The 57,195-nt window shown below is 66.4% G+C and carries 52 protein-coding genes; 22 read left to right on the top strand and 30 right to left on the bottom strand.

The genetic code is table 11. From position 1 onward, the window contains the following. The first annotated feature begins 143 nt into the window (after window positions 1–143). Window positions 144–968, top strand: a complete 825-nt coding sequence (locus ABQF13_RS23940) for an alpha/beta fold hydrolase (RefSeq protein WP_448395291.1) — start codon at window positions 144–146, stop codon at window positions 966–968. Here the strand turns inward: ABQF13_RS23940 and ABQF13_RS23935 are convergent. From ABQF13_RS23935 to ABQF13_RS23885, 11 genes are all read right to left on the bottom strand, one after another. Beyond that, window positions 945–1,451 (bottom strand): nuclear transport factor 2 family protein, encoded by a 507-nt coding sequence (locus tag ABQF13_RS23935; protein WP_448395290.1) that lies wholly within the window; start codon window positions 1,449–1,451, stop codon window positions 945–947. The two genes, ABQF13_RS23940 and ABQF13_RS23935, sit on opposite strands and share 24 nt — an antisense overlap. Beyond that, entirely contained in the window at window positions 1,448–2,470 is a 1,023-nt protein-coding gene (locus ABQF13_RS23930) for an NAD-dependent epimerase/dehydratase family protein (RefSeq protein ID WP_448395289.1), read from the bottom strand. The genes ABQF13_RS23935 and ABQF13_RS23930 overlap by 4 nt, the downstream gene beginning before the upstream one ends. Window positions 2,471–2,573: 103 nt before the next feature. Next, on the bottom strand, window positions 2,574–3,755 hold the full coding sequence (locus ABQF13_RS23925; protein WP_448395288.1) for an acyl-CoA dehydrogenase family protein: 1,182 nt from the start codon (window positions 3,753–3,755) through the stop codon (window positions 2,574–2,576). Next, on the bottom strand, window positions 3,755–4,810 hold the full coding sequence (locus ABQF13_RS23920; RefSeq protein ID WP_448395287.1) for an acyl-CoA dehydrogenase family protein: 1,056 nt from the start codon (window positions 4,808–4,810) through the stop codon (window positions 3,755–3,757). Before ABQF13_RS23920 ends, ABQF13_RS23925 begins: the two co-directional genes overlap by 1 nt. Before the next feature lie 2 nt (window positions 4,811–4,812). Further along, window positions 4,813–5,643: an amidohydrolase family protein gene (locus ABQF13_RS23915; RefSeq protein ID WP_448395286.1), complete on the bottom strand. Its 831-nt coding sequence runs from the start codon at window positions 5,641–5,643 to the stop codon at window positions 4,813–4,815. Then, window positions 5,640–7,247: an acyl-CoA synthetase gene (locus ABQF13_RS23910; RefSeq protein ID WP_448395285.1), complete on the bottom strand. Its 1,608-nt coding sequence runs from the start codon at window positions 7,245–7,247 to the stop codon at window positions 5,640–5,642. The genes ABQF13_RS23915 and ABQF13_RS23910 overlap by 4 nt, the downstream gene beginning before the upstream one ends. A gap of 4 nt (window positions 7,248–7,251) precedes the next feature. Next, window positions 7,252–8,460, bottom strand: a complete 1,209-nt coding sequence (locus ABQF13_RS23905) for an amidohydrolase family protein (RefSeq protein ID WP_448395284.1) — start codon at window positions 8,458–8,460, stop codon at window positions 7,252–7,254. Continuing rightward, on the bottom strand, window positions 8,457–9,305 hold the full coding sequence (locus tag ABQF13_RS23900) for an enoyl-CoA hydratase (RefSeq protein ID WP_448395283.1): 849 nt from the start codon (window positions 9,303–9,305) through the stop codon (window positions 8,457–8,459). The genes ABQF13_RS23905 and ABQF13_RS23900 overlap by 4 nt, the downstream gene beginning before the upstream one ends. An 84-nt stretch (window positions 9,306–9,389) precedes the next feature. Continuing rightward, window positions 9,390–10,397: a dihydrodipicolinate synthase family protein gene (locus ABQF13_RS23895; RefSeq protein ID WP_448395282.1), complete on the bottom strand. Its 1,008-nt coding sequence runs from the start codon at window positions 10,395–10,397 to the stop codon at window positions 9,390–9,392. An 11-nt stretch (window positions 10,398–10,408) separates the two neighbouring features. Continuing rightward, on the bottom strand, window positions 10,409–11,206 hold the full coding sequence (locus tag ABQF13_RS23890) for an SDR family NAD(P)-dependent oxidoreductase (protein WP_448395281.1): 798 nt from the start codon (window positions 11,204–11,206) through the stop codon (window positions 10,409–10,411). 7 nt (window positions 11,207–11,213) lie between these two features. Then, window positions 11,214–11,975: a crotonase/enoyl-CoA hydratase family protein gene (locus ABQF13_RS23885; RefSeq protein WP_448395280.1), complete on the bottom strand. Its 762-nt coding sequence runs from the start codon at window positions 11,973–11,975 to the stop codon at window positions 11,214–11,216. 238 nt (window positions 11,976–12,213) lie between these two features. On the opposite strand from ABQF13_RS23885, the gene ABQF13_RS23880 reads away from it, so the two are divergent. Continuing rightward, complete coding sequence (locus tag ABQF13_RS23880; RefSeq protein ID WP_448395279.1) at window positions 12,214–12,942, top strand: TetR/AcrR family transcriptional regulator; 729 nt, start codon at window positions 12,214–12,216, stop codon at window positions 12,940–12,942. A 59-nt stretch (window positions 12,943–13,001) separates the two neighbouring features. On the opposite strand, the gene ABQF13_RS23875 is transcribed toward ABQF13_RS23880, so the two are convergent. The 4 genes from ABQF13_RS23875 to ABQF13_RS23860 all read right to left on the bottom strand — a co-directional run bounded on the left by ABQF13_RS23875 (window position 13,002) and on the right by ABQF13_RS23860 (window position 16,582). Continuing rightward, on the bottom strand, window positions 13,002–14,177 hold the full coding sequence (locus tag ABQF13_RS23875) for a thiolase family protein (protein ID WP_448395278.1): 1,176 nt from the start codon (window positions 14,175–14,177) through the stop codon (window positions 13,002–13,004). 80 nt (window positions 14,178–14,257) lie between these two features. Continuing rightward, window positions 14,258–15,139: an enoyl-CoA hydratase/isomerase family protein gene (locus ABQF13_RS23870; protein ID WP_448395277.1), complete on the bottom strand. Its 882-nt coding sequence runs from the start codon at window positions 15,137–15,139 to the stop codon at window positions 14,258–14,260. A gap of 10 nt (window positions 15,140–15,149) precedes the next feature. Then, complete coding sequence (locus ABQF13_RS23865) at window positions 15,150–15,929, bottom strand: FadR/GntR family transcriptional regulator (RefSeq protein WP_448395276.1); 780 nt, start codon at window positions 15,927–15,929, stop codon at window positions 15,150–15,152. After that, the gene (locus ABQF13_RS23860) at window positions 15,926–16,582 is read right to left on the bottom strand and encodes a hotdog family protein (RefSeq protein WP_448395275.1); all 657 of its coding nucleotides are present in this window, start codon (window positions 16,580–16,582) and stop codon (window positions 15,926–15,928) included. Before ABQF13_RS23860 ends, ABQF13_RS23865 begins: the two co-directional genes overlap by 4 nt. 97 nt (window positions 16,583–16,679) lie before the next feature. Here ABQF13_RS23860 and ABQF13_RS23855 point away from each other — a divergent pair, with 97 nt between their 5' ends. Genes ABQF13_RS23855 through ABQF13_RS23830 form a run of 6 tightly spaced genes read left to right on the top strand, consistent with a single transcriptional unit; the run spans window position 16,680 to window position 23,549 of the window. Continuing rightward, on the top strand, window positions 16,680–17,483 hold the full coding sequence (locus tag ABQF13_RS23855) for an enoyl-CoA hydratase/isomerase family protein (RefSeq protein WP_448395274.1): 804 nt from the start codon (window positions 16,680–16,682) through the stop codon (window positions 17,481–17,483). Window positions 17,484–17,501: 18 nt separating this feature from the next. Next, window positions 17,502–18,311 (top strand): enoyl-CoA hydratase/isomerase family protein, encoded by an 810-nt coding sequence (locus tag ABQF13_RS23850; protein WP_448395273.1) that lies wholly within the window; start codon window positions 17,502–17,504, stop codon window positions 18,309–18,311. Next, a complete protein-coding gene (locus ABQF13_RS23845) occupies window positions 18,302–19,096 on the top strand; it encodes an enoyl-CoA hydratase/isomerase family protein (RefSeq protein ID WP_448395272.1) in 795 nt (264 codons plus the stop codon). Before ABQF13_RS23850 ends, ABQF13_RS23845 begins: the two co-directional genes overlap by 10 nt. After that, window positions 19,093–20,559, top strand: a complete 1,467-nt coding sequence (locus ABQF13_RS23840; protein ID WP_448395271.1) for a class I adenylate-forming enzyme family protein — start codon at window positions 19,093–19,095, stop codon at window positions 20,557–20,559. Before ABQF13_RS23845 ends, ABQF13_RS23840 begins: the two co-directional genes overlap by 4 nt. Continuing rightward, entirely contained in the window at window positions 20,552–22,069 is a 1,518-nt protein-coding gene (locus ABQF13_RS23835) for a class I adenylate-forming enzyme family protein (RefSeq protein WP_448395270.1), read from the top strand. Before ABQF13_RS23840 ends, ABQF13_RS23835 begins: the two co-directional genes overlap by 8 nt. Continuing rightward, window positions 22,062–23,549, top strand: coding sequence for a class I adenylate-forming enzyme family protein (locus tag ABQF13_RS23830; RefSeq protein ID WP_448395269.1), 1,488 nt, complete (start codon window positions 22,062–22,064; stop codon window positions 23,547–23,549). The genes ABQF13_RS23835 and ABQF13_RS23830 overlap by 8 nt, the downstream gene beginning before the upstream one ends. Window positions 23,550–23,632: 83 nt before the next feature. Here the strand turns inward: ABQF13_RS23830 and ABQF13_RS23825 are convergent, their stop codons facing one another. The 4 genes from ABQF13_RS23825 to fabG all read right to left on the bottom strand — a co-directional run bounded on the left by ABQF13_RS23825 (window position 23,633) and on the right by fabG (window position 27,524). Next, window positions 23,633–24,301 (bottom strand): GntR family transcriptional regulator, encoded by a 669-nt coding sequence (locus tag ABQF13_RS23825; RefSeq protein ID WP_448395268.1) that lies wholly within the window; start codon window positions 24,299–24,301, stop codon window positions 23,633–23,635. A 1-nt stretch (window position 24,302) separates the two neighbouring features. Then, entirely contained in the window at window positions 24,303–25,496 is a 1,194-nt protein-coding gene (locus ABQF13_RS23820; protein ID WP_448395267.1) for an acyl-CoA dehydrogenase family protein, read from the bottom strand. Then, on the bottom strand, window positions 25,493–26,707 hold the full coding sequence (locus tag ABQF13_RS23815; protein ID WP_448395266.1) for an acetyl-CoA C-acetyltransferase: 1,215 nt from the start codon (window positions 26,705–26,707) through the stop codon (window positions 25,493–25,495). The genes ABQF13_RS23820 and ABQF13_RS23815 overlap by 4 nt, the downstream gene beginning before the upstream one ends. A gap of 76 nt (window positions 26,708–26,783) precedes the next feature. After that, window positions 26,784–27,524: a 3-oxoacyl-ACP reductase FabG gene (gene fabG / locus ABQF13_RS23810; protein WP_448395265.1), complete on the bottom strand. Its 741-nt coding sequence runs from the start codon at window positions 27,522–27,524 to the stop codon at window positions 26,784–26,786. 205 nt (window positions 27,525–27,729) lie between these two features. On the opposite strand from fabG, the gene ABQF13_RS23805 reads away from it, so the two are divergent. Together ABQF13_RS23805 and ABQF13_RS23800 are read left to right on the top strand one after the other, a co-directional pair. Next, a complete protein-coding gene (locus tag ABQF13_RS23805) occupies window positions 27,730–28,908 on the top strand; it encodes an acyl-CoA dehydrogenase family protein (protein WP_448395264.1) in 1,179 nt (392 codons plus the stop codon). Then, a complete protein-coding gene (locus ABQF13_RS23800; RefSeq protein WP_448395263.1) occupies window positions 28,905–29,726 on the top strand; it encodes a mycofactocin-coupled SDR family oxidoreductase in 822 nt (273 codons plus the stop codon). Before ABQF13_RS23805 ends, ABQF13_RS23800 begins: the two co-directional genes overlap by 4 nt. Before the next feature lie 8 nt (window positions 29,727–29,734). On the opposite strand, the gene ABQF13_RS23795 is transcribed toward ABQF13_RS23800, so the two are convergent. Both ABQF13_RS23795 and purU read right to left on the bottom strand, forming a co-directional pair. Then, on the bottom strand, window positions 29,735–30,187 hold the full coding sequence (locus ABQF13_RS23795; RefSeq protein ID WP_448395262.1) for a MaoC family dehydratase: 453 nt from the start codon (window positions 30,185–30,187) through the stop codon (window positions 29,735–29,737). Between the two features lie 18 nt (window positions 30,188–30,205). Then, window positions 30,206–31,102: a formyltetrahydrofolate deformylase gene (gene purU, locus ABQF13_RS23790; protein ID WP_448395261.1), complete on the bottom strand. Its 897-nt coding sequence runs from the start codon at window positions 31,100–31,102 to the stop codon at window positions 30,206–30,208. Between the two features lie 544 nt (window positions 31,103–31,646). Here purU and ABQF13_RS23785 point away from each other — a divergent pair. From ABQF13_RS23785 to ABQF13_RS23775, 3 genes are read left to right on the top strand one after another with little or no spacing between them, the layout of a single operon-like run. Continuing rightward, the gene (locus ABQF13_RS23785) at window positions 31,647–32,396 is read left to right on the top strand and encodes a hypothetical protein (RefSeq protein WP_448395260.1); all 750 of its coding nucleotides are present in this window, start codon (window positions 31,647–31,649) and stop codon (window positions 32,394–32,396) included. Continuing rightward, on the top strand, window positions 32,393–34,519 hold the full coding sequence (locus ABQF13_RS23780; protein ID WP_448395259.1) for an Rv1355c family protein: 2,127 nt from the start codon (window positions 32,393–32,395) through the stop codon (window positions 34,517–34,519). Before ABQF13_RS23785 ends, ABQF13_RS23780 begins: the two co-directional genes overlap by 4 nt. Before the next feature lie 47 nt (window positions 34,520–34,566). Further along, window positions 34,567–36,366, top strand: coding sequence for a putative bifunctional diguanylate cyclase/phosphodiesterase (locus tag ABQF13_RS23775; protein ID WP_448395311.1), 1,800 nt, complete (start codon window positions 34,567–34,569; stop codon window positions 36,364–36,366). On the opposite strand, the gene ABQF13_RS23770 is transcribed toward ABQF13_RS23775, so the two are convergent. After that, a complete protein-coding gene (locus ABQF13_RS23770; RefSeq protein ID WP_448395258.1) occupies window positions 36,313–37,245 on the bottom strand; it encodes an FAD-dependent oxidoreductase in 933 nt (310 codons plus the stop codon). The genes ABQF13_RS23775 and ABQF13_RS23770 overlap by 54 nt on opposite strands. A gap of 521 nt (window positions 37,246–37,766) precedes the next feature. Here ABQF13_RS23770 and ABQF13_RS23765 point away from each other — a divergent pair. Together ABQF13_RS23765 and ABQF13_RS23760 are read left to right on the top strand one after the other, a co-directional pair. After that, window positions 37,767–38,435: a TetR family transcriptional regulator gene (locus tag ABQF13_RS23765; RefSeq protein ID WP_448395257.1), complete on the top strand. Its 669-nt coding sequence runs from the start codon at window positions 37,767–37,769 to the stop codon at window positions 38,433–38,435. Window positions 38,436–38,497: 62 nt separating this feature from the next. Then, the gene (locus tag ABQF13_RS23760; RefSeq protein WP_448395256.1) at window positions 38,498–39,148 is read left to right on the top strand and encodes a ScbR family autoregulator-binding transcription factor; all 651 of its coding nucleotides are present in this window, start codon (window positions 38,498–38,500) and stop codon (window positions 39,146–39,148) included. 7 nt (window positions 39,149–39,155) lie between these two features. Here ABQF13_RS23760 and ABQF13_RS23755 read toward each other — a convergent pair whose 3' ends face one another. Then, window positions 39,156–39,518 carry a PAS domain-containing protein gene (locus ABQF13_RS23755; RefSeq protein ID WP_448395310.1) on the bottom strand — a complete coding sequence of 121 codons (363 nt, stop codon included), beginning with the start codon at window positions 39,516–39,518 and terminating at the stop codon, window positions 39,156–39,158. A gap of 161 nt (window positions 39,519–39,679) precedes the next feature. Here ABQF13_RS23755 and ABQF13_RS23750 point away from each other — a divergent pair, with 161 nt between their 5' ends. Further along, on the top strand, window positions 39,680–40,912 hold the full coding sequence (locus ABQF13_RS23750) for an acyl-CoA dehydrogenase family protein (RefSeq protein WP_448395255.1): 1,233 nt from the start codon (window positions 39,680–39,682) through the stop codon (window positions 40,910–40,912). Between the two features lie 13 nt (window positions 40,913–40,925). Next, window positions 40,926–42,047: an acyl-CoA dehydrogenase family protein gene (locus ABQF13_RS23745; protein WP_448395254.1), complete on the top strand. Its 1,122-nt coding sequence runs from the start codon at window positions 40,926–40,928 to the stop codon at window positions 42,045–42,047. Window positions 42,048–42,076: 29 nt separating this feature from the next. Here the strand turns inward: ABQF13_RS23745 and ABQF13_RS23740 are convergent, their stop codons facing one another. The 3 genes from ABQF13_RS23740 to ABQF13_RS23730 are packed head-to-tail and all read right to left on the bottom strand — an operon-like array spanning window position 42,077 to window position 44,836. Further along, window positions 42,077–42,715: a TetR/AcrR family transcriptional regulator gene (locus ABQF13_RS23740; protein ID WP_448395253.1), complete on the bottom strand. Its 639-nt coding sequence runs from the start codon at window positions 42,713–42,715 to the stop codon at window positions 42,077–42,079. 2 nt (window positions 42,716–42,717) lie between these two features. Further along, entirely contained in the window at window positions 42,718–43,800 is a 1,083-nt protein-coding gene (locus tag ABQF13_RS23735; RefSeq protein WP_448395252.1) for an NAD(P)H-dependent amine dehydrogenase family protein, read from the bottom strand. A 4-nt stretch (window positions 43,801–43,804) separates the two neighbouring features. Beyond that, the gene (locus ABQF13_RS23730; RefSeq protein WP_448395251.1) at window positions 43,805–44,836 is read right to left on the bottom strand and encodes a Rieske 2Fe-2S domain-containing protein; all 1,032 of its coding nucleotides are present in this window, start codon (window positions 44,834–44,836) and stop codon (window positions 43,805–43,807) included. Between the two features lie 68 nt (window positions 44,837–44,904). Here ABQF13_RS23730 and ABQF13_RS23725 point away from each other — a divergent pair, with 68 nt between their 5' ends. After that, window positions 44,905–45,075: a hypothetical protein gene (locus tag ABQF13_RS23725; protein WP_448395250.1), complete on the top strand. Its 171-nt coding sequence runs from the start codon at window positions 44,905–44,907 to the stop codon at window positions 45,073–45,075. 19 nt (window positions 45,076–45,094) lie between these two features. Here the strand turns inward: ABQF13_RS23725 and ABQF13_RS23720 are convergent, their stop codons facing one another. Then, entirely contained in the window at window positions 45,095–46,471 is a 1,377-nt protein-coding gene (locus ABQF13_RS23720) for a hypothetical protein (RefSeq protein WP_448395249.1), read from the bottom strand. A 212-nt stretch (window positions 46,472–46,683) separates the two neighbouring features. Here ABQF13_RS23720 and ABQF13_RS23715 point away from each other — a divergent pair, with 212 nt between their 5' ends. Beyond that, entirely contained in the window at window positions 46,684–47,898 is a 1,215-nt protein-coding gene (locus ABQF13_RS23715) for an NAD(P)/FAD-dependent oxidoreductase (protein ID WP_448395248.1), read from the top strand. Here ABQF13_RS23715 and ABQF13_RS23710 read toward each other — a convergent pair. Further along, window positions 47,895–48,164 (bottom strand): YdeI/OmpD-associated family protein, encoded by a 270-nt coding sequence (locus ABQF13_RS23710; RefSeq protein ID WP_448395247.1) that lies wholly within the window; start codon window positions 48,162–48,164, stop codon window positions 47,895–47,897. The genes ABQF13_RS23715 and ABQF13_RS23710 overlap by 4 nt on opposite strands. A gap of 79 nt (window positions 48,165–48,243) precedes the next feature. On the opposite strand from ABQF13_RS23710, the gene rnhA reads away from it, so the two are divergent. Together rnhA and ABQF13_RS23700 are read left to right on the top strand one after the other, a co-directional pair. Further along, window positions 48,244–48,732: a ribonuclease HI gene (gene rnhA, locus ABQF13_RS23705; protein WP_448395246.1), complete on the top strand. Its 489-nt coding sequence runs from the start codon at window positions 48,244–48,246 to the stop codon at window positions 48,730–48,732. A gap of 21 nt (window positions 48,733–48,753) precedes the next feature. Beyond that, window positions 48,754–49,737: a glycoside hydrolase family 6 protein gene (locus ABQF13_RS23700; RefSeq protein WP_448395309.1), complete on the top strand. Its 984-nt coding sequence runs from the start codon at window positions 48,754–48,756 to the stop codon at window positions 49,735–49,737. 106 nt (window positions 49,738–49,843) lie between these two features. Here ABQF13_RS23700 and ABQF13_RS23695 read toward each other — a convergent pair whose 3' ends face one another. Continuing rightward, window positions 49,844–52,042, bottom strand: a complete 2,199-nt coding sequence (locus ABQF13_RS23695) for a phosphatase domain-containing protein (RefSeq protein ID WP_448395245.1) — start codon at window positions 52,040–52,042, stop codon at window positions 49,844–49,846. A 138-nt stretch (window positions 52,043–52,180) separates the two neighbouring features. Between ABQF13_RS23695 and ABQF13_RS23690 the strand changes: the two genes are divergently transcribed. Next, complete coding sequence (locus ABQF13_RS23690) at window positions 52,181–55,396, top strand: ATP-binding protein (protein WP_448395244.1); 3,216 nt, start codon at window positions 52,181–52,183, stop codon at window positions 55,394–55,396. Here ABQF13_RS23690 and ABQF13_RS23685 read toward each other — a convergent pair. Then, entirely contained in the window at window positions 55,393–56,982 is a 1,590-nt protein-coding gene (locus ABQF13_RS23685) for a PE-PPE domain-containing protein (protein ID WP_448395243.1), read from the bottom strand. The two genes, ABQF13_RS23690 and ABQF13_RS23685, sit on opposite strands and share 4 nt — an antisense overlap. Window positions 56,983–57,195: the final 213 nt, after the last annotated feature.

The raw sequence follows: 57,195 nt of genomic DNA, 5'->3' as shown, positions 1-57,195 counted from the left end.
GAAGGTTGCATTTTCCCGCCGCGACGCAACCATCTGCGTCTGCTCGCGAAGGGAACGGCACCGGCGCTGGTCGCGGTGTAAACCCGCGCGCCGCGGCGCTTCGCGTGGCAGACTTCTGCCCGGACACCGGAGGAAGGGGCCGCATGCCCACCATCACCACACGCGACGGCGTCGACATCTTCTACAAAGATTGGGGCTCGGGCCAGCCGATCGTCTTCAGTCACGGTTGGCCGTTGTCGGCGGACGACTGGGATATCCAGATGCTGTTCTTTTTGCAGCACGGCTACCGCGTCGTCGCCCATGATCGCCGGGGACACGGCCGCTCGGCGCAAGTCGACCACGGACACGACATGGACCACTACGCCGACGATCTGGCCGCGGTGGTCGAGCACCTCGATCTACACGACGCGGTGCACATCGGGCACTCCACCGGCGGCGGCGAGGTGGCGCACTTCCTGGCCAGGCACGGCCAGGGCCGCGCAGCCAAAGCGGTGCTCATCAGCTCGGTACCGCCACTGATGGTGCAGACCGACGCCAACCCGGGCGGGTTACCGAAATCGGTGTTCGACGACCTGCAGGCCCAGCTGGCCGCCAACCGCTCAGAGTTCTACCGCGCACTGCCGTCCGGGCCGTTCTACGGATTCAACCGGCCCGGTGTGGAGCCGTCCGAGGCCATCATCGAGAACTGGTGGCGGCAAGGCATGATGGGCGGCGCGAAGGCGCATTACGACGGCATCGTGGCGTTCTCGCAGACCGACTTCACCGAGGATCTCAAGAAGATCACCATCCCCGTGCTGGTGATGCACGGCGACGACGACCAGATCGTCCCCTACGAGAACTCCGGGCCGTTGTCGGCCAAGCTGTTGCCCAACGGGACCTTGAAGACCTATCCCGGATATCCGCACGGCGCGTTCGTCACCCACGCAGAGACCATCAACGCCGACTTACTGGAGTTCATCCGCTCTTGACATCACCCGGCGCGTCACCGCGCCGATGACCTTGCGGATGCGCGCGGAGATGTACACCGAGACAAGGCCGTTGAACACATCTTCACGAAGCCTGGTCAACGTCGACGACGTGAACCGCCACTGTCCGTCGAACTTCTCGTACGTTTCGTGGTAGTGCCCGTAGCCATGCAGGTTCACCCCCGGGCCGAACCGGACCACATCCTCCAACGCCCACACGCCCCGCGCTGTCGTCGCCGTGATCAACTCGATCTCCGGGGAATGCACCTGATGAACGGTGGCCTGGTTGCGCAGGCTCTTGCGGGTGAACGCGACGAACTCGTCGGCACCCTCGATCACCTTGCCGCCGGCCGGGGAGGTGTCGCTGACGAAATCGTCGGCGAAGAGGTCCCGCCATGCCGCCCAGTCCTTGGTATCCAGCAGCCGGCAATAGCGCGCCTTCAACTGTTTGATCGCTTCGATTTCGAGCGGCGCTTCCGCACTCATGGCCCGTGCTTGCCGTTCTCGCGGTCCACGTAGAACTGTGCGGCCCGCCGTATCGACTCGACGGTCGGCCGTGGCTGCCAGCCCAACTCGCGCGCCGCCTTGCTGTGGTCGGCCGGCGAGGTGGTGTGTAGCAGCCGCACCCCGGTCACGTTGATCGGCAGGTCGCGTCGCAGCAGTCTGGACATGACATCGGCGGCGAAGCCGACGGCGTACATGGCCGCAAGCGGTACGCCGAACCGCGGTGGTTTGGCGCCCACCGCCGTCGCGGCGGTTTGGAGCAACTCCCGCATCGGCATGTAGGTCTGCGAGATGATATAGCGCTCACCGATGCGTCCGCGTTCACCGGCGAGCAGAAACGCCTCGGCGACGTCCTCGATGCCGACGACTTCGGTGGCCACCCCGTTGACGTAGATCGGGATCTTGCCCAGCGCAGCGTATTTCACCATCATGCCCTGGCTGGGCTGCCAGTCGCGTGGCCCGTACGGGTTGGACACGCACATGGCGACCGCGGGCACCTTGCCTTCGGCGGCGTACCGCAACACCATGTCCTCTGCCGCTCGGCGGGATTGGATGTAGGCACCACCCTTGCCATGCCAGTTGAACTCATCGTCCTCGGTGGCGGGGCTGCCGTTGCCCAGCGCGATGGTTCCGATGGTGCTGCAGAACACGAACCGATGCAGGTCGGCGTCAGCGGCGACGTCGAGCACCCGCTGCAGGCTCGTGACGTTGGTCTCGAACAGCGGTGCGGGATCACGTAGGTAGAAGCGCGTGTCGACGATGCAGTAGTACACGACGTCGCGGTCGGCCATCGCGGCGCGCAGCGCCTCCGCGTCGAAAAGGTCGCCGTAGCAACGTTGGACGTCGAGGTCGTCGATGGCCACCGTCGAGCTCGTCTCGCGCAGAAACACCCGGACGTCATCGCCGCGTTCGGCGAGTTTTCGCACGACGTGCGAACCGACGAAGCCGCTGGCGCCCATCACCAGGGCCCGACGGCTGGTGCTCCCAGACGGATCGGTCATGGCGTCTTCTCCTCCCGCGAGGCTCCGGCGAGGGTGCGCAAAGTCGCGAACTTTGTCGGCGTGTCGCCCGCAAACACGCCCGCTCGCCGAAAATGGCGCGCGGCTATTTGGCCGCAGCGTACGCGGGCTTGCCGAGCCCGAGCACGTACTGCGCGATCATATTGCGAAATACCTCCAAGGTGCCGCCGTAGATTCCGACCAGCGGGGCGAACCGATAGACGTACTCGGCCGCGCCGTCATCCGCGGCGCCATCGGTACCGAGCGGCAGGGCCGACGCGCTTCCGAGAATGTCCATCAGATCCGGGGAGATGTCGCGCATCGTCTGGGCCAACGCCACCCGGCCAAAGATGCTCGGCGCCGACAGCGACGCCTCCAATCGGGCCACGCTGCGGCCCAGCCGGTATGCCACCGATCCGTCGTCGAGGAGACGACGGCCGTTGGGGTTCTTTTCGGCCACCTTGGCGGCGGCCTTGTCGACCGCGGCGGCCATGAAACCCGCCTGGTGCATCATGATCGACACGTCCTGCAGACCGTCGGCCGCGGCTTCGACCGCGCCGTGCTCGACGTTGAGCGGTTCGCGCACCACCGTCCAGCCGCCATTGACCTCACCGAGGCGGTACTTGTCGTCGACGCGCACATCGCTGTAGTAGACGATGTTCGTGCGGTCACCGTCGATGGTGCGGATGCCCTGGATCTCGACCCCGGGCGAACCGAGCGGTACCAGGAACATGGTGAGGCTCTTGTGTTTCGGCGCGTCGGGATCGGTGTTGGTGATGAGGAAGACGTACTGGCAGTTGTGCGCGCCGGTGGTGAACATCTTGGAACCGTTTATCACCCACTGGTCGCCGTCGCGCACCGCACGGGTTTTGCACGTCGCGACGTCGGACCCGCCCTCGGGTTCGGTGTAGCCCAGGCAGAGCCGCACGTGTCCGCTGAAGACACCGGGTAACACCTCGGCTTTCAGCTCGGGCGAACCGAACTTCTCCACCGACCGCGCGATCATCGACGTCGTGCCCGACGTCACCCACGGAACATGTGCCCGTCGTTTCTCCAGTTCCCAGATGCGGCGCCGGACCCGGTCGAAGCCGCCTTCGGGTTCCGGCTTCCACTCGCCGGCCAGGTAACCCGCTTCGCCCAGCGCCAGGTGCACGCCTTCGTCGAAGTTGTCCCCGGTTTCGCGGTCGCGGCGGATGACGTCCTCGGTGACGACCTCTTTGAGGAAGGCCCGCGCCTCGTCGAGGAACGACTGTTGATCCTCGGTCAACTGAACCCGAGAGAAATCCATTACTTGGCCTCCCCGCTTTCGCGTGCGGCGACGATGCCGGCGATGTATTTGGCGGTGATGCCGGGGTCACCGCCTGCCAATGCCCAGCCGCGCGCCCGAACGAGATACGCCGTTGCTGCGGCTTCTGCCGAAACACCGAGTCCGCCTTGGACATGCACAGCCATGGTGGCCGCATTGGCCGCCTCCTCAGCCATGAACACGTACACCGACGGCGCGAGCTCCCGGCGCTCATGCGGTTCGTTGTCGAGGAACCACGCTGCCCGCCGGGCCAGGTTGCGACCGGCCTGCACGGTGATCGCGATGTTGGCCAGCGGATGCGAGATCGCCTGCAGGGTCGAGATGGGCACCCCCAACGTGTACCGGGTCTTGGCGAACTCCGCCGCGATGGTCATGGTCTCCTCGACGAGCCCGACCAGCGCCGCGCCGGTCAACAGCCGCCATTCATCGAGGGCACGCTGGTAGGCCGCCAGCGCGTCGGCGCCGCTAGCCAACACCGTCCGGTCGTCGGCGGCCGCCGGGTCGACCCAGGCCATCGGGAGCCGGCCGATGTTGTCGACCTTGGCGGGGCGGGTGTCGAACGTGAGCCGGACGATGTCCTGAGAATCGGGGCCGTCGCGCACGACGATGTGGTCGGCGACGGACCCGCTGGGTACCAGTCGCAGCCCGGATGCGCTGTCGTGCTGCGGGTCCAGCCCCGCCAGTTGGGTGCCGTTGAGGATGTCGGGTTCCAGTGCGTCCAGGCGACCGAGCAACCGTGCCGTGCACACGTGGTCGATCCACGGAACCGGGGCCAGCGATCGGCCGATCTCCTCGGCGACCAATGTCAGGTCGACCAGCGTCGCACCATCACCGCCCGATGCCTCCGGCAGCGCCATCGTGGTCGCGCCCATCGCGCACATCCGCTCCCACAGGCTCTTGTCGAACCCGGAAACCTCAGCGGCCCAAACGGTCTCGATCGAACAATGGGTTTTGAAGAAGTCCTTGTAAGCGGCCTGCAGAGCCTGGTGGTCCTCGGACAGGCTGTAATCGAGCCTGCGGAGTTCAAAGCGGTCCATCGTCAGCTCTCCCGTCCGAAGAAGAATTCCTGAGCATTGTGGTACAGGTAGTTGTCGAGCACCTCGGCGGGCAGGTCGAGGGCCAGCGCCTCCGGGACCAGGCGGCGCATCTTGAGCACCGGCCAGTCCGACGCGTAGATCACCTTGTCGCGTCCGCGGGTGCGCATGTAGTGCAAGAGGCTGTCGGGCAGCCTCTTGGGTGACCATGCCGATGTCATCAGCCGCAGGTTCTGGTACTTGATCAACAGCCGGATCGCGACGTCCCACCACGGGTCAGCGCCATGGATCATGCACAGTTTCAGTTCCGGGAACCGCACGCACACCCGGTCCAGGTGGATCGGGTTCTGTACCTCACCCGGGATGGGCGGGCCGGGGATGCCCGTGTTGATGCACAACGGCAGGTCGAGTTCAGCGCACTTGGTGTACAGCGGGTAGTAGACGGCATCGCTGGGCGGATACTGGCCGTCACCCCAAAAGCTCGGCCCCACAGCGGTGTAGGCGACGGGTAGGTCCTTGACGATCGCCGCGAGTTCTTTCAGCGACGGGATGGGTCGCAGCAGGTTCACCCCGCCCATCGCCAGTGCGAACCGGTCGGGTTCGGCCTCGACGAACTTGCGGGCGGTGGCTGAGGGCTTGGCGATACTGTCCATCAGGATCGCCTTGGTCACGCCCTGCTCGTCCATCTCGTCGATCAGCTCCGACAGGTGGACGGGGGAAAACATCGACTCCGGGCCCTTGAAGTAGTCGTCGCGCACTTTGAGCATCCAGGTCGGCTGCTGCTGGGTCTCCCCGAAGTGCACGTTGACAAGGCAGTCAATCGCTTTCTGGCTCACACGTTCACCTGCTGCGCCACTGTGCTTTTCGCCCACCGATAGTCCGGTTTACCGTTGCCCAGACGTCGGATCTCCTCGACAAAGATGAACTCCTTCGGTGCCTTGAACCGGGCCAACTGCGATGTGCAGTGGTCATGAAGTGCGGTGGTTTCGGTCTCGTCACGGGAAGCGACCAGCGCGACGACTTCTTCGCCCCACCGCTCGCTGGGCCGACCCACCACCAAGGCGTCTTCGACGCCGGGGTGGGCGCGCAGCACCTCCTCGACCTCTTCGACGAACACCTTCTCACCGCCGGTGTTGACGACCAGCGCGTCGCGGCCGAACAACACCAGCGTGCCGTCCGCGGCCAACGACCCCCGGTCTCCGGAGATGACGACCCGCTTACCGGCAACGACGGGAAACGTCTTGCGGGTGGCCTCCGCATCGTCGAAATAGCCCAGCGGTATGCGCCCACCGCGTGCGACGAACCCGACCTCGTCGTCGCCGGGTTCCACAAACCGGCTGTGATCGGCGGACAGCAGCAACGCACCTTCGCGCAGTTCGAAGGTGTCCTTGCGCTCGCCGCGCTGGCTGCGGCCGAAGCCGACGTTGCCGGTCTCCGAGGACCCGTAGCCGTTGATCAAGGTGATCTGCGGCAGCAGCTCCAGCAGCGCCCGTTGGTGTTTGGGGTTGGTCGCCGCTCCCCCGGTGCCGATGGCGAACATCGACGTCAGGTCGTAGGAGCCGCGGCGCAGTTCCTCCACCAACGGGGCGGCGTAGGCGTCGCCGACCATCGTCATCAAGCCGACCTTCTCGCGCTGCGCGGTCTCCAGCACGGCGCGCGGCTCGAATCTCGTTCGGTCGTAGAGGATCACCGGCAGCCCGCTGAGCAGTCCCGCGAACGCGGTCCACATGCCCGCGGCGTGCATCAGCGGCGACACCGCGAACCAGGGCTGACCGCCGTGGCGCACCTTGTCGTGGATCTCGTCGACGGATTCGTGGTCGGCGCCGTTCATCGAGATGACGTAGGTGTCGCCTTGCCGCCACATCACGCCTTTGGGTCTGCCGGTGGTGCCGCCGGTGCAGACCATCATCACGTCGTCGGGTGACGGGTTGATCTGCTGATCGGTATCCCCCTGTGCCAGCGCGTCTACCAGCCGCACCGAACCCGGCAGCGGTGCCGCGTCACTCCCGTCGTCGATGACGATCAGCAGCTGCGCCGAGTCCGGCGGCAGCACGTCGGCGAACTTCGGACCGAACGACTGGTGGTAGATCACGACGCTGGGCCGAAGGTAGTCGAAAAGCTCGGCGACCTCGCGTGGGGCGTAGTTGTAGTTGACGTTCACCGGCACCGTGCGCGCCTTGAGACAGCCGATGACCATGTCGGGATACAGGTCGTTGTGCATCAGCAGCGCAACGCGGTCCTGTCCGCATTCCCAGTTCTGCAGTTCGTCGCGTTCCCGGTGCGCCCCGAACCCGCGGCCCGCAAGGTGGTTCGCGAGCCGCCGCGTGCGCTGTGCGGACTCCCCGAACGTGCTTCGGCGTGCGCCGCAGACCGTCATCAGCCGGTCGGGCACGGTGTCGGCGATGGCGTCGAGCACCGCGCCGATGGTCCACTGCGCCATAGTTTTAGACGCCAGCCCGAACATTCGCCCCGAGCAATTCAAGTGCGTTGTCACGCATGACTTTTCGGGTGTCTTCTGCGCTGAACTCCGGGAACTGCGGGATGTCGGCGGTAAAATCCATGGGATCTGCCAGGCCCTCGCCGTGCGGCCAGTCCGATCCGAAAAGCACCTTGTCCACCCCGATGGTCTCGGCGAGTAGTTTCACGTCGTCTTCGTAGTAGGGCGCGATCCAGACGTTGTTGCGCAGCTGCTCGACCGGGTCTTCCTTGTAGTGGTACGGCGCGGTGTTGGCGGACTTCTTGAGCCGCTTGATCAGTCGGTAGACGAAGTAGGAGCCGTTCTCGATACTGGCCACCTTCAGGTTGGGGTGGCGCGTGAACACCTGGTGCACGATCATCGACGCCAGCGTGTCGTGGATGGCGCGATCATCCATGATCACCATGTCGAGCGGATCACGCTTGCCGAAGCCCTTGAACACGCCGCTACCACCCCACAGCGCGGGGATCGCCATGTATCCGGAGTCCGACAGGTGGAACACCACCGGGACGCCGGCTTCGGCCAGCCGCGCCCACACCGGGTCGTGCATGGGGTCGCCCAGCGAGCGTGGTCGTACCGCCCCGGGCACCGGCGCGGGGCGCACGCAGACGATCTTGGCGTCGCGGCTGAGCACGAATTCGACTTCCTCGACGGCCTTTTCGGGGTCGGCCAGCGAGATGATGGGGGCAGAGAGGATGCGGCCGTCGGGACGGTTGAAGCCCCAGTCCTCGTCCAACCACAGGTTGAAGGCGTGCATCGCCACCATCGTGGCCTCGACGTCGTGCTTGAGGCCTTCCTCCACACCGCAGGCGAAGGTCGGCAGCATGAAGACGGTCTCGAGGTTCTGCTCGTCGAGGATCGCCACCCGCGCGTCGCGGTTCTGGTATTCGGGGTGATCGGCGAGCCGGTCGACTTTCATCAGCGACGCGGGGTCGACACCTTCCGGTATTTCGCCGCGGAACAGCAGGTCCAAGCAGCCCGGTTCGATGATCGGGTCGAACGAAGGGTTGGGGATGAAGTGGTTGACCACACCGCCGAACACCGCCAGGGTCCGCTTGCCGTCCTGCACCATCTGGACACCGCGGCTGCGGAACTCCTTGGGTTGGTGGCGGGTGAACGCGTCCAGCGGTTCGTAGTAGTGGTTGTCGACGTCGATCGCCCGGTAGTCCAGGGTCATCGTCCCTCTCCCTTCAGTGGCGGAAAGTTGGGTGCGCGCTTCTCGAAGAAGCTCGTGATGCCCTCGAGGAAATCGGGCCGTTGCATCGACTCGTGCATCAGCTTTTCCGCGTCATCGCTTGCCTCGAAGACACTGCGCATAGTGTCTGCGTACACCTGTTGCTTGATCACCGCCAGAGAACTCGGCGCACAGTTGGCCGCGATGTCTTCGGCGTAGCCGACAGCGTGCGACAGCAGATCCTCGGGAGCCACGACGCCGCTGACCAGTCCGAGCCGCGCGGCTTCGTCGGCGAGAAACACCCGGCCCGACAACAACAGATCCATCGCGACGCCGTGTCCGACGATGCGCGGAAGTATCCAGGAGATACCGTATTCGGCGATCAACCCGCGTCGCGCAAACGACGTCGTGAACTTGGCGCCGTCGGCGGCGAACCGTACATCGCACGCCAGCGCCAGCGTCAGCCCCATGCCCGCGCATGCGCCGTTGATGGCCGCGACGACGGGTTTGCGCACCGTCATCAGGAAGTGGGGATGGCGTGCGCCGACGAGCTGGCCGACGTCGGTATCCGCTGCGGCGTCGACGGTCGCGGCGCTGATGGACGTCAGATCGCCCATATCGGCGCCCGCGCAGAACGCCCGGCCGCTGCCGGTGACCACGATCGCGCGGACGGCCGGATCGGCCTCGGCGTCGTCGAGCCGGGCATAGAACGTGGAGGCGAGGCCACCGCCCCAGCCGTTCATCCGCTCCGGCCGGTTCAGCGTGAGGACCGCGACGCCGCTGTCACGGACCTCGTAGCGCACCGGCTCGGCCGCGACGGGTTGCGCGACGTGGTCTCCAACGCTCACCCGCACTCCTTCTCAAGCCGTCCGAGCTTGGTGTATGGACATACTGTACATCTATCGGTAGTGCCTTCTGCAAGGTCGGGCCGGTTACGGGTCGACCAGTCCGTACCGTCGATACGCTGCATCGATCTGGGCCTTCGCCTCGGCAGGCAGCTTCGCCTGGGGTGGGCGCGAATGCGGGTACGAACCGATGGGCAGACCCAGCACCGAGGCCGCGTACTTGAACGCTTCTCCCCAGTGGGTGAAGTAGTCGGGGCGGCCGGGATAGCAGGTGAACCAGGAACTCACTTCGCTTTCGAACCGGTCCATCCCGGACTCGCGCGCATAGTCCATCGCCTCGATCAGCTTGCCGTTGACGATCAGGTCCCAGTACGCGGAGAACGGGCGGTGCTGCGGGGTTTCGTACAGGTATGCGGCGGTTCCGAGTTGGGCCGGGCAGACGATACCCTCGCGCAGCCAGCCGGCGCGGTAGACCATCTTGTCGCACTCCCACACCGCAAGGCCGGGCGCCAACTCGTGCAGCATCCGGCTGGCCGCCGGCCGAAACGCGCCTTCCTTGGTTGCGCAGACAGCGGGGATCTCGGCATAGACGCGGGCACTTTCCGCCGGTGTCAGAACGTAGCCCGACGACGGCGAGTTGAACATGCCGAGCGCGATATCGGTGCGCTCGGCGATGTACCGAAAGAACCGCAGCACCCCTTCGCCGCCGTGGGTTTCCATCATCGGCGTCTGGATATAGACGATATCGGCGCCCGCATGCTGCGCATGCAGCGTCAACTCCAGGCAGTCCTTGGCCGACGTCGCGGCGGTGCAGGCTTGCACCACGACATCGGGGTTGACGGTGCGGGCCTCCTCGATGGCCACTTCCAACAGACGTTTTCGCTCGCCGGTGGTCAGCGACCAGAACTCGGCGATCCCGCTGGTGCACCACAGCATCGGATGTCCCAGTTCACCGACGCAGTAGCGCACCAACGTGCGGTAGGCGTCCCAGTCGATGTCGTCACCGTCGGTGCCGCGGAACGGGGTGTAGAGCGAATTACCGATGCCGCGCAACGCTTCTCGCGCCCAGTCGCGCGCCTGGCTGGCAGTCGCCATAGCTCACCTCATTATGTGAAGTCGCTGCCGCCGTCGACGTTGACGTTGGCGCCGGTCATGTAGGAGTTGCGTCTCGACGCGAGAAACGCCACGACGGGGCCGATCTCGTCCGGTCGGCCTGTTCGGGGCAAGTGGGCCGGATGTCCGAAGTGCTCGTCGATGGCGGCCATCAACGCGTACGGATCGTTGCCGTCGACGCCGACGGAGGCCGCCCAGCCCACCAGCGCCTCGGAGGCGATGCTGCCCGGCGACACGACGTTGACCATGATCTCGTCGCGAGCCAACAGCAGCGACAGGTTCTTGGAGACGCTCGTCAGCGCCGCCTTGGCGGCGGTGTAAGCGGGCAGGACCACGCTTTGACGTTGGGTGGAGTGCGCCGAAAAGTTCACTATCCGAGCCCATTCCGCGCTGCGCAACAGTGGAAGCGCGGAGCGTACGCAGTGCACCATGCCCATCAGACCGCCGTCGAACGCGGCGCGCCACTGGTCGTCGGTCAGCTCCTCGAACGCGCCGACCGCGTCGGGGCCGACGGCGTTGATCAGTACGTTGAGCTCGCCGCCCCACCGCCGGCCGACGTCGTCGAACAGCCGCTGCACGGCGTCATCGTCGGTGATGTCGACGACCAACCCCACCGCCTCGGGACTTCCGCACCGGCTCAAGGTGTCAGCGGCCTCGTCGAGCACGGACTTGGTGCGGCCGACGACCGCGACGCGCGCCCCGTCCTCAGCCAGACAACGTGCCGCCGCGAAACCCATGCCGCGTCCGCCGCCGACCACGACGGCGGCTGCGTCCTTCAGACCGAGATCCATGTCGCGGTCAGGTACCGGTCCAGTTCGGCTGGCGCTTCTCGGCGAACGCCAGCGCGCCTTCCTTGGCGTCGTTGGACGTGAAGATCGGGATGATGTGCTCGAGTTGCCTCTGCCACATCTCCTCCTCACTCCACTCCGCCGACTTGACCAGGATCTCCTTGGTGGTGACGACCGCCAGCGGTCCGTTGACGGTGATGCGCTCGGCGAGTTCGATCGCGCCCTCCAGCGCGCCGCCCGGTTCGGTCACCTTGTTGACGAATCCCCACGCCTCGCCCTGCTCGGCGGTGAAACTGTCACCGGTGAGCGCCAGTTCGAGCGCCTTCTGGTATGGAATGCGTCGCGGCAGCCGCAACAGCCCGCCGCCGGCGGCCACCAGGCCACGCTTGACCTCGGGGATGCCGAACTTGGCTTCGCGGGAGGCCACCACCAGATCCGTCGCGAGGACGACCTCGGTGCCGCCGGCCAGCGCGTAGCCCTCGACGGCCGATATCAGCGGTTTACGTGGCGGGCGTTCAGTGAACCCGATGCCCCGACCTGGGATCGCGACCTGCTCACCGGCTGCGAAGGCCTTGAGGTCCATGCCGGCACAGAAGTTGCCGCCCGCGCCGGTCAGCACACCGACCGAGAGGTTGTTGTCGGCGTCGAGTTCGTCGACCGCGTCGGCCAGACCTTGGCTGACCGCCAGGTTGACCGCGTTGCGCGCATCCGGTCGGTTGATCGTGATGACGAGAACACGCCCTCGGCGCTCCGTGCGAATTTCGTCCGACACCCTTGGCCTTTCGGTTCACCAACCCAGCTGGAAAAGCTTACTATAGGTCTTACAGTAGAACAGCGAAATAGCGCTGGGAGCCGCCGACGGGATGGCTCCCGGTAAGGTTGACGGTAACGGCCGAGCAGCGACACACCTGCTAAGACGCAGATCAGCGCAAGCTGCCGGTACATTCAGGTCCACCACCCCACTTTTGGGGGGCTGCGTGCGCGGCTGATTTCCGATGGAGGTGCCCTTCGTGGCAAGGCAGGCGACCGCCGAGAAGCGTCAGCGACGTGAGCGCGGGTCCATCAACCCAGAGGACATCATCAAGGGCGCTTTCGAGCTGGCCGAACAGGTCGGTATCGACAACCTCTCCATGCCGCTGCTCGGCAAGCACCTCGGCGTCGGCGTCACGAGCATCTACTGGTACTTCCGCAAGAAAGACGATCTGCTCAACGCGATGACCGACCGCGCGTTGCGCCAGTACGTCTTTGCGACGCCCTATGTCGAGGCCAAGGACTGGCGTGAGACGTTGCGCAACCACGCGCGCACGATGCGAAAGACGTTCATGGGCAACCCAATTCTGTGCGATCTGATCCTCATCCGGTCCGCGCTGAGCCCCCGCACGGCGAAACTCGGTGTACAAGAGGTCGAGAAGGCGATCGCGAGTTTGGTCGAGGCGGGTCTGTCGCCCGAAGAGGCCTTCGACACCTACTCCGCGGTGTCGGTCCACGTGCGCGGGTCGGTGGTACTGCAGCGGTTGCGCGACAAGAACCGGGCGGCCAACGAAGGGCCCAGCGACATCGAGGAAACCATGTCGATCGATGCGGACAGCACACCGCTGCTGGCCCTGGTGACCGAGAAGGGCCACCACATCGGCGCCGCCGACGAGAAGAACTTCGAGTTCAGCCTCGAGTGCATCCTCGACCACGCCGAGCGGCTGATCGACGCGAACAACGCCAAGCCCGCCAAGAAGAGACGCTAAGCCGGCCGGGTGGTTTCGGTGCGCTAACCATCGCTCAGCGCTGGTTTGCGCACCGAAGTCTAAACTTCGATGACGACCGCGCCGCCCTGGCCGCCGCCCGCGCACATCGCGGCCACCCCGATGCCGCCGCCGCGTCGCTGCAGTTCGTAGACCAGGGTGGTCACCATCCGCGCGCCCGAGGCGGCGATCGGATGGCCGAGGCTGCAACCACTTCCGGAGAAGTTCACCAGTTCTTCGTCGATGCCGTACTCGCGGCACGCCGCGATCGGCACCGAGGCGAACGCCTCGTTGATTTCCCACAGCGCGACGTCGGACGGCTTCAGGCCGGCCCGGTCGAGCACCTTGCCGATGACCTTGACCGCGCCGAGCCCACAGTCGCGCGGTGCGACACCCGCTGCGGCCCAAGCTTTCACGGTCGCCATCTTGGTCAGGTTCTCGGCGTCGGCAAAGGCGCTGTCGACCAATGCCACCGCCGCGGCGGCGTCGTTGGTGCCACTGCTGTTGCCCGCGGTGATCGAGAAGCCCTCGATCTCGGGGTGCAGCACCTTCAACCCGGCCAACTTCTCCACGGTGGTGTCGCGGCGCGGGTGCTCGTCGACGCTGAACTCGATCACCGATCCGTCGAACTGCTGCACCTTCAGCGGCACGATCTCATCGACGAACTTGCCAGCGTCGATCGCGGCGATCGCACGCTGATGCGACCGCGCGGCCCACGCGTCCATCTCCTCGCGGGTGATGCCGACCGACTGCGCGGTGTTCCAGCCAACGGTGATCGACATGTCTTTGCACGGCGCGTCGGGCGTCTCGACGTGCGTCGGCGGCATCCACCGCTCCTCGAACTTCAGCTCAGGTCCCGGGATGCGCTGGTTGGTCAGCGGCGTCATCGACAGCGACTGCACCCCACCGGCGATCAGCGCGCGCTCCATCCCCGACCCGATCTGGGCGGCGGCGTTGCCGATCGCGGTGAGGCTGCCCGCGCAATGCCGGTTCACCGACTGGCCGGGGACGTGGTCCATGCCCGTCGCGGTAGCCGCATAGCGAGCCAGATCGCCTCCCCCGTAATGGGATTCGGCGAAAATGATGTCATCGACGTTCTTGGGATCGATTTCGGAGCGACGCACCACCTCGGGCAACACCGTCGTGATCAGCGTCTCGGGTGGGGTGTTGACCAGGGTCCCCTTGAACGAGCGACCGATCGCTGTCCTGGCGGCACCGACAATGACGGGTGTGGGCATGTGAAAATCCTCGCGCTGGATGTTGACGGCTTTACAAAAATAGTAGCTTATGTATCACGACCGGTAGGTCGGGGTGGTGTTCAGGGTTCCGGTACCTGGAAGTGCTCGTCACGCAGCCGGAAGGCCTCCTTGGTGCCGTGCTGAGCACGGGTCTTGACGAAGTTGAACTCACCCGGCGCGAACTGCAGGTTCGTGCCGTAGGCGTGGAAGAGATAGCTCGCGACTTCCTCCCCGGCATACGCCTGGCTCTGCTCGACGAGGCGAAACGCCTCTTTGGCGATGACGACGCCGTCCGCGGGCATCTTGGCGACTTTCTCCGCCCAGTACCGGGCCCGCGCTTGTACCTTTTCCGGCGCGCAGGTGTCGGTGAAGACGCCGAGGTGCTCGATGGTGCCGGCCTCGATGATGTCGCCGGTCAACAGCAGTCGGCGGGCCAGCACCGGGCCGAGCCGGTGAAAGAACATGTGCAGGCTGCCCAGCGCAGGCCCGAGGAACCGGGTGGCGGGCATGCCGATCTTGGCGTCGGCGGCGATGACGGCGATGTCGGCCATCAGCGCCATCTCGAAGCCGCCGCCGAGCGCGTAGCCGTTGACCTCGGCGACCGTCACCTTCGGAAAGCCCATCAGGTTGTGGTAGAAGCCAAAAGACTTGCGGTCCACCGCCAACCGGCGGCGTTGGCTGGGTCTGCCCTTGGCAGGCGCCTTCTCGCCGCCGTCGGCCTTGCCGTACCAACCGTAGGCGTTGTTCATATCGGCGCCGGTGGAGAACACGCCGTCGGCGCCGCGCAGCACCACGACGACGACGTCGTCGTCCTCGGCCACTTGATCCAGGCAGCGCCCGACCGTCTCGCGCATCGCCGCGTCATAGGAGTTGCGCTGCGACGGATTGTTCAACGTGATGGTCGCGATCCGCTTGTCGTGCTCGACGTCGAACAGGACGCGGTCGTCGCCGGTGGTCGTCATCGTGGTTCCCTTACTGTTCGGCGTTCGAGATCATTTTGGCGTCGATGGTCTTGTCAGTGCCTGCGGCCAAGGTGTTGCGCCTCGCGGCAGCAAGGTGGCTCTGCGCCAGCCGCACCGCACGCGCTTCGTTGCCGTCGGCGATGGCCTCCAGCAGCCGCTGGTGGTCGCGCAGGGCAGCGCGCATGGTCTTGCGGTTCATCGGATCGGCGGGACTGGCCTCATCGCTCCATACCGACGACTCGTGAGCCGACCAGATCAGCTCGAGTGAGCCGATGACGAGGATCATCGGCTCGTTACCGCAACGCGACACGATCTCCTCGTGAAACCGTCTGGCGTTGGGCACATACCGTGACGGGTTGTCGAATTCTTCTGTCTGCGTGCGGATCGCCCCTTCGAGGTACGGCACGACTTCGGTGTCGCGGTCTGCACGGGCCGCGCACATCCCCGCGCAGATGGGTTCCAGCTGCTGCAACGCGCCGCTGACGTCGGCCGGTGTGGCCGAACGCGTTTGCAGCACCATGCTGATCATGTGCGCGGTGCGTTCGGCCGACGGCAGATGAACGACTGCGCCGCCGACGTTTCCGCGGCGCACCGAGATCAGCCCGTCGGTTTCGAGTAGGTGGATCGCCTCACGCAGGGCGGGTGGGCTGACCCCGAACTCGGCCAGCAGGCTGTCCTGCGACGGCAGCACGTCGCCTTCCTTGATCCGGCCCGACAGGATGTCGTCGCGCAACCGCTCGGCCACGATCTCGGCGACGCGGGGCGAACGGATGCGCTGCACGCTGGTCATGGCCGCGTTGCTCGCCGTTTGCCGAACTCCACCACCGACAGCCGGTCCGGTGCGATGGCCACCGTGCTGAACTCCCCGATACAGAGCACCTCGTCCCCGCTCAGCAGCCGTGCCGTCGAGGTGACGCGGCCCTCGGATTCGGTGCGGGTTACGTCGAAGCGCAACTCGGACAGGATCGGCGTGGGCCTGCGGAACGTCACCGCCAGCGACCGCGTCTTGCCGGTGCGCCGCGCGGCACAGCTCTGATGCTGCGTGATGCAGTCGAAGAAGACAGCCAGGTAGCCGCCGTGCACCAAGCCCGGCGGGCCCTCGAACACGACGGGGAAAGTGACTCGGCCAGAGGCGTTCTCGTCGTCGAGGTGGTCGAAGGTGTACTCGGGAAAGCACGGGTTGTATGCGCCGATGTCGAAGGCGTGGTCGAGGTAGACCCGCTGGTTCTCGTCGCCGTCGGGACCCATCCGCGGCGTAGGGTCGGGCGGCACCGCGGCGCCCAACTCGGTTTCCCACTCGGCGATCTGGGTGAGCATGGCATCGACGGTCGGGTGATCGTGTTCCAGCGACAGCAACAGTCCGCTCATCCGCCGAATGGCGCCGGCGGCAGCGACGGTCTGCGGCAGCGGCTGCTCGCCGTATCGGGGCCTGTCCGGTGCCATCGGTCCCCTTCCGCCGACCGGCCTTTCCTTGCTAACTTGTACAAGATAGCAATACTGTATGTCTAACCGTAGAGGTTCAGGATGGGCGGATTCAACTGTGGGTGACGCGGCCGACGGCGTGGTGAGCACGGCGCGCGACGACGCGATCCTGCGTATCACCCTGGACCGGCCGTCGCGCCGTAACTCGTTGAGCCGTCCGATGATCGACACGTTCGTCACGGCCCTCACCGACGCCGCCACCGACGACTCGCTGCGCGCGATCCACATCGCCGGCGCGGGATCGGACTTCTGCAGCGGGATGGACTGGGTCGCCACCAACTCCGCCGGTCAACGGCCACGCACCGGCGATCTGGTGCGCCGCATCCCCCTCACCGGCAACCGGGTCGTCGAGCTGATCCACACCATCGCGCTTCCGGTGGTGTGCAGCGTGCGCGGCTGGGCGGTCGGGCTCGGCTGCAACCTCGCGCTGGCCGCCGACTTTACGGTCGCCAGCGATGATGCGCTCTTCTGGGAGCCGTTCATCGGCAGAGGATTCAGCCCGGACTCCGGCTCCAGCTGGCTGCTGCCACGGTTGGTCGGGTTGACCCGCGCCAAGCAGATGCTGCTTCTCGGGGAGAAGGTCGACGCCGGCCGGGCCGCCGAGTGGGGGCTGATCCACCGTGCGGTCGCCGATTCCGAGGTGGATGCGGTCAGCGAGGATCTGCTGTCTCGGTTGGCCTCCGGGCCCACCGTGGCGATCGGCCTTGCCAAACAGGCGATCGCCTACGGGCAGCACGCCACCCTGACCCAGACCATGAATCAGGAGCTCTATAACGTAGAGTTATCCTGTCGGACAACGGATTTCAAAGAAAGCCTGGCGGCGTTCCGCGACAAGCGCCCGCCGGATTTCCAGGGGCGCTGAACGGATAGGGAGTCGAGCATGTCGTCAACTTTCAGCGACATAACGTACGAGGTCGACGGGCACAAAGCGACGGTCACGTTGAACCGGCCCAACGCGCTCAACGCACTGAGCCCGCATATGATCACCGAGCTGCGCAACGCATACGACGAGGCCGAGAACGACGACAACATCTGGATCGTCATCGTGACGGGAACCGGGCGCGCCTTCTGCACGGGCGCCGACGTCGGCGAGATCCCCGAGGACGGGCGGGTGATCTACGAACGCCCGTACCTGTCGACCTACGACCAGTGGGAAGCACCGCAGGAAGGCACACCGCCGTTTCGCCGGATGGCCAAACCGGTGCTGACCGCCATCAACGGGCTGTGCTGCGGTGCGGGTTTGGACTGGATCACCACCGGCGACATCGCAATCGCTTCCGACAAGGCCACGTTCTTCGACCCCCATGTCAGCATCGGCCTGGTGGCAGCCCGCGAGATGGTCCGGTTGGCGCGCGTACTGCCCCGCAACATCGCGCTGCGGATGGCGCTGATGGGCAAGCACGAACGGATGAGCGCGCAACGCGCCTACGAACTGGGGATGATCAGCGAAGTCGTCGAACACGACCGGCTGCTCGTACGCGCCCACGAGATCGCCGACATAGTCAACTCCAATGCGCCGCTTGCCGTTAGAGGCACCCGGCTGGCCATCCACAAAACCCTGGATCTGCCGCTGCACGACGGCGAGATCCTCGCCGAGACGTTTCGCGAGCGGGTGGTGCGCACCGAGGACGCGCAGGAAGGGCCCAAGGCGTTCATGGAGAAGCGCGCCCCGGAGTGGAAATGCCGGTGACCCCCCGCGATTTCGAGACGATCCTGCTCGAGGTGGACCCCGCCGTCCACGTCGCGACCATCACGCTGAACCGGCCGGCGTCACTCAACGCATTCAACCGCACGATGTGCGACGAGATGGCCGAAGCCTGGCAGCTCGTCAAACTCGACGAGGCGGTCAACGCGGTGGTGCTGCGCGCCGCCGGTGACCGGGCGTTCAGCGCGGGCCTGGACATCAAGTCGTCCTACGGCCAGCCCGACAACGTGTGGCACCACGAGGATCCCGGCGAGAAGCTCAGCCCGAAGTGGCAGAAGATGTGGAAGCCCGTGGTGTGCGCGGTGCAGGGCATGTGCACGGCGGGCGCGTTCTACTTCGTCAACGAATCCGACGTGGTGATCTGCTCGCAGGACGCGACGTTCTTCGACTCCCACGTCAGCGCGGGGCTGGTGTGCGCGCTGGAACCGATCGGGCTGATGCGCCGGGTCGGCCTGGGTGAGACCCTGCGGATGGCGTTGACCGGCAACGACGAACGGGTCAGCGCCGACACCGCGTTGCGCATCGGGCTGGTGTCGGAAGTTGTTGCGGCCGAAGCACTGTGGGCACGCGCCCATGAGATCGCCGCGGGTATCGCGGCCAAGCCGCCGTCGGCCACCCAGGGCACCGTGAAGGCCATCTGGGAGTCGCTGGACAAACCGTACCGCGCGGCACTCGAGCAGAACCTCATCTACACCAGGCTGGGCAACCCGCTCGGAACGGCCGAACTCGCCGCCCGCGGTCGCGACACGACCGCACCGAGGATCCGATGAGCACCGATCATCCGCTGCGCCGGCGCATCTCGGCCGTGCTCGGGCTGCAACCGGATGCCTCCGCCATCGAGTACGACGGTCAGTGGTCCACCTGGAAGCAGGTCGGCGAACTGGCACAGCGCATCTCCGCGCTCGGCGTGCGGCACCGCCAGGTCGGCATCCTGCTGCGCAATACCCCGGCTCACGTCGCGGCCCTGCTCGGCGTGCTGCTGGGCGGCGGCACCGTCGTCGTCATCAACCCGTCGAGGGGAGATGACCGGGTCAGGGCCGACATCGACGATCTGCGGTTGCCGCTGATCGTCGGCTCCCCCGCCGACCTCGAGGCGCTGGTGGAGCCGACGGATTACACCACCACGGTGGGCATCACAGGGCTGGCTGATGCACTACAGATGTCTTCTGCACCTGCGAAATCCCAGGACACCGGGCGTGCCGGTGTCGCGGTGCGGATGTTGACCAGCGGCACCACCGGACCACCCAAACGCATCGACCTCACCCATGACATGTTGGCGTGCAGCGTGATCGGCACCGACTACGAGACCGCAGCGGCACCGACCGAGCTGCGACGCGGGGTGGCGATCGTCAACGCACCGCTGGTGCACATCGGCGGTGTGTACCGGGTCCTTCAGTGCGTCTGCGAGGCCCGCTCGTTCGCGCTGTTGGACCGATTCGAATTGGATCGGTGGGCCGATGCGGTGCGCCGGCATCGCCCGCGGGCGGTGTCGCTGGTGCCCGCCGCGTTGCGCACCGTCTTGCACTCGGATCTGAGCCGCGACGATCTGGCCAGCATCCGTGCGGTGACCTCGGGCACCGCGCCGCTGTCGGCCGAGGATGCCGACGCGTTCACCGCCAAGTTCGGCATCCCCGTGCTGACTTCCTATGCCGCAACCGAATTCGGCGGCGGGGTGGCCGGCTGGTCACTGGCGGACTACCAGCAGTACTGGACGGCGAAGCGGGGCAGCGTCGGCAGGGCCACGCTGGGAGCACAGTTGCGGGTGGTCGACGACGCAGGCGTGCCGTTGGGGCCCAACGAGCCCGGGCTGCTGGAGGTCAAACCGGGCCAACTCGGCCCGTCCGCGGACTGGATGCGCACCACCGACATGGCGCGCATCGACGGCGACGGCTTCCTATGGATCCTCGGGCGTGCCGATCAGGCGATCATCCGCGGCGGCTTCAAGGTGATGCCCGACGAGGTGCGCGCCGCGCTGGAAAGCCACCCCGCAGTGCACGCCGCCGCGGTCGTCGGTCGCCCCGACCCGCGGCTCGGCGAAACGCCAGTCGCCGTGGTCGAACTGCGTGAACACGTCGAGACCGCTGCGCTGATGGATCACCTGCGGACCAGGCTGGCGGGCTACGAGGTACCCGCCGATATCGCAGTCGTCGACCAGATCCCGCGCACGCCGTCCGGCAAAGCCGACCTGAACACGGTTCGGCAGTTCTTCACCGACTCGGTCGAGCATGCCTGAGACCACGGTCGACACGGTGCTGCGCGGTCAGGCCGCGCGCCGCGGCACCCACCCGTTGCTGATCTGCGATGACGACCGGCTCACGTACGCCGAGGCCGATACGCGGTCCGCCGAGTTGGCTCGCGGCCTGATCGCGTTGGGGGCAGGGAAGGGCACCCACGTCGGCGTGCTGTACCCGAACGGTTCGGCTTTCATGGTGGCGATGCTGGCGGCGGCACGTATCGGTGCGGTCGTGATTCCGTTCTCGACCTTTGCGACCGCTCCGGAGTTGCGGGGACAACTGGCCCATGCCGATGTCGAGATCCTGCTCAGCGCAGAGTCATACCGAAACCACGACTACCGTCAGCGACTCGACGGCCTCGTCGATGCCCTGCCGCTGTTGCGTCATGTTCTTTTCGACCTTGCGCCGCCCGACGCTGTCGGCGAGGCGCTGCTGACGGCGTTGGAGGACGACGTCGAGTCCTCAGATCTCCTGGCGATCGTGTACACCTCGGGCTCCACCAGCGTGCCGAAGGGTGTGATGCACACCCACGCGTCCCTGCTGGAGCACCAGAAGGTGCTCAACGAGTTCCGCGGGCTGACCGAGGGGGACAAGCTGTTCTGCATTTCGCCGTTCTTCTGGATCGGCGGGTTTGCGTTCGCGGTCCTGGCCACGATGCTGGCCGGGGCGACGCTGATCTGTTCCAACGCCACCGATGCCGCCGAGACACTTGATCTGATCGAAGCCGAAAAGCCGACGATTACCAACGGTTTCGTGGCCGGCATCGCTCCCTTGAGCCGTCATCCGAGCCTGCCGCACCGGGATCTGTCGTCGCTGCGGCGCGGTAACCTGTATCCGATCATGGCCCCGGAGGTGCGCCCGGCCGATCCCGAGTTGCGCCACTCCATGCTCGGCATGACCGAGTCCGGCAGTGTCATCACCATCAGCGCCGACGAGTCCGACCAACCGGAGCACCGGCGTGGGTCCTTCGGAAAACCGCTGCCCGGCTTCGACACCAAGATCGTCGATCCCGACACCGGCAACACCGTCGCCGCCGGCGACATCGGTGAACTGTGCATTCGCGGCCCGTATCTGATGCAGCGGTACTACAAGCGCAGCCGCGAAGAGTGCTTCGACGACGACGGCTGGTTCCACACCGGCGATCTCGTCCGCGTGGACCGTGACGGGTTCGCGTACTTCATCGGTCGCCACGGCGCGATGATCAAGACCGCGGGGGCGAACGTGGCACCGGCCGAAGTCGAACGGGCGATCGCGAGGGTCACCGGCGGAACAGTAGCGCACGTCGTCGGCATCCCCGATCCCGAGCGCGGACAACTGGTGGCCGCCGTCATCGCGCTCGACGACTCCGCCGCGGTATCCGATGAGCCCGCGCTGCGCGAGGCGTTGAAATCGCAACTGTCCGCGTACAAGATCCCGCGGCGGTTCGCCGCCCTGCCGGCTTCGCAGATCCCGGTGACGTCCAGCGGTAAGGTCGACATCGCCCGCCTGACAGAGGTATTCGATGCCTGACACAATCGACGCGCTGATCCGATGGCACGCCGACGCGCAACCGGCCAAACCGATGGTGATCGACCCCGACCGGAAGATGAGCTACGCCGAACTCGACACCGCCACTCGGGAACTGGCCGCAGCATTCTTCGAAGCCGGCGTCGGGAAGGGCACCCGCGTCGGGCTGATCATGCCCAACAGCGTCGAATGGGTGCGGGTCGCGATGGCGCTCACCCGGATCGGTGCGGTGCTGGTGCCGTTGAGCACGCTGCTGGCCGCGCCGGAGCTCGGTGCGCAACTGCACGTCGCCTCGGTGCAACACCTCGTCACGGTCGAGGAGTTCCGGGGGCACCGCTATCTCGATGATCTGTCGGCTGTGCGGGCGGATCTGCCTGCGCTGCAGGGGGTGTGGACGGTTTCTGAGCTGCCGTCGGGCGGAAACGTCGGCAAAATCGATGCGGTGACCGCGGCCGTCACACCCAGCGACCCGCTGGCGATCATGTTCACCTCGGGCAGCAGCGGGCCGCCCAAAGGCGTCATCCACTCGCACGGCAACGCGCTGCGGGCGGTGCGTTCGGGTCTGGTTGCGCGCTGTGTCGACGCCGACACCCGGTTGTATCTGCCGATGCCGTTCTTCTGGGTCGGCGGTTTCGGCAGCGGCATCCTGACCGCGTTGGCGGCGGGTGCGACGCTGGTCACCGAGCCGATCCCGCGCCCGGAAACCACCTTGCGGCTGTTGGAGCGCGAACGCGTCACCCTATTTCGGGGGTGGCCGGAGCAGGCCGAGGCGCTGGCACGGCAGTCGGGTTGGGTGGGCGCCGATCTGTCGACGTTGCGCCCCGGCAGCCTCGAAGCGCTGTTGCCGGCCGAACACCGCGCCGAGCCGGGCGCTCGAGCGAAGCTGCTCGGGATGACTGAGTCGTTCGGCCCGTATTGCGGCTATCGCGCCGACACCGACATGCCGCGCTCCGCATGGGGCAGTTGCGGAAAACCGTTCGAGGGCATGCAGGTACGGATCGTCGACCCTGACACCGGTGAGCCCGTTCCCGCGGGCACGATCGGGATGATCCAGATCCGCGGACCGCACGTGATGCGCGGGATCGTCCGACGCAGCCGCGAAGATGTGTTCACCGCCGACGGCTACTACCCCACCGGTGACCTCGCCCATCTCGACGACGACGGCTTCTTGTTCTTCCACGGCCGCTGCGATGACATGTTCAAGGTCAGCGGTGCGACGGTCTACCCCAGCGAGGTCGAACAAGCGCTACGCACCATCGACGGTGTCGACAATGCGTGCGTCACTGAAGTCTCTGGGGCCGTCGGCGCGATCGTCGTCGGCAACGTCACGGTCGATCGGCTACGTACTGCCGCGCGAGACCGGTTGAGCGCCTTCAAGGTTCCGTCCGTATGGTTGCTGGTCGACTCCGACGACGACATTCCACGCAAGGCCACCGGCAAGGTCGACGTCGCCCACGTGCGCGCGTTGCTCGCCGCGCAATAGCCGCCGCGCCGAGATCGACGCTTTGGCGGATGTCACCCGCATATTTCCGCCAAAACGTCCCTTTCGGCGGTGAAGAAGCGTCGCTACGTGATCACGCCGCGTTCGGTCAGGTGGTCGATCAGCGGCTCGGCGCCCGCCGCCAGGTGTTCCGACATCGCGGCGCGGGCCAGCTTCTCGTCGCGCTGCTCCAAGGCCGCCAGCACCCGTCGATGGTGTTGGTTTGACTGCTCCGGCCAGCCCGCGATCGTGGGGAACACCGACTCCGGCGCGTAACGGGTGATCTGCGACATCAACTGGGCCAGCTTCGGTGAATCGGCGGCCACGTTGATCGCCCGGTGAAACTCGTGGTTGAGGCGCACCACCGTCTCGTCGTCGTCACCGGCATAGGCCGCCTCGAGTTCGGTCTGGATCTTCTCCACGTCGCGCAGCTGCTCGACGCTGATGTTGGCCGCCGCCCGCGCCGCCAACTCACCCCCGATATAGGCCTGCACGTTCGACACGTCGGTCAGGTCACGGCCCGTCACCGGCAGTACCACGAAGCCGCGCCGAGGCTGTTGTGCGAGCAGGCCTTCGCCCTTCAGCTCCAGCAGCGCTTCACGCACCGGGGTGACGCTGATCCCCAGCTCCGCCGCGAGTTGGTCCAGCCGCACGTACTCACCCGCCGCATAGCTGCCGTCGAAGATCCGGCTACGCACGAACCGCGCGACGTCCTCGGCCAGCTGCGGGCGCGAGGCGAAATCCGGGGCGGACATGTCAGATCCGATAGTCCGCGAGCAGCCGCTTGCTGATGATGTTCTTCTGGATCTCGCTGGTGCCCTCACCGATGAGCAGGAACGGGGCGTCGCGCATCAGCCGCTCGATCTCGTATTCCTTGGAGTAGCCGTAACCCCCGTGGATGCGGAAGCTCTGTTCGGTCACCTCCGAACAGAACTCACTGGCCAGGTACTTGGCCATGCCCGCCGCCACGTCGTTGCGTTCACCGGAGTCCTTGAGCCGTGCGGCGTTGACCATCATAAGATGGGCGGCCTCCACTTTGGTTGCCATCTCGGCCAATTGGAAGGCCACCGCCTGGTGCTCGGCGATCGGCTTACCGAACGTCTGGCGCTGCTGGGCGTATCGCACCGCGAGCTCGAACGCGCGGATCCCCACCCCGCACGCGCGCGCCGAGACGTTGACCCGGCCCACCTCGATGCCGTCCATCATCTGCACGAACCCCTGCCCGGGCGCCCCGCCGAGGATGTCGTCGGCGTGTGCCAGGTAACCGTCGAAAATCATCTCGGTGGTGTCGATGCCTTTGTATCCCAGCTTGTCGATCTTGCCGGGAATAGTCAGGCCGGGAACGACTTCCCCGAACCCGACCGGCTTTTCGACCAGGAACGCCGTGAGGTTGCGGTGCGGTTTGTCGGCGCCCTCGTCGGTGCGCACCAGCACCGCGACCAGCGTCGAACTCGCACCGTTGGTCAGCCACATCTTCTGGCCGTCGATGGTGTAGTTGCCGTCGGCCGTTCGGGTGGCCCTGGTGCGGATCGCCGCGACGTCAGAACCCAGTTCGGGCTCTGACATCGAGAACGCGCCCCGCGTCTCGCCGGTGGCCATCCGGGGCAGAAAGCGCTGCTTCTGCGCGTCGGTGCCGTGCTGGCGCAGCATGTAGGCGACGATGAAATGCGTGTTGAGCACGCCGGAGACGCTCATCCAGCCGCGTGCGAGCTCTTCGACGCACAGCGCATAGGTCAGCAGCGACTCCCCCAGACCGCCGTACTCCTCCGGGATCATCAACCCGAACAGACCCATCTCCTTCAACTGGTCGACGATGGCCTGCGGGTAGGTGTCGGTGCCCTCCAACTCGGGCGCGTTCGGGATGACCTCTTTTTCGACGAACTGGCGCACGGTGGCCAGGATTTCGGTCTGCACCCCGGTCAGCCCGAGCGTCTGGGCGAGCTTGTTCATGCGGCCATCCTTTCGAACACGGCGGCCAGTCCTTGCCCGCCACCGATGCACATGGTTTCCAGGCCGTAACGAGCGTCGCGCCGGTTCATTTCGCGCGCCAGGGTGGCCAGCATCCGTCCTCCGGTCGCACCGACCGGATGGCCCAGCGAGATCCCGGAACCGTGCACGTTGGTGCGGCCGTGGTCGGCGGCGGTGAACTTCCACTCCCGCATCACGGCCAGGGCCTGGGCGGCGAACGCCTCGTTGAGCTCGATGAGGTCGATGTCGGAAAGCGTCAGCCCGGCCCTGCGCAGTGCGACGTCGGTGGCGGGCACCGGACCGATGCCCATGACGTTCGGCGCCACGCCGGCGGCCCCCCACGACACCAACCGCACCAGCGGGTTCAGCCCGAGCTCATCGGCGTTCTCCGGGGTGGTGACGATGCACATCGAGGCGGCGTCGTTCTGCCCGCTGGAGTTGCCTGCCGTCACCGTGGCATCCGGATCGTTCTTGACGAGAACAGGTTTGAGCTTGCTCAACGACTCCAGGGAGGTGTCGGCGCGGGGATGCTCGTCGGTGTCGATGACCTCGTCACCCGATCGGGTGCGCACGGTGACCGGCACGATCTCCTCGGCCAGGATGCCGCTCTGCTGCGCGGCCACCGCCCGCTGATGCGACGCCACCGCCAGCTCGTCCTGCTCCTGCCGGGAGATGTCGTATTCGCGCCGCAGGTTCTCGGCGGTCTCGAGCATGCCGCCGGGCACCGGGTAGTGCTGTCCGCCCGCGGTGGTGCGGCCGCGAGCCAGCCCGTCGTGCACCCGGACGCCGGACCGGGCTGCGCCCCAACGCATGTCGGTCGAGTAGAACGCGACGTGGCTCATGCTTTCGGCACCGCCGGCGACCACGACGTCGTTGTCGCCGTTGGCAACCTGCAGGCAGGCTTGGATGACGGCCTGCAGGCCCGAACCGCAGCGCCTGTCGACCTGCATGCCGGGCACGGTGACCGGAAGCCCGGCGTCCAGCGCCACCACCCGACCGATCGCAGGTGCCTCGCTATTGGGATAGCAGTGTCCGAGGATGACGTCTTCTATTGCACCAGGGCTGATTTCGGTGCGATCGAGCAGCCCCTTGAGCGCGATGACGCCGAGGTCGACGGCGGTCAGCGACATGAACATCCCGCCGTAGCGGCCGATCGGGGTGCGTACCGGTTCACAGATCACCGCCTCACGCATAGCTCACCTCTCCTTGCCTCGGCGCCCAAAGGGACCAAACGGGCGGGAAAGTGTGAGTAGATCCCGCCATTCCGGCTCATAGGTGCCGCCCGCCGGTGATCTCGAGAACGGTCCCGGTCATGTAGGACGACAGGTCACTGGCCAGAAACAGGGCGACCTTGGCCACCTCTTCCGGCTCGCCGGCACGGCCCATCGGCACCTCCGCCAGCTTCGAATCCCACGCCTTCTGCGGCATCGCCTCTGTCATCGCCGAGCGGATCAGCCCCGGCTGAATCGCATTGACCCGCACGCCGAGATGAGCGAGTTCCTTGGCGGCGGCCTTGGTCATCCCGACGATGCCGGCCTTGGCCGCCGAGTAGTTGGTCTGCCCGACCATGCCGACCTTGCCGGAGATCGACGACATGTTGACAATCGCGCCGCGCTTGTTCTCGCGCATGATCGGGGCCGCCGCCTTCAACCCGTTCCAGGTGCCTTTCAGGTGCACGGAGATGACCTGGTCGAACTGCTCCTCGGTCATCTTGCGCAGCGTCGCGTCGCGGGTGATTCCGGCGTTGTTGACCATGATGTCCAGCCCACCGAACCGCTGTACCGCGGTGTACACCAGCGCTTCGACGTCGGCGAGCTGGGTCACATCGCTGCGCACCGCCAGTGCGACGTCGTCGCCGCCCAGCTTCTTGGCCGCCGCTTCGGTGGCGGCGAGATCCAGGTCGCCGAGCACCACCCGTGCGCCCTCGGCGACGAACCGTTCCGCGATCGCCAAGCCGAGGCCCTGCGCACCGCCTGTGACGACCGCCGTCTGTCCGGTCAACAACGACACCTAGCTCACCCTCCTCGTTGGTCAGAGCCCGCAGCAGGGCCGAATCAATCACACATCATATTTCATATATGATCGGCCGAGCCATGGGCCTGCGGCGCCCGCCGAGCAGACGCAAAGTGGCGCGTTTCGCGCCGGATTCGTACGCTTTTGCGTCTGCTCGCGGTGGAGGCCCGCCCGCTCGCGAATCGAAGGGAAGCACCTGCCGATGACCGATGTCAGCGACGACGATTTCCGCGAGATCCTCGCTCAGACACGTCATTTCGTCCGTACCGCAGTTGTGCCGCGCGAACAGGAGATCCTCAGCGAGGATCGGGTGCCCGACGACCTGCGCGCGCAGGCCAAGAGGATGGGGCTGTTCGGCTACGCCATCCCCCAGCAGTGGGGCGGGCTGGGCCTGAACCTCGCCCAGGATGTCGAACTGGCGATGGAACTGGGCTATACGTCGCTGGCCCTGCGGTCGATGTTCGGCACCAACAACGGCATCGCCGGGCAGGTGCTGGTCGGCTTCGGCACCGACGAGCAGAAGGCCCGCTGGCTGGAGCCGATCGCCAGCGGCGACGTCGTCGCGTCGTTCGCCCTCACCGAGCCGGGCGCCGGGTCCAACCCGTCGGGGCTGCGCACCAAAGCCGTTCCGCAAGGCCCCGGAACCGACACGGACTGGATCATCACCGGCCAGAAGCGGTTCATCACCAACGCACCCACGGCCAACCTGTTCGTCGTCTTCGCCCGCACCCGCCCCGCCGACGACGACGGCCCCGGCATCGCGGTGTTCCTGGTGCCCGCCGCCAGCCAAGGCGTCCAGGTCGGCGCGAAGGACGCCAAGATGGGCCAGGAAGGCGCGTGGACGGCCGACGTGAGCTTCGACGACGTGCGCGTACCCGCCGAGGCGCTGGTGGGCGGCAGCGAGGACATCGGGTACCGCGCGGCGATGATCTCGTTGGCGCGTGGCCGCGTGCACATCGCCGCCCTCGCGGTCGGCGCCGCGCAGCGCGCCCTCGACGAATCGGTCGCCTACGCCGCCAACGCCACCCAGGGCGGCACGCCGATCGGCAACTTCCAACTGGTGCAGGCCATGATCGCCGACCAGCAGACCGGGGTGATGGCCGGACGCGCGTTGGTCCGCGACGCGGCGCGCAAGTGGGTCGACGACGAAGACCGCCGCGTCGCCCCGTCGGCGGCGAAACTGTTCTGCACCGAGATGGCAGGCCAGGTTGCCGATCTCGCCGTGCAGATCCACGGCGGCAGCGGCTACATGCGCGAAGTCGCCGTGGAGCGCATCTACCGCGACGTTCGGTTGCTGCGACTCTACGAGGGCACCAGTGAAATCCAGCGGCTCATCATCGGATCCAACCTCGTCAAGGCGGCACAGAAGGAGCGCGCATGAACGGACGACTCACCGGCAAGGTGGCGTTCATCACCGGTGCGGCCCGCGGACAGGGCCGCGCCCACGCCGTCCGGATGGCCAACGAGGGCGCCGACATCATCGCGGTCGACATCGCCGGGAAACTGCCGTCCTGCGTGCCCTACGACCATGCGACACCCGAAGACCTCGCCGAAACAACCCGCCTCGTCGAGGCAACCGGGCGACGGATCCTGGCCTCGCAGGTCGACATCCGCGACACCGAGGGCTTGAACCGCGCGGTTGCCGACGGTGCTGCCGCCTTGGGCCGCCTCGACATCATCGTCGCGAACGCCGGCATCTCTCCGCCCCAGGTGTGGAACGAGATCACCGTCGACGACTTTCGCGACGTCATGGACGTCAACGTCATCGGCACCTGGAACACCGTGATGGCCGGCGCGCAGAACATCATCGACGGCGACCGTGGCGGCTCGATCATCCTGATCAGTTCGGCTGCGGGAATCAAGCTGCAGCCGTTCATGATCCACTACACCGCCAGCAAGCACGCCGTCACCGGGATGGCCCGCGCGTTCGCGGCCGAACTCGGCAAGCACTCGATCCGCGTCAACAGCGTGCACCCCGGCCCGGTCAACACCGCGATGGGCTCCGGCGACATGATCGCGGCGATCGGACGGACGATGGAGACCAACCCGTCGCTGCAGAACATGATGACGCCGTTCCTGCCGACCTGGATCCTCGAACCCGAGGACGTCGCCGACGTGGTGTGCTGGCTGGCCACCGACGACTCGAAATATCTGACGGCGGCGGCCATCCCGGTCGACCAGGGGTCAACGCAGTACTGAGCTGCGCGTCAGCGGATATAGCGAACGATCGCCTCGGCCACAGCCGCCGGCTTCTCCGCGCCCTCGATCTCCACGGTCGTCGTCATGGTCGACTGCACGGCGCCGTCGAGTTGGTCGACCTTGGACAGCTCTGCGCGGGCGCGCACCTTCGCACCTACCTTGACCGGTGTGATGAAGCGAACCTTGTTGTAGCCGTAGTTGATCGCCATCGTGATGTTGCCGACGGTGTAGAGCTGGTGCATGAAGCGCGGCAGCAGCGACAGGGTCAGCAGCCCGTGCGCGATCGTGCCGCCGAACGGGCCGTCTGCGGCGCGCTCGGGGTCGACGTGGATCCATTGGTGATCGTCGGTGGCGTCAGCGAACAGGTTGACCCGCTTCTGGCTGATTTCCAGCCAATCCGTCGGACCCAGTTGGGCGCCTTCGGCCGCGACGAGCTCATCGAGGTCCTTGAACGTTCTCACTGCTTCTCCTTCGTCCCACTAGAAGATCACCGTCTGGTTGCCGTACCGGATGATGCGGTCCTCACAGTGCCATAGCACCGCGCGGGACAAAACAAGACGTTCCACATCGGCGCCGAGGCGCACGAGGTCGGCCACGCTGTGACGATGCCCCACGCGCACCACATCCTGCTCGATGATCGGCCCGTTATCGAGATCCTCGGTCACATAGTGCGCCGTCGCGCCGACCAGCTTGACCCCCCGTTCTTTCGCGCGCCGATAGGGTGCGGCGCCAATGAATGCGGGCAGGAATGAATGGTGGATATTGATGAGCGGACAACCCACCGCATCAATGAATCGCGGTGTGAGGATCTGCATATAGCGGGCGAGCACAACGAGGTCGACGTTGCCTCGCAACAGTTCGAGTTGGCGTTGTTCGGCCTCGTCGCGAGTATCTTTCGTTGCCGGCACATGCAGAAAGGGCACCGAGAAAGGCCTGACTTGATCGGCGAGGTCGGGATGATTTGAGATCACCATGACCACCGCCATGTCGAGTTCACCGCGACGGTTGCGCCAGAGCAGATCAAGTAAGCAGTGATCCTCCTTGGACGCCATGATTGCCACCCGTTTGGGCTTCGCCGCCTCGGTGAGCCGGAAATCCATATCGAACCTGGCGGCCACCTGGTTGGCGAAGTCCCGCTCGAGGGCATCGCGCGCGGCCGTGAGACCGGGAAGATGAAAGATCGTGCGTTGCATGAATATGCCGCCGGACTGTTCGGTCGCGTGCTGGTCGAGCGAGAGGATATTGGCGCCGGCATCGGTGAGGAATGCGCTCACCGCCGCGACCAGTCCCGGCCTGTCGGCACAGCGCAATAGCAACCTGCCGACGTCCTTGACCGGAAGAATGCCAGAGCCCGGCTCCGGATACTTCTCCTCCATCTGCCATAGCGTGTCATCTGCCCACGGTGAGCGCAGAAAAAGCTGGGCTACCAGTCGTGCCGGTTCCCTTCGGTTCGTCGACGTCGACCCCCAGCGGTGTACGTGGACGACCGGGACACAGGTCGGACCGGGTCAAGAACGATCATCGGGGAAAGGATGCCTCCACCGTCGGCGCCAATTCCCTGCTTTCACTCGACTTTCCGCCTTCAAAACGTCAAGAATCGGCTCGCTACCGGTGCGGTGAGCAAAATATCGGCGATATGAATGCCAACGGCCCTCTACCCCCTCAGTGAGTTCGCCACCACCGCTCGACCTCCCCAGCTACCTGCCAAAACAATGATTGCAAAGATAGCCGCCTGGTGCTCATCGGCCGGGGCGTCGACGAAGCTACTCCTGGGTATTCCCCGAACACGGGACAATATTTCTCCGCTAGCTGGTATTCGGGCGACTTGCAGCGAGATACTCAACATTGCATGCGGACATAACTATCCGACAAATCAGCGCCAACCACTGGTTGGTTGGCCGTCAAACGAAATGGACGACCATGACGATCTCGCCCGCCGACACCATCGACCCCATTGTCACGAGCCTGCAGGACAGCCCCAGCTGCTACGACCCGCAGACCGAGTGCACGGTCGTGTTCGCCGACCCGCGCGTCGAGCGCGAACTGTGGGAAGACTTCGTCCAGGGAGCCTGCAAAAGCTATACCAACCACGGGGTCGAGGTCGCTCTGGACATGGATGCTCTTCAGTCTGGGCGCGACACGATTCTGTTCGCGGCCTGCGTGAACGACGCCGGCCGCGTGGTCGGTGGCCTGCGCGCAAAAGGCCCCTACCAGTCGGCCGAGGAATGCCATGCCCTGCAGGAATGGAGCGGCCAACCCGGTTACGCCGCCGTGCGCAAAATGGTCGCCGACCGCCTGCCGTTCGGTGTCGTCGAGATGAAGACCGCATGGGTTACCGATGACCCCGACCGCAGCCGCCAGCTGACCAGCGCAATCTCGCGCACTCCCCTGCACGCCATGAACTTGCTCGACATCCAGTTCATCGTGGCCACGGCGGCCTCGTATGTGCTCAAACGTTGGTTGTCCTCCGGCGGCCAGTTGGCGACCAAGATCCCGCCGACGCCCTACCCCGATCGCCGTTACCAGACCAGGCTTGCGTGGTGGGACCGGCGCACATTTGCTAACCATGCTGACCCTCAGCAGCTTTCGCTGTTCATCGCCGAGCAACAACAGATGGCGCCGTGGCTTCATGAGGCAGTCGACCCGGTGGCTGCCAGAATGGCGCAATGACCGCAAGCACCGATGGTGCAGAACAATGCAACGCAGTAATCCTCAACGCTGACGAGCCGCTCCTCTCGCAATTGCGGGCCGACCCACGGGTCGATTTCGTCGACGCGGCACCCGCTCAGCTGAGGGCCCTGGACAGTCTGCGGCCACCGCCGGGCGCCGACGTGACCCGCGAACCGATCCGGTGGGCGTACTATCCTTGGCGCGCAAAGGTAGTCAGCGTGCTGGGTCCGCACGGCTTTCGACGGTTGCGGCTGGACCGGAACAGAAACCTGGTCACCGCAGCCGAACTCGACCGGCTCAGCCGGCTGCGTATCGGTGTCGTCGGCCTCAGCGTCGGCCATGCCATCGCGTATACCCTTGCTGCGCAGGGCTTCTGCGGGGAGCTTCGGCTTACCGACTTCGACGACCTCGAACTGTCCAACCTCAACCGCGTGCCCGCCACAGTGTTCGATTTGGGGCTGAACAAGGCGGTGGTGTGCGCCAGAAGGATCGCCGAACTCGACCCCTATCTGCGGGTGGTGGTGCAGACCTCCGGCATCACAACGGATTCCGTTGACGAGTTCATGGACAACGTTGACATCGTGCTCGAGGAGTGTGACTCGCTGGACGCCAAGGTGCTCGTCCGCGAAGCCGCACGGGCTAGAAAACTGCCGGTGTTGATGGCCACCTCCGACCGGTGTCTGCTCGACGTCGAGAGGTTTGACCTGGAACCCACCCGCCCGACACTGCATGGGCTGGTCGGCGACATGGACGCCGCCCAACTCAGGCACCTGGACGCCCGGGAGAAGGTTCCGTACTCGCTGCGGCTGGTCGACGCGACCCAGGTGTCCCCGCGCATGGCGGCATCGCTGATCGAGGTGGGCCAAACGCTGTCGACATGGCCGCAGATCGCGTCGGAGGTAGCGCTCAACACCGCCGCGGTCGCCGAGGCGGTCCGGCGCATCGGGCTGGGTGAGCCGCTTGCTTCCGGCAGGGTGCGAGTCGACGTCGCCGCGGCCCTCGACCGCATCGAAGAACCCCCGATCCCGCCGACCGATCGCCGGGTCGACGATCACATCGAAACGCCGGCGACGGCCGATGATGCGGTCCAAGCCGTGCTGGAGGCGGCCAACCGCGCACCGTCCGGGGGAAACGCACAGCCCTGGCGCATCTGGGCCCGCGGCCACACGGTGAAGATCGCCTTGGCGCCGGAGTATGCGACCACGATGGACGTCGGCCGTCGGGCAAGCGCCGTCGCGGTGGGGGCGGCCGCGTTCAACGCCCGTGTCGCTGCGGCAGCGCACGGGATGGTCGCCGCGGTCGCGTTCGAGCCTGATGATGAGCGCTATCCCCTGGTTGCGACGCTGGACCTCGCACCGGGCGGCGATCCGACGCTTGCCCCGCTCTACGAGGCCATGCTGCAGCGCGAGACAAACCGTTGTCAGGCCGGGCCGACGCCGGTCTCCCCCGACACCCTGGATCTTCTGGCCGCGGCCGCGCGGCGTGAGGGGGCCCGGCTCGCGATCCTCAACACGGCAGAACAGCTCGCTGCCGCCGCACGCATCCTCGCCGCCGCCGACCGCATCCGGTACCTGACACCGCGGTTGCACGCCGAGATGATCGCCGAGCTGCGCTGGCCCGGCGACCCCTCACCGGATACCGGCATCGACGTCCGCACCCTCGGGTTGCCGGAGAGCGAGCTGGTCATGCTCGATATCCTGCGCCGACCGGAGGTGATGGCTCACCTGGCCGCGTGGGACGGTGGCGCTGCGCTCGGCGACGACACCTACGACCGGGTCATCGGATGCGGTGCCCTCGGGGTGATCTCCTTCGAGGGCGCTGACCTGGTCGACTATGCGCGCGCCGGATCGGCCGTGGAGTCGGTGTGGGTCACCGCACAGCAGCACGGCCTTGGCGTCCAACCTGTTTCACCGGCGTTCCTCTACGCCGTCGACGCGCAGGACCGGCGGGGGCTGTCACCTGCGTACGCCGAGGAGCTTACTGACCTGCAATATGATTTTCGTATGGTCGCCGGCACCGATCCCGCAGAGTCACAGGCATTGGTACTCCGGCTCGCCCACGCACCGCGACCGGCGGTGCAGAGCCGCCGGCGCAGTGTGATGGCCCCTGGTACGGAGGTTTAGTGCCCCGGAGTTTGGAAGTCCTCGTCACGTCAGTCGCTACCGAGTTGATGGCGGTGAACGCCGCCACCCAGGTCGAGGTCAGCCAGCGGGTACTGGCCGACCTTGTCGACTACTTCGGCGTCGACGTCAGTTTCCTGCGCCGCAACGATCACCAGATCCGGGCTTCGGTGCTGGTCGCCGAGTGGCCGGTACGGCCGGGCATACCGGATCCGGACCCGTTGGCGGTGGTGTACTTCGACGATGCCGATCCGGTCTTCGCGCTCGCCGAACACCAGAAGGAACCGATTGTTTTTCGGCCTGAACCCTCCACCGACGAGTACCAGCACACGATCAACGAAGGCAGGCAGGTGCCGACCACCTCGATGGCGTGCGTTCCGCTGCTTTCAGGAAACATCACCAGCGGGGTGCTCGGCTTCGTCAAGTTCGGCGACCGCGACTGGACACCGGCAGAGCTCAACGCGCTGAAGGCGATCGCCTCGCTGTTCGCCCAGGTCCAGGCACGTATCGACGCCGAAGATCAACTGCGCTACCTGGCCGAGCACGACGACCTGACGGGGCTGTACAACCGCCGTGCGCTGTTGACGCACCTGGAGGCTCGCCTGCAGCCCGGGCAGCCCGGTCCCGTCGCGGTGTTGTTCTTCGACCTGGACCGGTTGAAGGCGATCAACGATTATCTCGGCCACACGGCAGGCGATTGGTTCATCAGAACGCTGGCAGAACGGCTCAAGGACTGCGCCGACGGCCCGAACCTCATCGCGCGACTCGGCGGTGACGAGTTCGTCGTGGTGCCCTCCGAACCGATGGATGCGGCCAGGGCGGGAACGTTGGCCCACCAGCTGAAATCGACGTTGCACGAACACGTGCCCGTCGACGGTGAGATGCTCACCCGCACCGTCAGTATCGGCGTGGCTGTCGGTGTTCCCGGCCGCGACACCACATCGGATCTGCTCGGACGCGCCGACCAGGCGGTGCTCAACGCCAAGAGTGCGGGCGGCAACCAGGTGGCGTTATTCACCGACGAGATGTCGCTTGACACCGAATTTCGCAACGACATCGAAATACACCTGCAAAGCCAGATCGAAGACGGCGCGCTTGTCCTGCACTACCTACCCGAGGTGGACATGCACACCGGCGAGATACTCGCCACCGAAGCGCTGGTCCGTTGGCAGCATCCGACCCGCGGACTGCTCGCACCCGACACGTTCATCGGCGTCGCGGAATCAATCAACCTCGCCGGGGAACTCGGACGCTGGGTCATGCACGCCGCCTGCGCCGAGTTCGCGAGGTGGCGCGCCAGCGGCATCGCGCACGACGTGCTACTGCGGATCAACGTATCGCCGGTGCAGTTGGTCACCGACGGCTTCGCCCAAACGGTCGCCGAGATCCTCGACGAGTTCCGCCTCGACGGCGCATCGGTGTGCCTGGAGATCACCGAAAGCGTTGTGGTGCAGGACATCGAGACCACCCGCATCACCCTGGCCGCATTGAAACAGGTCGGTGTGCGCCTCGCCATCGATGATTTCGGTACTGGCTACAGCGTGTTGACGCACCTCAAATCTCTGCCCGTCGACACGCTCAAGATCGACAAGAGCTTCGTGCGCGAATTGGGAGTCGACCCGGGCGACCTGGCCATCGTGCGCGCCATCATCGCGCTCGCCGACGCGTTTGGACTGGAGCTGGTCGCCGAGGGTGTCGAAACCGAAACCGCGGCATTGACGTTGCTGCAGCACGGATGTCACCGCGCCCAGGGGTTCTTGCTGTCGCGCCCGTTGCCCAGCGACGAGATGGCGTCGTTACTGGCCGACGGACGGATGCCCGTGCACTTTTCCGCAACGCCACTGGGGTGAACGGTCATGGGTGGCGTGCAGGTTGCGGCGCAACCGGCGGTTGGCCGGTTGGCAGGTAGGTGGGACCGGCTGACCGAAAGGTTCGGAGGTCAGCAACTCGACGCGGCCGAACCGGCTCGCGTGCTTGCTCACCAGGCACACCCTCAGCGCGGCGTCGCCGACCGGTAGCGGGCCCGAACCGCCCGAGCCCGGGCGGACGTCGTCTGCGGCGATTGTGACCCCGTGACGAGCACGAACGGCGAACGGACCCGCGGGTGTGAGGAACACCGCACCCACCACGGCACCTTCCTCGAACACGATGCGCTGCAGGACGCTGTCGGCATGCACCGCGATGCGCCGGTCGTGTGCCTGCGCCAGCAGCCAGTCATGCACCGATGCCCCGACATCGCCAGCAGCGGGTGTCATCGTCCCGATCTCCGCGACCGCGATCATGTCGCCGTCGCTGCTCTGCACTGTGCTCGAGTGCCAATCCGACACCCTCGAGTGCAGGTATCCGTACGGCGAGGCCAAACAGCGTGCCGCCCAGTCCCCGAGTCGGGCGCCGACGAACGGCGCGACGGTCCGGCCGGACGGTGCCGGCGCAGGCTCAGAAACCACCCGGATCGGCACGCCGAGGTCGTGGGCAGCCCGCGGCAGGGGGGTGAGATCCGACGACAGCGCCGTGAAGTAGTCGTTCGTTTCGGCGTCGGCGATGCCGAGGCCCAGCCAGGGCGATATCCCGTGGGCCGCCGACACTATCGCACTGTCGCGGGTCTCGACGCCCACAGCGGACCCGGCAACGAAAACGTCCCCGCCCACGTCGGACACCGCGATGGCGCTTGCCAGCCCAGCGGTTCCTGAGCCGGTGCACACCAGGTCGACTTCTTCATCCCAATTCACCGTTAATTACCCCAATATTGCTATCTGTGCTGGGTTCGCGCGGTACGCCAGCAACGGCCCCGACCGGTCGGCGATCAAAACAAAAGGTGATTGCGGAAAACCTGAATCCACCACGGCCGACGGGAAAACTTGCGCCGGTTTGCCCGAACGAACCTCGGCTACGGGATGCGACTCCCGCCCGTGAACGCTCGACGGACGTCGAGCGAGCAGTGGCGACCGCAATCGAGCCCAGCTGCGGACTGCACGCATTTGCGCAGGTCGCAACGGACCGCAAGTCATCACGACGTGTACTTTACATACTTTTTGGCTGTTATGGGCGCAAGAACATGACTTTGAGTTTTTAGCAACGTGTAGCCCTCGACAGGCGCGGGCCGTCCCGTCGCAGCGGGTCTGAGGCGGTGTCCCCTTAAGCTGCTGATTCGTGCGGGTGCCCCCTGTCACTGAAGTGACGCGGATGAAAGAATTACGCGGTTGAGAAATTTACGGCAAAGATTATTTACGATCGGACGGCGCTACCTACAGTGACCGAACAAGTCGACCGGCGCTCGGACAGCACGCGGCTGCAGATCATCCGCGCGGCGGCCCGACTCTTCGCCGAGCAGCCCTACAGCAGGGTCAGCCTCGACGACATCCTCGCCGATGCGTCAGTGACCAAGGGTGCGATGTACTTTCACTTCCGGTCCAAGCACGCGTTGGCCTCGGCGATCGTCGAACACCGCTCCGCGGAAGCCCGGACGTCGATCACCGGACTGTTGGCACAACGGCTTTCGGGGCTGGAGACGCTTATCGACATCTACTTCCAGATCGCCGTCGAGGACATCAGTGACGACGTGGCCCGGGCCGGGTTGAACCTGCTCGAATCAATTGGACAGGCCGACGACCTGAAGTTCCGAGTCCTCAACGAGTGGATCGATGCGATCGCTCGGATCATCAAGAAAGCCGTGGAACAGGGCGACGTGCGAAAAGACGCCGATGCGATGGGCGTCGCGCGTGTGTTGGTGTCGATGTACCTCGGCCTACGCCAGTGCAGCGACCTGGCCGACGCCGAACGTTTCCTGCGTGAACTCGAGGCGGCCTGGTCGCTGATGGTGCCGGGCATCGTCGTCGACGACCGCAGAACCTATGTCGTGGAGTTCATCAAGAGACGGACCGGTATCGCGATCAGGAAGGCCAAGCCCCTTCGCCGGTGATCTATGATTCGCGTCCAGGCGTAGCCAACCGGTGAGCCGCGGATCCGGGAGGTGCTTGGAGAGTGGTGCGCCAAGCCCGCTCTGAGGCGACTCGGCAGCGGATCATCGCATCCGCAGTGCAGTTGTTCAACGAGGTCGGTTATGACTCCACCGCGTTAGGCGACATCATCGAGCACGCCGGGCTGACCAAGGGTGCGCTGTACTACCACTTCGACTCGAAGCAATCCCTGGCCACTGCGATCATCGAAGAGGGCAACGCCATCCTGCTGCGCGCGTTCAGCAGCATTACCAAACTGTCGGCGCCGGCCCTGGAGCGCATCATTCACGGCTCGTTCTTCGTCGGTCACCTGATGCGCACCGACATGGTGGCACGCATCGGGCTTCATCTGCTTCAGGCCTTGGGAGAGTTCAACGAGGTCGCGGTGCAGCAATACGAGGGGTGGGTGCACAGCGTGTTGCTGAACGTGACCGAGGGAATCGAAGAGGGCGATGTGCGACCGGATCTGGACACGCGCTCCATCAGCGAAGCGATCATCGGCGCGATGATGGGCGCCGAACTGCTTTCCAGCGCCACGACTTCGGGAACGGATTTGCTTCCACGGATCGCCACGATGTGGGACGTGCTGCTACCCGGGATCGCCACCGCCGACTCGCTGCCCTACTTTCGCGAGTTCTTGGCAAGGGAGTCGATGCGGCGCACGGCGTCGTCCTAGCGCAGCCCTACAGTTCGGCGTACCACAGCCGTTCGGTGAGGTCCTGGAACGTGGCGAGGGCCACCGGGTCGTCGCCGCGCAGCAGCGCCGACTTGCTCATCCGCGCCCGCACGACTGAGCCGTCCTCGTGCAGCAGTTCGACGACGAGGTTGGCGTGGGCGCGCACCAGCGACACGGCCGACTCGTCGGTCGGCATGGTGTGGAAGACGTCGGGGAATTTCAGCGCCATGATGTCCTCAGGCGTTTGACCCAGCATGTCGCCGAAGGCCGCGTTGGCGAACAGGATCTCCCCGTCTTCGGCGATGGCCAGCACGGGTACCGGTAGACGTTCGAGCACGACCAGTGCGGGCAACTCCCGCAACAGTGCCATGGGTGACTGTGGGTCCTGACCGCCTCGGCGCCGTTCCATGCCCTGATTATTGCTGGCTTGAAGTAAACCGTCACCCGCGATGGAAGATACGGACCCGCACCCGCCCCACTTGATTAACTAGGTTTACCCTGTGGGGGCGCTCGGCAGACAGGGGATCGACGATGGACCTCAGATGGTCGGAGACCGACATTGCGTTTCGCGATGAGGTTCGGGCATTTCTCAAAGACAAGCTGACGCCGGAGCTACGTCGCGCCGGGAAGTTGATGACCAGTGTCTACGCCGACCACGAAGCGAGCATGGAGTGGCAGCAGATCCTGCACGAACGCGGCTGGGCGGCGCCGGCATGGCCGGTCGACTACGGCGGCTGCGACTGGAGCCTGACCCAGCACTACATCTTCAGCCGCGAATCCACGCTCGCCGGCGCGCCGTCCCTGTCGCCGATGGGTATCCGGATGGTGGCGCACGCCCTGATCGCGTTCGGCACCGACGAGCAGAAGGACTACTTTCTGCCGCGGATCCTGACCGGTGAGGTGTTCTTCTGTCAGGGCTACTCCGAACCGGAAGCGGGCTCGGATCTGGCGGCCTTGTCGATGGCTGCCGTGGACGACGGCGATGACCTCGTCTGCACGGGAAGCAAGATCTGGACCACCCACGCCCGCGAAGCCAACTGGATGTTCGCGTTGGTGCGGACGTCGAAGACGCAGAAAAAGCAGCAGGGCATCACGTTCGTGCTCATCGACATGACTTCGCCGGGCATTGAGGTCCGCCCGCTGGTGATGACATCGGGCGAAGAGGTGCAAAACCAGGTCTTCTTCGATGAGGTCCGGGTGCCCAAGAAGAACGTGCTGGGCAAGATCGACGACGGCTGGACGGTGGCCAAATACCTGCTGGAGTTCGAGCGCGGTGGCGGCGCCTCCTCCCCTGCCCTGCAGGTGATGGCCGACGAGATCGCCGGCGTGGCCGCCGATCAGCCGGCACCGGGCGGCGGCAAGCTGATCGACGATCCCGCGTTCGCCCGTAAGCTCGCCGACGCGCGGATCCGCACCGAGGTGCTGGAGATCCTCGAGTACCGGGTGCTGGCCACCGTCGCCGAAGGCAAGAACCCCGGCGTCGCCGCCTCGATGCTCAAGGTGCTGGCCACCGAATTGAGCCAGGCCATCACCGAACTCGCGATGGAGGCCGCCGGTCCCCGCGGCCGGGCCTACCAGCCTCACGGCACCTGTCCGGGCGGGCCGGTGTCGATGTTCGAGCCGCCACCGGACGGCTATCTCAGCGGTGAGCCGTGGCAGGCCGTCGCGCCGCTGCGCTACTTCAACGACCGGGCCGGCTCGATCTACGCCGGCAGCAACGAGATTCAGCGCAACATCCTCGCCAAAGCGGCACTCGGACTTTGATGAAGGGCTTGCTATGGATTTCAAGCTGAGCAAGGAACAGGAACTGCTGCGCGACGGCCTGGTCAAGTTCCTGTCGACGCGATACGACCTGGACAAGAGCCGGGCCGCGGCCAAGACAGGTCCCGGGTGGCAGCCGGAGATCTGGGCGGGTTTCGCCGACGAGTTGGGCATCCTGGGGGCGGCGTTACCCGAGGACGTCGGCGGCATCGGCGGCGGACCGGTCGAGATGATGGTGATTGCCGAGGCGCTGGGACAGTCGCTCGTGGTGGAGCCGTATGTCGACACCGTCGTGGTGGCTGGTGGGCTGTTGCGCCGCGCCGGCGGCGAGGTGGCGACCGCGCTGCTGGAGCGCGTCGTCGCCGGGACGGCCGTGGTGGCCTTGGCCGCCACCGAAGCCGAATCGGGTGACAACTGGCGTGGCGCGGCAACGCTCGCCGAGCCCGACGGTGACGACTGGGTGCTGCGGGGCGCCAAGATCGTCGCCGCCAGCGCGCCGTTGGCGTCGCACCTTCTGGTCACGGCGCGCACCACCAACGGAATCTCGCTGTTCGTCGTCGATCTCGCCGAGGCCGCCGGCGGCCTAACGGCCCAGCACTACCGGACCGTCGACGATCGCCGCGCGTCCGATCTGGTCTTCGACGGTCTACGGCTGGGGGGCACCGCGCTTCTCGGTGAGGAGGGCGGCGCAGCGGCGTCGTTGGAGCAGGCCCGCGACGAGGGCGCGGCGGCGGTGTGCGCCGAAGCCGTGGGCTGTATGCGAAAGGTGTTGGCGGACACCGTCGAATATGCCAAGCAGCGTCAGCAGTTCGGGCAGCCGATCGGCAGCTTCCAAGCGCTGCAGCATCGCATGGTCGACATGCATATGGAGCTCGAGCAGTCGGTGGCCGCTGCTTATCTGGCGATCCTCAACCTCGAAGCCGAGCCGGTCATGCGGGCGCGGGCGGTGTCGGCGGCGAAGGCCACGATCGGGCGGGCCGCGCGGTTGATCGGCCAGGAGGCCGTGCAGCTGCACGGCGGGATGGGCATGACCGAGGAGCTCGCGATCGGTCACTATTTCAAGCGGCTGACCGCCCTGCAGTACGAGTTCGGCTCGACCGATCACCATGTGTCGCGCTACGCCGCCCTGACCCGCTAGGCCTCGGCGCTCCCTCGCGGCGTGGGCCGCTAGACCCGCAGCTGCTGGTCGATGTAGGCGGTGACGACATCGGTCAGCGCCCGCAATTCGCGACCGACGTCGATCGGTTCGGAGACCGTCATCTTGGCCATCATCGCCCCCATCAGCGTGGTCCACATCAGGTTGCCCACGGCGTCGGCGTGCGCCTCGTCAAGACCTTCGGTGACGTAGCGGCCGAGCCGGGTCAGGGCGGAGAACAGCTCAGCGAGATGGCGTTGCTGCGCATCGGTGCGGCTCGTGCGGGTCGCGATCAGGATCTCAAGGGCGGCAACCGATGTGGGGCTCAAGAAGGCCTCTGCCACCGCATTGATCACCATCTCGGCGCGCTGCCGGCCGGCGTGCGCACCCAGCCGGGGTTGTAGGCCGGCCAGACAGGACTGCAACTGCGCGAACCCCTCGTCGACGACGGCCATCAGCAAGCCGTCGCGGTCGCCGAAATGGTACTGGATGACGCCCCACGTCACGCCGGCGCGCTCGGTGATGTGCTTGGCGCTCGCCGCGCCGAACCCCTCGTCGAGCACGCACCGAACGGTCTCGTCGACGACCATCGCGCGGGTGCGGTCCGCCCGTTGTTGCTTGCCGTTGGCGGGACGGCGCGGGGCAACGTTGCCCGCCCGGGTCGCGTCCACCGCTATTTCTTGAACCGCCCGGCGAAGCCGCGCAGAGGGACGTCGGCGCTGGTGAGAATCCCCGGCGGCGCGTCGATGACCGAGCGGATCGCGTGCAGCGCAGGCATACCGGTCACCGTCATGCCGATCGAGGCGAAGTTCGATGGATCGGACAGGTCCACACCGGGTTTCGGGAAAATCATGTGCTTGTTGTAGATGCACGGATCACCCTTGATGTGGGTGATGTAGCAGCCCTGGATGTCCCAGTGCGGATCGGTGTGCGGGGTCATCTGCCACTCCAGATGAGTCTCGACCCGCGGCACGCCGTCCACCATGCCCTGGTACTTGATGTAGTTGCCGCCCAGCGACCCCTTCGGCAGCTGGTACCAACCGAGGTCGACATCCTTTGTGCAAGCGCCTAACTCGTAGGAGAACTTGACCTCGTCGAGTTCGAGGTCGAAGCAGTCAGCCATCATCAGCACGCTGTCGGCGAAGACGCGGGTGTACTTCTCGAGCATGCCGGGGATCTCGGGATCGTCGACGGGCCTGCCATAGCCCACCTCGATCCAGGTGTCCTTCGAGTGATGACAGGACACGTCGACGGACTCGATCGTCGTGACGTTCTCGATCTCGGCGACGTCGGCCGAACACACCACACCCAGGATCTGGTTGAGGCCGGGGTTCATCCCGGTGCCGTAGAACGTCGAACCGCCCTTCTCACATGCCGCCTGCAGCAACTGCGACACCGGCTTACCCGACGGGTGCGGATGGTTGGTGTCGCGGTGCCAGCCGGTGATCCAGTCGGCGGTGGTGACGATGTCGATGCCCGCCTCGAGGACCTTGATGTACAAGTCTTCGTCCGGGAACACCCCGTGGAAGGTCAACACGTCGGGCTTGGCCGCGATGATCTCCTCGACCGTGCCGGTGGCGGTGACACCGACGTGGTCGATTCCAACAATGGCGCCGGCGTCGCGGCCGACCTTTTCGGCGGTGTAGCAATGCAATCCGACAAGCTCAAGATCGGAATGGGCGCCGATCCGCTTGATCATCTCGGTGCCGAGGTTGCCGGTGGCGACTTGGAAGACGCGAATTGGGCGTGGGCTCATGCGTTCAGCCTTTCTCAGGTGTCGGCAGCTCGGCGGCCGAGCCGCCGAGCCCGTCAGGATAAAACTGGGTGGCCCACTTACGGATCGCGGTGAACCCCTCGTATTCGGAGCCGGCGAGCGCCGGCGGATCGGAATACCGTTGGTGCGACCAAATGTGGATGTCCTGGGTGAACTGCCGGATGACTTCCTCACCGAACTGGCGCGCCTTGGCCTCTGCGCGCGCCGGGTCCCGCACTGCCCCACCCTTCGGACGGCCGATGTAGACCATGAACCGCACGTCGGCGGTGCGATCGTCGACGGGGGTGACCGCCGAGATGGTCCGGTTGTCCACCATGCCCCAGCTCTTGGTGACCGCGATGCCCAAACCGCCGTTGATCGCCTCGACGCCGCTCTTGACGTCGTCGATCGACTGGTTCTCGTCACCCTCGAAGGTGATGGTGAAGTCGACGAACGACACCGGCTGGTCGAAATCGTGGCGGGTGAACACCGGCACGATGGGCGTCTTGTGCACATACTTGAAATGCGCAAAGTCCACGCCGTTTTCGAGCACGTATTGCGGATGCAGTTCCAAGCCTTCGCGAAACAAGGTCATCTGCGGGTAGTAGTCGTCGGCGCTGCTGCCGTCGGCGAAGCTCGCGAACACGTCGGGAGCATCGAAAAACGGTGCACGGCCTTCGATGTCGTGCCACAGGTAGATCGACTCGTTGCGCTCGACGACCGGATAGGTGCGGATGCGCCTGCCGCGGTTCGGCCGGCTCTCATACGGGATGCAGACGTTGCGTCCCTCGGTATTCCACTGCCAACCGTGGAAGGGGCACTGGATGACGTCGCCCTCCACATGGCCCCCGTAGCCCAGGTGGGCGCCGAGGTGCTCGCAGTAGGCGTCCATCACGACGGCTTCACCGGACGCAGTGCGCCAGCCGATAATCTCGCGGTCGAAGTACTTCATCCGCCGCACCTCGCCGGGCTGGATCTCGGCCGACCACGCGACCTGAAACCATCCGGTCGGTTTCATCGACAACGGCGGCTTGGCCATCGGCGCCCTCTCTTCGACACGGCCGGATGCGCAAATGATAGAGCACTCAATGTTAAAACCGCCAGCAGTTGGCGCAGCCGCCGACGCCGGCGTGGACGCGTTGGTGGTCGAAGGCGTGGAGGGCGGCGGGTACAAGTCTGGCCAGCCTCGAGCTGCTGCCGGTGTCGGAGATCGTGCAGCGGACGTGGAAGGGGATCGACGCGGCATTGGTCGCGGCGCACACCCGCGCGGGCACCTGACGGCAACGCACCCGAAGCGCTAAGCGACTTCCTCCAGCTTGCGCACGGTGCGTGTGGCCTGGGGGCAAACCGCGCGTGCGGTGCGCGGGCCCCTGGCGCGCTGCCGGAAGGCGATCAGCGAGCCGGAGCGGACGACGCCAAGCGGTCCCGGCCCGGCGAACCGCGCGATAGCGCTCGACCGCACCACGAACGCCGCCCTGGCCTGGCGGTACCCCAGCCGAACACCGGCCGCCACGATGATCAGCAGACCCGCGACACCCGGCAGCGCCAACGCGGCCAGCGCCGTCAACGAGGCGGGCACTAGAACGGCGCTGACGACGTGATCCAGGAACGACTTGGCGGCGGGCGGGCCGGCGGTCTCGGGCGCCGACGGCACCGTCCCGGCAACCGAAAGCGGCTTGTTCAGACCGTTGCTGATGACGGTTCCCAGCGCGGCGCGCGGGGTCATGGCGCCGAACAGCGACGCACCGGCGGGCCCCACAGACGGCACCTGCGACACCTGCGGCCCGAACAGCGCGGGCTCCTCGGCGGGCACCAGCGTCGGACGCTGCGAAGCGACGCCCCCGATGAAGGTCGGCGGTTCCACCGGCGGCATGGTGACCATCAGCGAATACAGGTTCGACGGCACGTACACGATCGGCACGATGGCATCGGCGACCGTGGTGAGCATGTACTGCACCGAGGTGATGACGTCGGTGATCGGCGTCTTCGACGTCGGCAGTGCTGCCAGGGTGCGCGGCACCGTCTCCATCACCTGCACCACCGTGGTGAACGCGTTGGTGATCGGCTCGATGGCCTCGAGGAACTGTGCGCTGTAGTAGGGCGAGAACCTGTCCGGTGTGCTCTGCGGCGCTGCGGGTGTGCGGGTCAGCGCCGCCTGCACCGCGCCGCGCCAACCCGACGACGTCGACGACGACGCGGGCGTGGTCGGTGTGGGTTCGGTGGACGCGGCAGCCGGGGTGGTCGTCGCCGGGGTGGTCGTCGCCGGCGTGGTCGTCGCCGGCGTGGTCACGGCCAGCTCATCGGCGGGGGTGGTCGTCTCCTCGACAAGCTCCTCTTCGGTTCCCGCCAGATCCGGGAGGACGACGGCCGAGTTGTCGTCGGCGTCGTTCGCGATCCCGAGGTCATTGAAGAACGCGGTGATCCGCTGCCTGACCTGCCCGAACGGACGGCTGACAGCTGAGTCGTCGTCATCGCCGGCCTGCTGCACTGTCGTCGTACTCGTGGTGGTCGTCGGGCTGCTGTCCGTATCGTCGGACGCCCCGCCGGCCGACTCAGAACTCTGGCTGGCAGATGAGGTGCGTTGGCTGGACGTCGAGGAACTGCCCGACTCGGAGTCGGCCGTGGCAACCGCGCCGGCACTACCGATGAACAGGCCTAACGTGAGCGTGCACACGCCCGCTGAGATGCGCAAAACTGACGTAGGGATGATCGCCTCCGTCCAGCAAGCCCCCGCCCGCGAATAGTCGGTCGCCATTGTCGCATACAGAGGCCGACAACTGCACCAATCCACTACGAATGGCCGCGTACGGTCGGGCGCGCCAGTTCGACGCCAGCTTACGAATTCAGCAGGTGCGGACGCGGGGACCTGATGCAGAATTCGTCGCGATGAGCGCGAAACGAGTTCTCGTTCTGGGATCTGGATTCGCCGGCCTGTGGGCGGCGCTGGGTGCCGCGCGGCGACTCGAGGAGCTCGAGGTGCCCCGCGGCGACGTCGACGTCACCGTCGTCAGCGCCCAACCGTTTCACGACATCCGGGTCCGCAACTACGAGGCCGATCTGAGTGCCTGCCGGATCCCGCTGCCGCAGCTGCTCGAGCCCGCCGGCGTCGGCCATATCTCGGCCGAGGTGACCGGGATCAATGCGTCGGCGGCCACGGTCAGCACCGCCGACGGAGCGACGCTCGGCTACGACCGTCTCGTGCTGGCGGTGGGCAGCCAGGTGGTCAAACCGAATCTGCCCGGGCTGGCCGAGTTCGGCTACGACGTCGACACCTACGACGGCGCGACGAAGCTGCATGCGCACCTGCAGGGTCTGGCCCGGCGCGGATCAGGGCGGGCGACCGCCACGGCGGTGGTCGTCGGCGCCGGTCTCACCGGCATCGAAACCGCCAGCGAGTTGCCGTCGATGCTGGCCGATGCGCTCGGACCGGCCGCCGCGCCGCGGGTGGTCCTCGTTGACCGCAACCCGCGGGTCGGTTCCGACATGGGCGACTCGGCTCGCCCGGTCATCGAGAATGCGTTGGCGCACAACGGCGTCGAAGCCGTCACCGGCGTCGGCGTCAGCGCCGTCGACGAATCCGGTGTGACGTTGTCGTCGGGCGAGGTCATCCCGGCAGCCACCGTGGTGTGGTGCGCCGGGATGCGCGCGAACCCGTTGACCGCACAACTCGGGGTGCCGTGCGACAGGCTGGGCCGCCTACCCGTCGACGAATACCTGCGCGTGCACGATGTTGCCGGCGTCTTCGCCGCAGGCGATGTGGCGGCGGCCCGGATGGACGACGAACACGTTTCGGTGATGTCGTGCCAGCACAGCCGACCGATGGGCCGCTACGCCGGTCACAACGTGATCGGCGACCTGCTCGACGCACCCCAGCTGGCGCTGCGAATCCCGTGGTACGTCACGGTTCTCGATCTCGGCGCCGCCGGAGCGGTCTACACCGAAGGCTGGGACCGGCAGGTGGTCGCCACCGGTGCAGCGGCCAAGGCGACCAAGAACACGATCAACCGCGAGCGCATCTATCCCCCGCTCACCGGTGATCGGACCGCCCTACTGGAAGCGGCGGCCCCCCACGTGCAGGCCGCACCGGCATACGGGCACTAGGGTCTGCCGTTGCGTTCCCGGTGTTTGCAGCCCGGCCAGCAGCATGGCCGACGCATCCCCTCTTCCAACTCCTCCTGGGTGCGCCGGATGCGGCGTTCGCGAGTCGCCGCTTGCTTGGCGTCCTCGACCCAGCAGATGAACTCGTTGCGCGCCAGCGGGGTGATGTCCTTCCACGCGGTTAGCGCCGTGTCGTTGGCGACCAACGCCGTCCGCAGATCCGCGGGCAACTTGTGGACCACCCCGCCGGGTACTCGCTGACTACTCACGGCGGTCACGATAATCCAGCTTTGTCGGCGGCCGTGTGTCGCAGATCCAATTGCCCGGCGCGGTGCCTATTCTCGGCGGATGGTCGAGTCCACCGAGGACCCAGTGCTCATCCACACCGACGGCGGGTGCCGGCCCAACCCCGGTCCCGGCGGCTGGGGCGCGGTGCTGCGGCACCGCCAACACATCCGCGAGATGTACGGCGGTGAGCCCGGTCAGACCAGTAATAACCGGATGGAGCTGATGGCGCCGATTATGGCGTTGGAGGCGCTGACCCGACCGGTGGCGGTGCGCATCCACACCGACAGCACCTATGTGCGCAACGGCATCACGAAGTGGGTGCTGGGTTGGGAGCGCAACGGGTGGCTGACGGCGGCCAAGCAGCCGGTGAAGAACGTCGATTTGTGGCAGCGGCTGCAAGCGGCGTGCGCGCGGCATCGCGTCGAGTGGTTCTGGGTGAAGGGCCACGCCGGTGTCACCGACAACGAACTGGCCGACGCGCTGGCGACCCGCGGGCTTCAGGAAGCCTGCGCGCTGCAGCAGCCGCCGATTGGCGCTTTGTCGCGCTGAGGCTCTATTTTCTTCCAGGTGATGTCCTTCGCTCGCTGGACCGTTCCCTTCCTCACCTTTGCCGCGGTTGCCGGTATGGGTCTTGTGGCCGATCCGGTGCTGATCAACCCTGTCCCGCAGGTTCGCCTCGCCGCCGAGGCAAACCCGTTGGCCGGAATGCCGTTCTATGTCAATCCCCGGTCGAAGGCCAGGGCCGCTGCAGACGGCGTCGATCCGCCGAGCCCCGTGCTCAACGCGATCGCCGACACGCCCACGGCCTACTGGATGGACCATCTGTCCACCCCCGCGGTGGACGCGAAGTACATCGCCGACGCGCAAGCCGCCGGCACCATGCCGATCCTGGCGCTGTACGGAATCCCCAACCGCGACTGCGGCAGCTACGCCGCCGGCGGGTTCGGGTCGGCCGGCGCCTACCGGGGCTGGATCGACGGGGTCGCGGCCGCCATCGGGTCGGGCCCGGCGGCTGTCATCCTCGAGCCCGATGCACTGGCCATGGCTGACTGTCTGCCGGCAGAGCAGCGTCAGGAACGCTTCGACCTGATGCGCTACGCCGTCGACACGCTGACCCGCAATCCGGGCACCGCGGTGTACGTGGACGCCGGACATCCGCGCTGGGTGGGTGTGGAGGACATGGCCGCCCGGCTCAACGAGGTGGGTGTGGCCAAGGCGCGTGGCTTCAGCCTCAACACCGCGAACTTCTTCACCACCGAGGAGTCGATCGGGTACGGCAACGCGATCTCCGGGCTCACCAACGGCGCCCACTACGTCATCGACACCTCGCGCAACGGCGCCGGCCCCACCGACGAGGAGTTGTACTGGTGCAACCCGCAGGGGCGTGCGCTCGGTGCGCGGCCGACCACCCAGACCGCGAGCCCACAGGTCGACGCCTATCTGTGGATCAAACGCCCCGGTGAATCCGACGGCGCGTGCCGAAACGGCGCCCCGCCGGCGGGTCGTTTCGTGAACCAGTACGCCATCGACTTGGCCCGCAACGCCGGGTGGTAGGGCGCATCCGGTTGCTCGTGAAACTCGTCGACACCGAGCTCGGCGAGGACGCGGCGCCGTTCGGCTTGAACCTTTTCGGTACTCGGGAAGTCCGATACCGGCAGGGTCAGTAGGAGCGGCGCAGCCGCATCCCCAGTGGGCGACCGTCGGGGTCGAGGACGAACCGGTAGCCGGGCACGGTGAACCAGCGGCGCAGGGACCCGGGCGGTTCTTGCTCGCGATCGGGCGCGTGGGCGCGGAACCGGCCGGGCGGCCGCGACCCGTCACAGCCGCCGGTGTACCAGGCGTCGAGAGCAGCGGCTCGCCGACGCGCGATCGCCACGGCGGCATCGGGTTCGAGAAGGTCGGTGTCGGCGCCGGGCTCGATGTCGAGATGTTCGCGCATGAGGTCGAGCCGTAACTGACGGGCGAATCTGCGTGCACCGTCACCTAATTCGGCCGGATCGGTCGGCGGGCGCAGATCGCGGTCGTCGTCAAGGACAGCCGCAGTCAACTCCGAGTCGTGAGTCCAGGACCGGTTGTTCAAGTTACTGCTGCCCACGGCCGCCCACACGTCGTCGATGATGCACACCTTGGCGTGCACGTACACCGGCCGGCCCTGGCAATTTTCGATGTCGAAGATCTGCACGCGGTCGCCGCCGGCCGCGCGCACCATCGCGATGGCCTCGCTCTGACCGAACTTGGCGGCTCGCCGCGCCACCTTCTGGTCGATCCGGCGTGGGACGACCGCGATGAGCCGCAGCCCCGGTGCGCGCCGCAGCGCAGCGGCGAAGATGCGCGCGATGTCGACCGACCACAGGTACTGGTCCTCCAGATACACCAGCCGCTGAGCCCGGCTCAGCGCTTTCGCGTAGGCGCGGGCGACGCTGCGCTCCCCCAGCGGAGCGAATGGGTATGGGGGCCGGCGTCGAGGATAAGTCCGGAGAATCTGCACCGCGCAGTGTCCGGCAGCAGGCGGATACGGCGTCGGGGCGGGCAGTGGCGACGCCGTTCTGGGCAGGCCGCGGATCCGGTCGGGGACGACGTGCCAGGGCAGTCGCGCCAGTCGCGCCGGGTCCTCCCACCGTTCCCGAAAGGCATCCTCCAGGTCGCGTACCACCGGACCGCGTAGCTCGAGTTGGATGTCGTGGCGCGCAGGAGTTTCGCCGTACTCCTCGTCCGACGAAACCGATTGCGGGTCACCCTGGTGTTCGATGTCGTCGCGGCTGCCGCGGCTCAGATCGATCCCGCCGACGAATGCCACGTCATCGCGCGGGCACCCAGGGTGGCGGATGACCACGCACTTCTGGTGGTGGCTGCCCAAAGCACGGATTCGCTGGTCGAGCAGCACCTCGGCACCCGCACGGCCGACATCGGCGGCGAAGGTTCGATTCTGTTCGAAGTGGTAGCCGAAAAGGTTCATGTGCGAGCGCCACAGCAGACCACGCACCAGCGCACCGCGTCGCGCGGCGCCTCCGAGCGCCTCGGCGGCCGTCGGTCCATGGTCGCCGAGCAATTGTTCGCGGTCGGCGCGCCAGCCCGTGAAGAGCACCGGATCGCCTTCTGCCGTCGAGGCCAGGGCGTCGGTGAGGACGGAGAAGTAGGGCTGTCCGTGCACGAGCGGGCGGGCCGAGTTGTCGGCTGTCCATGCACGCACCTGTGCCGCGGGGTTACCGCGTTCGCTGCCGGTGAGGAACCAGTCGTCGACCGCGGGCTCGCGGGATTGGCCAAGCCCGAGAATCTTTCGGAGCTGCGGCAACATTTCTTGGCCGTTGGGCGCTGCGACGATGGTGGCGTCGAACACTGGTTGAGGCCGATTCATTGTCTGGCGCAATGCAATAGCTGCCACCCGGCCCGGATGACGTTGAACGAAGTCGGTGAAGAGCTTCGGGTCATGGCCTCCGTCGTCGCCCACCAGCACCCACCTCAGGTCGGGATGTTGCTCGGCCAGCCGGGCAAGCACGGCGCGTTTGCCCCCTTGACCGGCCGGCGCGAACTCGTGCTCGGACATGAGTGCGCTGCCCGCCGGGTAGCCATCGCGCTGCAAGAAACGTAAGACAGGGCGGGCGAACCTGCTTGGAACGGCAGTCAGGTAGAACACCGGGTTGCCGGGTGCGGCCTCGGCGAGGCTGCGCAGCAGATCCGGCATGCCCAGCAGCGACCGTCGGTCACCGGGCCTGCGGGCCAGTAACGCCTCAAACCGACGCAATAGCCGAAGCGGGTGCGCGATCCGGAGAACCCCGTCGACGTCGTAGACCACCCCGAGCGAGTCGCCGCGCGGTCCTGGCGCCGCGTTCGCAGGCGGGGGTATGTCGTCGTCGGGCATTGATCCACTGTTTCCCCACATAAGGTGGGCGTAACCGCAACCTGCGGCGTCTAAGTGGAGCTACGGGGATTCGAACGCCGCAACGGCATCCAGGCGATATGCCGGACAGCACCGACCACCGGTGAAACGATAAACGGCGTGGACGCCCGCCGGGGTGGTGGCAGTGGACCGACCGCGGATCTGATCTGCGGTTCCTGCGGCGCGCGTTCTGCATCCGCGGTCAAGTTCTGCAGCGAATGCGGTGCGCGACTCACCCAGGCCGCCCAGTCGCCCGAGTACAAACAGGTGACGGTGTTGTTCGCCGACGTGGTGCGCTCACTGGACATCGCAGCCAACCTCGAGATGGAACGGTTGCGCGAGGTCATCACCGAGCTGGTGGAGCGTTCGGCAGCGTTGGTGCGCCGCTATGGCGGCACCGTGGATTACAACGGCGACGGCGTGATGGCGATCTTCGGTGCCCCAACAGCCCTGGAAGACCACGCCTTTCGAGCATGCGCGGCCGCCTTGGCCATTCAGGACGAGGTGCAGCAATTGGCCTCCGAGGTAGCACGCCACGACGGCGTGGCGCTGCGGGTGCGGGTGGGGTTGAACTCGGGTCAGGTGATCGCCGGTGACATCGGTTCGGGGTCGCTGGGCTATGCGGCCACCGGACACCACGTCGGCTTTGCCCAGCGGATGGAATCGGTGGCACCCGCTGGCGGGGTGATGCTCTCGGAGTCGACGGCCCAACTGGTCGAGGACCGCGTCGTGCTGTCAGAACCGCAGTGGGTGCGGGTCAAGGGGTTCGACGACGCCGTGCCGGCGCGCCGGTTGCTCGCGATCGGGGCGCGACGGTGCCCGACCGTGCGCACCGAGGCGGCCCTAGTCGGTCGGCGCCCGGAAATGGCGACCGTCGACTCCGCAGTGCAGCGCGGGGTCGACGGCCACGGTGGTGTGGTGAATGTCGTGGGCCCGCCGGGCATCGGCAAGAGCCGTCTGGCCCGCGAGGCGGCAGCGGCCGCGGCCGGTCACGGCGCCGAGGTGTGCTGGACCTTTTGCGAATCGCATACCAGCGACATCGCCTTCCACGCGGTGACAGCGCTGCTGCGGGCCGGCATCGGCGTGACCGAACTCGACGACGGGGCCGCCCGCGTCCGGGTGCGCGCGCAACTTCCCGATGCCGACCCGCAGGATCTGCTGCTGCTCGACGACCTTCTGGGCATCGCCGAACCGGACAGCATGCCGACCGCAATCGACGCGGACACGCGCCGACGCCGGTTGACCGCGCTCATCAACGCTGCATCGTTGGCCCGCACCGAACCGGCGCTGTACATCATCGAAGACGCGCACTGGATCGACACCGTCAGCGAATCGCTGATCGCCGACTTCCTCGCGGTGATCCCGCGCACCTCCTCGACCGTGCTGATCACCTATCGCCCCGAGTACCGTGGCGCGCTGACGCAGATGCCTGGAGCCCAGCAAATACACCTCGGCCCGCTGGATGATTCCGACACCGCGACGCTGCTCGGTGAGCTGCTGGGCTCGCATTCGTCGGTCGCGCAGCTGTCCACGGCCATCGCTGAGCGAGCCGCGGGAAATCCATTCTTCGCCGAGGAGATGGTCCGGGAGTTGGCTCAGCGCGGGGTGCTGCACGGTGAGCGCGGCGCCTATGTGTGCGATGCACACACCGAGGACGTCGCTGTACCGGCGACGGTGCAGGCGGCCATCGAGGCGCGCATCGACCGGCTCAGCCGTCAAGCCAAACAAACGTTGACCGCCGGGTCGGTGATCGGCGCCCGCTTCGACACCGGGCTGCTGACGGCACTGGGCATCGACGCGGCGGTCGACGAGTTGATCGGCGTGGAACTGATCGACCAGTTGCAGTCGGACCGGCCGGCCGAGTACGCCTTCCGCCATCCCCTGATCCGCGCAGTGGCGTACGAATCCCAGTTGAAATCCCACCGCGCCGAACTGCATCGGCGGCTGGCCGCCGTCATCGAGGCCCGCAGCTCTGCCTCGACAGACGAAACGGCGGCATTGATCGCCGAACACCGCGAGGCCGCCGGTGATCTGCACGACGCGTACGGCTGGCACATGCGCGCGGGAGCGTGGTACACCAACCGCGACCTCGCCGCTGCCCGCAACAGTTGGGAGCGGGCCCGTTGTATCGCCGACCGGCTACCTTACGACGACCCCAAGCAGCTGTCGATGCGCATCGCTCCGCGTACGATGCTGTGCGCCACTGACTTTCAAGCTCGCGCTGTCGAGCAGAGCCGGGGCCGTTTCGCCGAGCTACAGCAGTTGTGCCACGCGGCCGGGGACATGGCCTCGCTGGCCATCGGCATGAGCGGACCGGCCACCGAACTCTGCTACACCGGAAGCACGCGTGAGGCGGCGCTGCTGTCGTCCGAGCAGATGGCCTTACTGGACTCGATCGGCGATCCGGGCCCGGTCATGGGGTTGGCGGCCATAGCCTTCGTCAATTGGCTCGGCGTCGGAGCCTTCGGCGAGATCCTGCGATTGTCACAGCGCATCGTCGACCTGGCGGCTGGCGAACAGAGCAAGGGCGCCGGATTCGGCGTGACATCACCGTTGGCACTCGCGCTGGGGTGGCGCGGCACCGCACGCTGGTGGCTGGGCCGCGGCGGATGGAACCAGGACCTCCACGACGCCGTCGCGATGGCCCGGCGCAGCAACGCCGAGACACTCTCCGGCGCCATCGCCTGGACCTACGGATTCGCGTTGCAGTACGGCGTACTTCGGGCCGATGACTCCGTGGTGCGCGCGAGTGAGGATGCGCTGCAGCGCGCCCAAAGCGCCAGCAATGACCGCGCGGTGGGCTTGGCCGCGTACACGCTGGCCGTCGGACTGCTGAACCGGGATGTCGCGGCCGACCGACGCCGCGGGCTGGAGCTGATGATGCAGACCCGCGAGCTGTGGCTACGCAAGCGGGCGCTCTTTCTCATCCCGGTCACCGACGTGTGGGCTGCGCGTGAAGCTTTCGGGCATGGCGACTGCGATGTCGCGGTTGAGCTGATGCGCTGCGCCGTCGACGAGCTGCGCAGGGCCGAGAATGTTTTCTATGGTGCTTGGGCCACCGGCGTTTTGGTGGAGACGCTGCTCGAGCGCGGCCGCGAGGACGATCTGGGCGAGGCCGAAGAGGCAATCGACCGGATGGCCGACTTCTGGTCCGACCCCGGGTCGGCCATCCGCGAGGTCATGCTCTTGAAGCTGCGTGCGCTAGTCGCCGGCGCGCGCGGCGACAGATCCTTGTATCACGATCTGGCGGGCCGCTACCGCGCCGCCGCGGAATCGCTTGGCTACGAAGGACACACCGCGTGGGCCGAGCAGATGGCCGTGGCGGCGAACCATTAGGAGGCAGCGTCGTCGCCGCCCGACGGGCCGCCGGTCGAGGCCGCCGCAGTCGAGGACGATTGGTCGTCCGCGGTAGTTGCCGTCGGCTGCTGGTCGGTCCCAAGCGATTCGCTCACGTCAGTTTCGTCCGACTCTGACTCTGACTCGGGGGTTTCCGTGGCCGGATCCTCAGGCGTCGACCCGGCTTGCGGGTCTTGGACACTGGGTTCCTCCGACGTCGCGTTGGTGGTCTCGATGTCCGGCGACGCTGTCGGCCCGTCCGTTTCGGTCGCGGTCTGCGTTCCCAGATCGGTTTGGGTCACCGGTTCCGTGGCAGCGCTTGACTCCGTGGCGGTTTCGCCCACCGTCGGCAAGGTTGCGGTGAGGGTCCAGGTGTCAGCGCTGTCGGCAGCCGCTTGCGTCGGCGTCGACTGGCGGGAGACGTCGACGTCGTCGGCCTGGGTGACTGAAGATGCGGTCGTGGCCGACGTGGAGGTAGGCGCCAGCGGCGGTAAGCCGAACAGAGCCAGGGCATTGTTGATGCATTCGCCGATCGCGTCGGCCAGACCTTGGGCGAGATCCCCGATGTCGAGCAACGGAATCAGCCGAGCCGGCGTGGGCTCCCACGGGGCGATGGTGCGGTCATAGCCCAACTCCACGAGAAACCGGAAGAACGGCTCCACCACGTCGATCAACGCCTCCGGCACCCCGAGATCGCGAAGCGGTTCGAACAGCGGCAGATTCTCGGTCTCGAACAGGTAGTAGCTGGTGGTACCGGAAGTGCCCTGGTAGGCCGGTGATGTGGTGGGGTCTGCAGGCAGGCTGACGTCGAACGGATTGGTGTGCAGGTACAAGAACCCCATGAGCGCGTTCAGCGTGGCGAAGATGTTGAGCGGATACAACGGGAAATCGGCTAAGCCGTCGTACTTGCGGGTGATGACGATGGTCGTGAACGGGGTGTCGGTCAGCTCGGGCCCGTCGAACGTCCAGTCGAGGATCGGGATGTAGAGGCCGGGGAACCGGGCGTGTAGGCCGCCGTTGGGCAGGTTGGAATCGCCGCCCAACACGAAGTCGATGTCAGGAGCCGTGGTCCCGTCCGGATATTTCGCGGCGAGCCTGCGCTTCACGATGTTCGCGATGGTCGCGCTTTGCGAGTAGCCGTAGATCACGAGGTTGTCGTTGCCGTGCGCGGCCATCGCCGCCTCCAGGTTTGCCACCCCGGCCGTGACCGACTGATTGGGGGTGAGGTCGAACAGCCCCGACAGTTTCCACCACGGTTCATCGGGCCAGCCCGGACCGCCGGGTCCCCATACGCGCCGATCCCCGATCGCCCACCCGATGAGACGGGCGACGCCAGTGGCCGGCCATAGCTCTCCCGGCGTGGTGACCGCGACGTAGTCGATGTCCTCGCCGGGGTAGGCCGGGACGATGAATTGGTTTTTGACGGCGTCGATGTAGGCCTCGTCGGGTGTCGGGACAGTGACGCCTCCCATGACCAACGCGGTCTTGTCGGCTGAAAGCTGCACGACGGGCGACACCGTCGAAACCGTCGCCAGCGCAACCGTGGCCGCCAACGTCGCCACGGCGACACCGACCGATACCGTCATACGTGTGATGTTGGGCCGAACATCGCGTGCGCGCCGCGCGGTCCCCGTGGCTCCGATGCCCAGCGTGCGTTCCATAGCCGACACATTCCTCGCGTGTAGCGCGACGACGCTCAGTAAGGCACCACTGCAATCTGGCCGGCCCCGACGCAGTACTACTTATATTCACTAGCTGCCGTCGTGGTTCCTATCCGGTGGGGCCGAATTTGTCGGATC

This window comes from Mycolicibacterium sp. XJ879, assembly GCF_053483935.1.
This window is presented reverse-complemented; position numbering and strand designations above follow the sequence as displayed.

Excerpts from the sequence above, each read along its gene's own strand:
- ABQF13_RS23940 (WP_448395291.1), top strand. The coding sequence starts at position 144 with ATGCCCACCATCACCACACGCGACGGCGTCGACATCTTCTACAAAGAT.
- ABQF13_RS23935 (WP_448395290.1), bottom strand. The coding sequence starts at position 1,451 with ATGAGTGCGGAAGCGCCGCTCGAAATCGAAGCGATCAAACAGTTGAAG.
- ABQF13_RS23930 (WP_448395289.1), bottom strand. The coding sequence starts at position 2,470 with ATGACCGATCCGTCTGGGAGCACCAGCCGTCGGGCCCTGGTGATGGGC.
- ABQF13_RS23925 (WP_448395288.1), bottom strand. The coding sequence starts at position 3,755 with ATGGATTTCTCTCGGGTTCAGTTGACCGAGGATCAACAGTCGTTCCTC.
- ABQF13_RS23920 (WP_448395287.1), bottom strand. The coding sequence starts at position 4,810 with ATGGACCGCTTTGAACTCCGCAGGCTCGATTACAGCCTGTCCGAGGAC.
- ABQF13_RS23910 (WP_448395285.1), bottom strand. The coding sequence starts at position 7,247 with ATGGCGCAGTGGACCATCGGCGCGGTGCTCGACGCCATCGCCGACACC.
- ABQF13_RS23905 (WP_448395284.1), bottom strand. The coding sequence starts at position 8,460 with ATGACCCTGGACTACCGGGCGATCGACGTCGACAACCACTACTACGAA.
- ABQF13_RS23895 (WP_448395282.1), bottom strand. The coding sequence starts at position 10,397 with ATGGCGACTGCCAGCCAGGCGCGCGACTGGGCGCGAGAAGCGTTGCGC.
- ABQF13_RS23890 (WP_448395281.1), bottom strand. The coding sequence starts at position 11,206 with ATGGATCTCGGTCTGAAGGACGCAGCCGCCGTCGTGGTCGGCGGCGGA.
- ABQF13_RS23875 (WP_448395278.1), bottom strand. The coding sequence starts at position 14,177 with ATGCCCACACCCGTCATTGTCGGTGCCGCCAGGACAGCGATCGGTCGC.
- ABQF13_RS23870 (WP_448395277.1), bottom strand. The coding sequence starts at position 15,139 with ATGACGACCACCGGCGACGACCGCGTCCTGTTCGACGTCGAGCACGAC.
- ABQF13_RS23865 (WP_448395276.1), bottom strand. The coding sequence starts at position 15,929 with ATGACCAGCGTGCAGCGCATCCGTTCGCCCCGCGTCGCCGAGATCGTG.
- ABQF13_RS23860 (WP_448395275.1), bottom strand. The coding sequence starts at position 16,582 with ATGGCACCGGACAGGCCCCGATACGGCGAGCAGCCGCTGCCGCAGACC.
- ABQF13_RS23850 (WP_448395273.1), top strand. The coding sequence starts at position 17,502 with ATGTCGTCAACTTTCAGCGACATAACGTACGAGGTCGACGGGCACAAA.
- ABQF13_RS23845 (WP_448395272.1), top strand. The coding sequence starts at position 18,302 with ATGCCGGTGACCCCCCGCGATTTCGAGACGATCCTGCTCGAGGTGGAC.
- ABQF13_RS23840 (WP_448395271.1), top strand. The coding sequence starts at position 19,093 with ATGAGCACCGATCATCCGCTGCGCCGGCGCATCTCGGCCGTGCTCGGG.
- ABQF13_RS23835 (WP_448395270.1), top strand. The coding sequence starts at position 20,552 with ATGCCTGAGACCACGGTCGACACGGTGCTGCGCGGTCAGGCCGCGCGC.
- ABQF13_RS23830 (WP_448395269.1), top strand. The coding sequence starts at position 22,062 with ATGCCTGACACAATCGACGCGCTGATCCGATGGCACGCCGACGCGCAA.
- ABQF13_RS23825 (WP_448395268.1), bottom strand. The coding sequence starts at position 24,301 with ATGTCCGCCCCGGATTTCGCCTCGCGCCCGCAGCTGGCCGAGGACGTC.
- ABQF13_RS23820 (WP_448395267.1), bottom strand. The coding sequence starts at position 25,496 with ATGAACAAGCTCGCCCAGACGCTCGGGCTGACCGGGGTGCAGACCGAA.
- ABQF13_RS23815 (WP_448395266.1), bottom strand. The coding sequence starts at position 26,707 with ATGCGTGAGGCGGTGATCTGTGAACCGGTACGCACCCCGATCGGCCGC.
- ABQF13_RS23805 (WP_448395264.1), top strand. The coding sequence starts at position 27,730 with ATGACCGATGTCAGCGACGACGATTTCCGCGAGATCCTCGCTCAGACA.
- ABQF13_RS23800 (WP_448395263.1), top strand. The coding sequence starts at position 28,905 with ATGAACGGACGACTCACCGGCAAGGTGGCGTTCATCACCGGTGCGGCC.
- purU (WP_448395261.1), bottom strand. The coding sequence starts at position 31,102 with ATGGAGGAGAAGTATCCGGAGCCGGGCTCTGGCATTCTTCCGGTCAAG.
- ABQF13_RS23785 (WP_448395260.1), top strand. The coding sequence starts at position 31,647 with ATGACGATCTCGCCCGCCGACACCATCGACCCCATTGTCACGAGCCTG.
- ABQF13_RS23780 (WP_448395259.1), top strand. The coding sequence starts at position 32,393 with ATGACCGCAAGCACCGATGGTGCAGAACAATGCAACGCAGTAATCCTC.
- ABQF13_RS23775 (WP_448395311.1), top strand. The coding sequence starts at position 34,567 with ATGGCGGTGAACGCCGCCACCCAGGTCGAGGTCAGCCAGCGGGTACTG.
- ABQF13_RS23755 (WP_448395310.1), bottom strand. The coding sequence starts at position 39,518 with ATGGCACTGTTGCGGGAGTTGCCCGCACTGGTCGTGCTCGAACGTCTA.
- ABQF13_RS23750 (WP_448395255.1), top strand. The coding sequence starts at position 39,680 with ATGGACCTCAGATGGTCGGAGACCGACATTGCGTTTCGCGATGAGGTT.
- ABQF13_RS23745 (WP_448395254.1), top strand. The coding sequence starts at position 40,926 with ATGGATTTCAAGCTGAGCAAGGAACAGGAACTGCTGCGCGACGGCCTG.
- ABQF13_RS23735 (WP_448395252.1), bottom strand. The coding sequence starts at position 43,800 with ATGAGCCCACGCCCAATTCGCGTCTTCCAAGTCGCCACCGGCAACCTC.
- ABQF13_RS23730 (WP_448395251.1), bottom strand. The coding sequence starts at position 44,836 with ATGGCCAAGCCGCCGTTGTCGATGAAACCGACCGGATGGTTTCAGGTC.
- ABQF13_RS23715 (WP_448395248.1), top strand. The coding sequence starts at position 46,684 with ATGAGCGCGAAACGAGTTCTCGTTCTGGGATCTGGATTCGCCGGCCTG.
- rnhA (WP_448395246.1), top strand. The coding sequence starts at position 48,244 with ATGGTCGAGTCCACCGAGGACCCAGTGCTCATCCACACCGACGGCGGG.
- ABQF13_RS23700 (WP_448395309.1), top strand. The coding sequence starts at position 48,754 with ATGTCCTTCGCTCGCTGGACCGTTCCCTTCCTCACCTTTGCCGCGGTT.
- ABQF13_RS23695 (WP_448395245.1), bottom strand. The coding sequence starts at position 52,042 with ATGCCCGACGACGACATACCCCCGCCTGCGAACGCGGCGCCAGGACCG.
- ABQF13_RS23685 (WP_448395243.1), bottom strand. The coding sequence starts at position 56,982 with ATGACGGTATCGGTCGGTGTCGCCGTGGCGACGTTGGCGGCCACGGTT.